45 protein-coding genes, 4 tRNA genes, 3 rRNA genes and 1 riboswitch (2 of these 53 running past the window's edge) are annotated in these 57,671 nt (G+C 55.6%); of the genes, 17 read left to right on the top strand and 35 right to left on the bottom strand.

Features of this window, described 5'->3' with window-relative positions; genetic code table 11:
* Nucleotides 1–1,070: the 5' portion of a glucose-6-phosphate isomerase gene (gene pgi / locus OKF39_RS02165; RefSeq protein WP_323307608.1), read on the bottom strand. It extends 580 nt beyond the left edge of the window; only the first 1,070 of its 1,650 coding nucleotides appear in the window; the start codon lies at nt 1,068–1,070; its stop codon lies beyond the left edge, outside the window.
* 374 nt (nt 1,071–1,444) lie between these two features.
* On the opposite strand from pgi, the gene lysC reads away from it, so the two are divergent.
* From lysC to OKF39_RS02150, 3 genes are all read left to right on the top strand, one after another.
* Nucleotides 1,445–2,794, top strand: a complete 1,350-nt coding sequence (gene lysC, locus OKF39_RS02160) for a lysine-sensitive aspartokinase 3 (protein WP_041911575.1) — start codon at nt 1,445–1,447, stop codon at nt 2,792–2,794.
* Nucleotides 2,795–2,887: 93 nt separating this feature from the next.
* Nucleotides 2,888–3,832: a ketopantoate/pantoate/pantothenate transporter PanS gene (panS, locus tag OKF39_RS02155; protein ID WP_063943940.1), complete on the top strand. Its 945-nt coding sequence runs from the start codon at nt 2,888–2,890 to the stop codon at nt 3,830–3,832.
* Nucleotides 3,833–3,882: 50 nt separating this feature from the next.
* Nucleotides 3,883–4,155: a YjbD family protein gene (locus OKF39_RS02150; RefSeq protein WP_003860346.1), complete on the top strand. Its 273-nt coding sequence runs from the start codon at nt 3,883–3,885 to the stop codon at nt 4,153–4,155.
* Here OKF39_RS02150 and rluF read toward each other — a convergent pair whose 3' ends face one another.
* From rluF to metH, 5 genes are all read right to left on the bottom strand, one after another.
* Nucleotides 4,156–5,028, bottom strand: a complete 873-nt coding sequence (gene rluF, locus OKF39_RS02145) for a 23S rRNA pseudouridine(2604) synthase RluF (protein WP_248039983.1) — start codon at nt 5,026–5,028, stop codon at nt 4,156–4,158. It lies immediately after the preceding gene.
* A 53-nt stretch (nt 5,029–5,081) separates the two neighbouring features.
* Nucleotides 5,082–5,420: a helix-turn-helix domain-containing protein gene (locus OKF39_RS02140; protein WP_032655712.1), complete on the bottom strand. Its 339-nt coding sequence runs from the start codon at nt 5,418–5,420 to the stop codon at nt 5,082–5,084.
* A gap of 2 nt (nt 5,421–5,422) precedes the next feature.
* On the bottom strand, nt 5,423–5,773 hold the full coding sequence (locus tag OKF39_RS02135; RefSeq protein WP_048959325.1) for a type II toxin-antitoxin system RelE/ParE family toxin: 351 nt from the start codon (nt 5,771–5,773) through the stop codon (nt 5,423–5,425).
* Between the two features lie 144 nt (nt 5,774–5,917).
* Nucleotides 5,918–7,549, bottom strand: coding sequence for a Na/Pi cotransporter family protein (locus OKF39_RS02130; protein ID WP_041911578.1), 1,632 nt, complete (start codon nt 7,547–7,549; stop codon nt 5,918–5,920).
* Nucleotides 7,550–7,662: 113 nt separating this feature from the next.
* Nucleotides 7,663–11,346, bottom strand: coding sequence for a methionine synthase (gene metH / locus OKF39_RS02125; RefSeq protein WP_479983433.1), 3,684 nt, complete (start codon nt 11,344–11,346; stop codon nt 7,663–7,665).
* A gap of 193 nt (nt 11,347–11,539) precedes the next feature.
* Between metH and iclR the strand changes: the two genes are divergently transcribed.
* Nucleotides 11,540–12,367, top strand: coding sequence for a glyoxylate bypass operon transcriptional repressor IclR (gene iclR / locus OKF39_RS02120; RefSeq protein WP_072201792.1), 828 nt, complete (start codon nt 11,540–11,542; stop codon nt 12,365–12,367).
* Here iclR and aceK read toward each other — a convergent pair.
* The 7 genes from aceK to OKF39_RS02085 form a co-directional block, all read right to left on the bottom strand.
* On the bottom strand, nt 12,321–14,084 hold the full coding sequence (gene aceK / locus OKF39_RS02115) for a bifunctional isocitrate dehydrogenase kinase/phosphatase (protein WP_048998345.1): 1,764 nt from the start codon (nt 14,082–14,084) through the stop codon (nt 12,321–12,323). The two genes, iclR and aceK, sit on opposite strands and share 47 nt — an antisense overlap.
* A gap of 50 nt (nt 14,085–14,134) precedes the next feature.
* Nucleotides 14,135–15,439: an isocitrate lyase gene (gene aceA / locus OKF39_RS02110; RefSeq protein ID WP_028015114.1), complete on the bottom strand. Its 1,305-nt coding sequence runs from the start codon at nt 15,437–15,439 to the stop codon at nt 14,135–14,137.
* A 31-nt stretch (nt 15,440–15,470) separates the two neighbouring features.
* A complete protein-coding gene (aceB, locus tag OKF39_RS02105; protein ID WP_479983432.1) occupies nt 15,471–17,072 on the bottom strand; it encodes a malate synthase A in 1,602 nt (533 codons plus the stop codon).
* A gap of 270 nt (nt 17,073–17,342) precedes the next feature.
* Nucleotides 17,343–18,272 (bottom strand): homoserine O-acetyltransferase MetA, encoded by a 930-nt coding sequence (gene metA, locus OKF39_RS02100; protein ID WP_048957448.1) that lies wholly within the window; start codon nt 18,270–18,272, stop codon nt 17,343–17,345.
* A 176-nt stretch (nt 18,273–18,448) separates the two neighbouring features.
* Nucleotides 18,449–18,564, bottom strand: a 5S ribosomal RNA gene (gene rrf, locus OKF39_RS02095).
* Nucleotides 18,565–18,634: 70 nt separating this feature from the next.
* Nucleotides 18,635–21,538 (bottom strand): 23S ribosomal RNA (locus tag OKF39_RS02090).
* A 199-nt stretch (nt 21,539–21,737) separates the two neighbouring features.
* A 16S ribosomal RNA gene (locus OKF39_RS02085) occupies nt 21,738–23,277 on the bottom strand.
* Together the 16S, 23S and 5S rRNA genes form the textbook arrangement of a ribosomal RNA operon.
* A gap of 562 nt (nt 23,278–23,839) precedes the next feature.
* On the opposite strand from OKF39_RS02085, the gene purH reads away from it, so the two are divergent.
* Nucleotides 23,840–25,429: a bifunctional phosphoribosylaminoimidazolecarboxamide formyltransferase/IMP cyclohydrolase gene (purH, locus tag OKF39_RS02080; RefSeq protein ID WP_028015111.1), complete on the top strand. Its 1,590-nt coding sequence runs from the start codon at nt 23,840–23,842 to the stop codon at nt 25,427–25,429.
* A 15-nt stretch (nt 25,430–25,444) separates the two neighbouring features.
* Nucleotides 25,445–26,737, top strand: a complete 1,293-nt coding sequence (gene purD, locus OKF39_RS02075) for a phosphoribosylamine--glycine ligase (protein WP_045261355.1) — start codon at nt 25,445–25,447, stop codon at nt 26,735–26,737.
* A 47-nt stretch (nt 26,738–26,784) separates the two neighbouring features.
* Here purD and OKF39_RS02070 read toward each other — a convergent pair whose 3' ends face one another.
* The 6 genes from OKF39_RS02070 to nudC form a co-directional block, all read right to left on the bottom strand.
* Nucleotides 26,785–27,477: a DUF1481 domain-containing protein gene (locus tag OKF39_RS02070; protein ID WP_479983787.1), complete on the bottom strand. Its 693-nt coding sequence runs from the start codon at nt 27,475–27,477 to the stop codon at nt 26,785–26,787.
* An 11-nt stretch (nt 27,478–27,488) separates the two neighbouring features.
* On the bottom strand, nt 27,489–27,761 hold the full coding sequence (hupA, locus tag OKF39_RS02065) for a nucleoid-associated protein HU-alpha (RefSeq protein ID WP_002445246.1): 273 nt from the start codon (nt 27,759–27,761) through the stop codon (nt 27,489–27,491).
* Nucleotides 27,762–27,947: 186 nt separating this feature from the next.
* Nucleotides 27,948–28,538 (bottom strand): YjaG family protein, encoded by a 591-nt coding sequence (locus OKF39_RS02060; RefSeq protein ID WP_022646712.1) that lies wholly within the window; start codon nt 28,536–28,538, stop codon nt 27,948–27,950.
* Between the two features lie 41 nt (nt 28,539–28,579).
* Nucleotides 28,580–29,251, bottom strand: a complete 672-nt coding sequence (nfi, locus tag OKF39_RS02055) for a deoxyribonuclease V (protein ID WP_010425928.1) — start codon at nt 29,249–29,251, stop codon at nt 28,580–28,582.
* Nucleotides 29,252–29,260: 9 nt separating this feature from the next.
* Nucleotides 29,261–30,325, bottom strand: coding sequence for a uroporphyrinogen decarboxylase (gene hemE, locus OKF39_RS02050; RefSeq protein WP_126300795.1), 1,065 nt, complete (start codon nt 30,323–30,325; stop codon nt 29,261–29,263).
* Nucleotides 30,326–30,363: 38 nt separating this feature from the next.
* Entirely contained in the window at nt 30,364–31,137 is a 774-nt protein-coding gene (nudC, locus tag OKF39_RS02045) for an NAD(+) diphosphatase (protein WP_479983431.1), read from the bottom strand.
* Nucleotides 31,138–31,232: 95 nt separating this feature from the next.
* On the opposite strand from nudC, the gene OKF39_RS02040 reads away from it, so the two are divergent.
* The 10 genes from OKF39_RS02040 (at nt 31,233) to OKF39_RS01995 (ending at nt 39,983) form a co-directional block, all read left to right on the top strand.
* The gene (locus OKF39_RS02040; protein WP_028015105.1) at nt 31,233–31,730 is read left to right on the top strand and encodes an Rsd/AlgQ family anti-sigma factor; all 498 of its coding nucleotides are present in this window, start codon (nt 31,233–31,235) and stop codon (nt 31,728–31,730) included.
* A gap of 54 nt (nt 31,731–31,784) precedes the next feature.
* Nucleotides 31,785–31,894: riboswitch (TPP riboswitch) on the top strand.
* A gap of 79 nt (nt 31,895–31,973) precedes the next feature.
* Nucleotides 31,974–33,869, top strand: coding sequence for a phosphomethylpyrimidine synthase ThiC (thiC, locus tag OKF39_RS02035; protein ID WP_063155695.1), 1,896 nt, complete (start codon nt 31,974–31,976; stop codon nt 33,867–33,869).
* A complete protein-coding gene (thiE, locus tag OKF39_RS02030; RefSeq protein WP_479983430.1) occupies nt 33,869–34,504 on the top strand; it encodes a thiamine phosphate synthase in 636 nt (211 codons plus the stop codon). Before thiC ends, thiE begins: the two co-directional genes overlap by 1 nt.
* Complete coding sequence (locus OKF39_RS02025; RefSeq protein ID WP_232929589.1) at nt 34,497–35,252, top strand: HesA/MoeB/ThiF family protein; 756 nt, start codon at nt 34,497–34,499, stop codon at nt 35,250–35,252. Before thiE ends, OKF39_RS02025 begins: the two co-directional genes overlap by 8 nt.
* On the top strand, nt 35,236–35,436 hold the full coding sequence (thiS, locus tag OKF39_RS02020; protein WP_028015101.1) for a sulfur carrier protein ThiS: 201 nt from the start codon (nt 35,236–35,238) through the stop codon (nt 35,434–35,436). The genes OKF39_RS02025 and thiS overlap by 17 nt, the downstream gene beginning before the upstream one ends.
* Nucleotide 35,437: 1 nt before the next feature.
* The gene (gene thiG / locus OKF39_RS02015) at nt 35,438–36,208 is read left to right on the top strand and encodes a thiazole synthase (RefSeq protein WP_059357739.1); all 771 of its coding nucleotides are present in this window, start codon (nt 35,438–35,440) and stop codon (nt 36,206–36,208) included.
* Nucleotides 36,205–37,332: a 2-iminoacetate synthase ThiH gene (thiH, locus tag OKF39_RS02010; protein WP_049138083.1), complete on the top strand. Its 1,128-nt coding sequence runs from the start codon at nt 36,205–36,207 to the stop codon at nt 37,330–37,332. The genes thiG and thiH overlap by 4 nt, the downstream gene beginning before the upstream one ends.
* Nucleotides 37,333–37,669: 337 nt before the next feature.
* Nucleotides 37,670–39,211: a sensor domain-containing diguanylate cyclase gene (locus OKF39_RS02005; RefSeq protein WP_302233244.1), complete on the top strand. Its 1,542-nt coding sequence runs from the start codon at nt 37,670–37,672 to the stop codon at nt 39,209–39,211.
* 146 nt (nt 39,212–39,357) lie between these two features.
* Nucleotides 39,358–39,666: a PTS sugar transporter subunit IIB gene (locus OKF39_RS02000; RefSeq protein ID WP_010425948.1), complete on the top strand. Its 309-nt coding sequence runs from the start codon at nt 39,358–39,360 to the stop codon at nt 39,664–39,666.
* Nucleotides 39,666–39,983 (top strand): PTS lactose/cellobiose transporter subunit IIA, encoded by a 318-nt coding sequence (locus tag OKF39_RS01995; RefSeq protein WP_008503455.1) that lies wholly within the window; start codon nt 39,666–39,668, stop codon nt 39,981–39,983. Before OKF39_RS02000 ends, OKF39_RS01995 begins: the two co-directional genes overlap by 1 nt.
* Nucleotides 39,984–40,041: 58 nt before the next feature.
* Here OKF39_RS01995 and rpoC read toward each other — a convergent pair whose 3' ends face one another.
* The 13 genes from rpoC to OKF39_RS01930 all read right to left on the bottom strand — a co-directional run bounded on the left by rpoC (nt 40,042) and on the right by OKF39_RS01930 (nt 54,105).
* Nucleotides 40,042–44,265: a DNA-directed RNA polymerase subunit beta' gene (rpoC, locus tag OKF39_RS01990; RefSeq protein ID WP_028015097.1), complete on the bottom strand. Its 4,224-nt coding sequence runs from the start codon at nt 44,263–44,265 to the stop codon at nt 40,042–40,044.
* Between the two features lie 76 nt (nt 44,266–44,341).
* Nucleotides 44,342–48,370, bottom strand: a complete 4,029-nt coding sequence (rpoB, locus tag OKF39_RS01985) for a DNA-directed RNA polymerase subunit beta (RefSeq protein ID WP_015569976.1) — start codon at nt 48,368–48,370, stop codon at nt 44,342–44,344.
* Nucleotides 48,371–48,689: 319 nt separating this feature from the next.
* A complete protein-coding gene (gene rplL / locus OKF39_RS01980; protein WP_002445276.1) occupies nt 48,690–49,055 on the bottom strand; it encodes a 50S ribosomal protein L7/L12 in 366 nt (121 codons plus the stop codon).
* Nucleotides 49,056–49,121: 66 nt separating this feature from the next.
* Nucleotides 49,122–49,619, bottom strand: coding sequence for a 50S ribosomal protein L10 (gene rplJ, locus OKF39_RS01975; protein ID WP_003862338.1), 498 nt, complete (start codon nt 49,617–49,619; stop codon nt 49,122–49,124).
* 289 nt (nt 49,620–49,908) lie between these two features.
* Nucleotides 49,909–50,613, bottom strand: a complete 705-nt coding sequence (gene rplA, locus OKF39_RS01970; RefSeq protein ID WP_006810530.1) for a 50S ribosomal protein L1 — start codon at nt 50,611–50,613, stop codon at nt 49,909–49,911.
* A gap of 3 nt (nt 50,614–50,616) precedes the next feature.
* Nucleotides 50,617–51,045, bottom strand: a complete 429-nt coding sequence (rplK, locus tag OKF39_RS01965) for a 50S ribosomal protein L11 (protein ID WP_008503452.1) — start codon at nt 51,043–51,045, stop codon at nt 50,617–50,619.
* A gap of 156 nt (nt 51,046–51,201) precedes the next feature.
* Nucleotides 51,202–51,747 carry a transcription termination/antitermination protein NusG gene (gene nusG / locus OKF39_RS01960; protein ID WP_003862341.1) on the bottom strand — a complete coding sequence of 182 codons (546 nt, stop codon included), beginning with the start codon at nt 51,745–51,747 and terminating at the stop codon, nt 51,202–51,204.
* A gap of 1 nt (nt 51,748) precedes the next feature.
* Complete coding sequence (gene secE, locus OKF39_RS01955; RefSeq protein WP_003862342.1) at nt 51,749–52,132, bottom strand: preprotein translocase subunit SecE; 384 nt, start codon at nt 52,130–52,132, stop codon at nt 51,749–51,751.
* Nucleotides 52,133–52,359: 227 nt separating this feature from the next.
* A complete protein-coding gene (gene tuf, locus OKF39_RS01950; protein ID WP_023309456.1) occupies nt 52,360–53,544 on the bottom strand; it encodes an elongation factor Tu in 1,185 nt (394 codons plus the stop codon).
* 118 nt (nt 53,545–53,662) lie between these two features.
* Nucleotides 53,663–53,738 (bottom strand) — tRNA-Thr (locus OKF39_RS01945).
* Between the two features lie 6 nt (nt 53,739–53,744).
* Nucleotides 53,745–53,819 (bottom strand) — tRNA-Gly (locus OKF39_RS01940).
* Nucleotides 53,820–53,936: 117 nt separating this feature from the next.
* Nucleotides 53,937–54,021: transfer RNA gene (locus tag OKF39_RS01935), tRNA-Tyr, on the bottom strand.
* Nucleotides 54,022–54,029: 8 nt separating this feature from the next.
* Nucleotides 54,030–54,105, bottom strand: a tRNA-Thr gene (locus OKF39_RS01930).
* Between the two features lie 317 nt (nt 54,106–54,422).
* On the opposite strand from OKF39_RS01930, the gene coaA reads away from it, so the two are divergent.
* On the top strand, nt 54,423–55,373 hold the full coding sequence (gene coaA, locus OKF39_RS01925; RefSeq protein ID WP_032644951.1) for a type I pantothenate kinase: 951 nt from the start codon (nt 54,423–54,425) through the stop codon (nt 55,371–55,373).
* 45 nt (nt 55,374–55,418) lie between these two features.
* Here the strand turns inward: coaA and dppF are convergent, their stop codons facing one another.
* The 3 genes in view from dppF to dppC are tightly spaced (at most 10 nt apart) and all read right to left on the bottom strand, a layout consistent with a single transcriptional unit that may run on beyond the window.
* Nucleotides 55,419–56,432, bottom strand: a complete 1,014-nt coding sequence (gene dppF, locus OKF39_RS01920; RefSeq protein ID WP_045260007.1) for a dipeptide ABC transporter ATP-binding subunit DppF — start codon at nt 56,430–56,432, stop codon at nt 55,419–55,421.
* Nucleotides 56,429–57,412 carry a dipeptide ABC transporter ATP-binding protein gene (gene dppD / locus OKF39_RS01915; RefSeq protein ID WP_041911597.1) on the bottom strand — a complete coding sequence of 328 codons (984 nt, stop codon included), beginning with the start codon at nt 57,410–57,412 and terminating at the stop codon, nt 56,429–56,431. The genes dppF and dppD overlap by 4 nt, the downstream gene beginning before the upstream one ends.
* A 10-nt stretch (nt 57,413–57,422) precedes the next feature.
* Nucleotides 57,423–57,671 carry the 3' portion of a dipeptide ABC transporter permease DppC gene (gene dppC / locus OKF39_RS01910; RefSeq protein WP_028015093.1) on the bottom strand. Its footprint extends 654 nt past the window's final position, so 249 of the gene's 903 nt are visible here — the last part of the coding sequence; its start codon lies off the right edge, out of view; its stop codon occupies nt 57,423–57,425.

Genomic DNA, 57,671 nt, shown 5'->3' with positions numbered 1-57,671 from the left:
TTGGATTCCATGTTGCCCTGCTGGAAGTAAGCCGCAAAACGGTGCATATACTGGTCGTATGGCAGGATCGCTTCGGTTTCAGCGCCGAAGAAGTTGTTGTACCAGATACCGATCAGCGCCAGCAGCACCGGCAGGTTTTTCTCAGGCGCGGTGGTGGAGAAGTGTTTGTCCATCGCATGCGCGCCGGAGAGCAGCTCAACGAAGTTGTCAAAGCCCACGGACAGGATGATGGACAGACCGATTGCAGACCACAGCGAGTAGCGGCCGCCAACCCAGTCCCAGAACTCGAACATGTTCGCGGTGTCGATACCGAACTCGCTGACCGCTTTACCGTTGGTAGACAGCGCCGCGAAGTGTTTCGCCACGTGCTTGTTGTCGCCCGCGGTTTTCAGGAACCAGTCGCGCGCGCTGTGGGCGTTGGTCATGGTTTCCTGGGTGGTGAAGGTTTTAGACGCCACCAGGAACAGGGTAGTTTCCGGGTTTACGTTCTTCAGCACTTCGGCGATGTGGGTACCATCGACGTTAGAGACAAAGTGCATGTTGAGGTGGTTTTTGTACGGGCGCAGGGCTTCGGTCACCATGAACGGGCCGAGGTCAGAGCCGCCGATACCGATGTTAACCACGTCGGTGATCGCTTTGCCGGTGTAGCCTTTCCAGCTGCCGGAGATGATCGCTTCGGAGAACGTTTTCATCTTTTCCAGCACCGCGTTTACTTCCGGCATCACATCTTTGCCGTCAACGATGATTGGCGTATTGCTACGGTTTCGCAGCGCCACGTGCAGCACGGCACGGTCTTCGGTGCGGTTGATCTTCTCGCCGGAGAACATGGATTTGATGGCGTCGGCCAGCTCGGTCTCTTTCGCCAGATCCTGCAGTTTTGCCAGCGTCTCTTCGGTAATGCGGTTCTTGGAGAAATCCACCAGCATGAGGTCATCGAAGGTCGCGGAGAACTTAGTGAAACGATCGGCATCTTTCGCGAACAGATCCGCGATGGTGACGTCTTTCATTTCATCATAATGTTTCTGGAGTGCCTGCCAGGCAGCGGTCTGCGTTGGGTTGATGTTTTTCATTAGCAATACTCTTCTGATTTGAGAATTGTGACTGCGGTCGATTGTAGCGCCTGCAAATAAAAATTGTGATGGTTTTTATGCCATTGCCCTGGTCTGCATCAAACGCAGGTGAAAAGACCCGAAAAGTATAGCTGCTGTCGCGCCCTTCCGGCGTGGCGAAATGTCGGTCAAAAGGGGGTAAAAAGGAGCATAAAATATGGGCCTGTTATAAGTCCTGTTTCTCAGGGGTACCCCCCCATAAAAAATCCGCATAATCCCAGCATTGACAGGACCTCCCCCGCATTTTATTTATAGGGCCGTATTTTGCGCCTGCACCTGTTTTCGTTTCATTCTTGTGCCAAGGTCGCTTATTCATTCCCTGACACGAGGTTGTTATGACGAGTTTTGTGGTCGCCAAGTTTGGCGGCACCAGTGTGGCCGATTACGATGCCATGAACCGCAGCGCCGATGTGGTGCTGGCCGATCCGAATACCCGCCTGGTGGTGCTCTCTGCATCCGCCGGCGTGACGAACCTGCTGGTTTCTCTGTCTGAAGGACTGGAAGCGACAGAACGTTTCGTGAAGCTGGATGCACTGCGCAAAATTCAGTTCGACATTCTTGAACGTCTGCAAAACCCGAACGTGATCCGCGAAGAAGTGGAGCGCCTGCTGGAAAATATCACCACCCTGGCAGAAGCGGCGTCCCTGGCCACCTCTACCGCCCTGACCGATGAACTGGTCAGCCACGGTGAATTGATGTCTACCCTGCTGTTCGTTGAAATTATGCGCGAGCGTAACGTTCAGGCGCAGTGGTTTGACGTGCGTAAAGTGATGCGCACCAGCGATCGTTTTGGGCGCGCTGAACCGGACGTTGAGATGCTGGCCGAGCTCACCAACCAGCAGCTGGCGCCGCGCCTGGCAGAAGGCATGGTGATCACCCAGGGCTTTATCGGCAGCGAAGCGAAAGGACGCACGACCACGCTTGGCCGTGGCGGCAGCGATTACACCGCCGCGCTGCTGGGCGAAGCCCTGCACGCAACGCGCGTGGATATCTGGACTGACGTGCCGGGTATTTACACCACCGATCCGCGCGTCGTTTCCGCGGCAAAACGTATTGATGTGATTGCCTTTGAAGAAGCAGCTGAAATGGCCACCTTCGGTGCAAAAGTGCTGCATCCGGCAACGCTGCTGCCTGCCGTGCGCAGCGATATTCCGGTCTTCGTTGGCTCCAGTAAAGATCCAAAAGCGGGCGGGACGCTGGTCTGCAAGAAAACCGAGAACCCGCCGCTGTTCCGCGCGCTGGCCCTGCGCCGCCGCCAGACGCTGGTCACGCTGCACAGCCACAATATGCTGCACTCCCGCGGCTTCCTGGCGGAAGTGTTTGGCATCCTCGCGCGCCATAACATCTCTGTAGATTTGATTACCACCTCCGAGGTGAGCATTGCGCTGACGCTGGACACCACCGGCTCCACCTCCACCGGCGACACCCTGCTGACGCAGTCGCTGCTGATTGAGCTGTCTGAGCTGTGCCGCGTGGAGGTCGAAGAAGACCTGGCGCTGGTGGCCATCATCGGTAACAAGCTGTCTCGCGCCTGCGGCGTGGGCAAAGAGGTGTTCGGCGTGCTTGACCCGTTCAACATCCGCATGATCTGCTACGGTGCCTCCAGCTATAACCTTTGCTTCCTGGTCCCTGCCGATCAGGCCGAGCAGGTGGTGCAGAAACTTCATCAGAATTTGTTTGAATAAAATTCGTTAGCACGATAAACAATACCTATAAGCCGGGCACAGACCCGGCTTTTTCATAACTAAACAACACGACAATACTGCAAGGAATTCACTATGTTATCCGTTATCACCCGGCTGTTCCCGCTATGGGCGCTGCTGCTCTCCGTACTCGCGTATTACACCCCTACCACCTTCACGGGTATTGGTCCGTGGGTCACCACGCTGCTGATGCTGATTATGTTCGGCATGGGCGTGCACCTGAAAATCGACGATTTTAAACGCGTGCTGTCGCGCCCGGCGCCGGTGGCTGCAGGGATCTTCCTGCACTACCTGGTGATGCCGCTCGCGGCCTGGCTGCTGGCGATGGCCTTTAAGATGCCGCCCGATCTCTCCGCCGGGATGGTACTGGTGGGCAGCGTCGCCAGCGGTACGGCGTCTAACGTGATGATCTATCTGGCGAAAGGTGACGTGGCGCTCTCCGTGACCATCTCTTCGGTATCCACGCTGGTGGGCGTGATTGCCACACCGCTGTTAACCCGCCTGTACGTGGACGCGCATATTCAGGTGGACGTGATGGGCATGCTGCTCAGTATTCTGCAGATTGTGGTGATCCCGATTGCGCTGGGGCTGGTTATCCACCATCTGTTCCCACGCGTGGTGAAGGCGGTTGAGCCGTACCTGCCCGCGTTTTCGATGGTCTGCATTCTGGCGATCATCAGCGCCGTGGTGGCCGGTTCCGCGTCGCACATTGCCTCCGTAGGCTTTGTGGTGATCGTCGCGGTGGTACTGCACAACACCATCGGCCTGCTGGGCGGATACTGGGGCGGGAAGCTGTTTGGCTTTGACGAGTCCACCTGCCGCACGCTGGCAATCGAGGTAGGCATGCAGAACTCCGGCCTGGCAGCGGCGCTGGGTAAAATTTACTTCTCACCGCTGGCGGCCCTGCCGGGCGCGCTGTTCTCCGTCTGGCACAACCTGTCCGGCTCGCTGCTGGCGGGCTACTGGTCCGGTAAGCCGATTGATGAGCAACCGAAAAAAGATGCGCTGAAGCAGGGTTAATTGACGCGGCTTGCTTTACACTGAAGCCTCCCCATCAGGAGGCTTCAGCAATGGCTACACCACGATTGACCCAGAAAGACATGACGGAAGCCGAGCAGCGCGAACTGAAAACGCTTCTCGACCGCGCCCGCATCGCCCATGGCCGCACGCTGACGAACGCCGAAACCAATCAGGTTAAAAAAGAGTACATCGACAAGCTGATGGCGCAACGTGAGGCTGCGGCGAAAAAAGCCCGCAAGCTGAAAAAAGAGCAGGCTTATAAGCCGGATGCAGAGGCGACCTTTTCCTGGTCCGCCAATACATCAACCCGTGGAAGGCGCTAATCAGCGCCCTTTCTTTTTGCGACCCGGCTGGGTAAAGCGTTTTCCGTTACCCGGCTTGCCCCGCCCTTTCTCTTCCGCCTGCGGTGCCTTAACTACCGGACGTTTAATCGCCTGCGTTTTCGGTTTGGCTTTGGCTTTCGGCTTCGCTTCGGACGAGGAGTTTTCGATAAGCTTGAACAGCTCGATCAGCTCGTCGTCCGTTAAGTCACGCCACTCGCCCAGCGGGATCCCGGACAGGCTGACGTTCATGATGCGCGTACGTTCCAGCTTCGTCACTTCATAACCAAAATACTCGCACATGCGACGGATCTGGCGGTTCAGGCCCTGCACCAGCGTGATACGGAACGCAAAGGGCGCTTCTTTTTTGACCTTGCACTTCTTCGTCACGGTGCCCAGAATCGGCACGCCTGCGCCCATGCCGCGGATAAATTCGTCCGTCACCGGCTTGTTCACCGTCACGATGTACTCTTTCTCGTGGTCGTTACCGGCACGCAGAATTTTGTTCACCAGGTCGCCGTGGTTGGTGAGGAAAATCAGCCCCTGAGAGTCTTTATCCAGACGGCCAATCGGGAAAATACGGCTACTGTGGTTCACGAAATCAACAATGTTGTCCCGCTCGCCGTCTTCCGTGGTGCTGACAATCCCAACCGGTTTGTTCAACGCGATAAACACCAGGTCTTCAGCATCACGCGGTTCAATGAGCTGACCATTCACTTTAACCACGTCGCCAGGGGCCACCTGGTCACCAATCGTGGCGCGTTTGCCGTTAAGGAACACGTTACCTTGTTCAATGTAACGGTCCGCCTCGCGACGTGAGCAGATCCCGCTCTCGCTAATGTATTTGTTTAATCGGGTTGATTGAGTTGGCAGCATAGTTTCTCCTGTGAAGGGCGAAATATACCTTAGGTATGGACTGGAAAAAAAGATTAGCCGACCGTAACTGAGACGGGTTTTCCAAGTTTACATAACATCATGATCAGCGTATCAAGGGTGAACTTACTGGTTTTGAGGTTCACGACATCAGACACGCGGGGACGAGAGACGTTTAGCCTGGCGGCAGCGTCAGTCTGACGCAGTTTATTCTCCGCAATCCACGAGGAAATTTCCTGCATCAGTTGCCGCTTGATGGCAAGCAACTGCTCAACCTCTTTTTCGGCACTTTCGTGCAACTGTTTAGCTTCACTTTCTTCAAAACCCAGCTCAGCAAAAATGTTCGTTTCTGAAGCTGTCACATGCCGAATTTTTGTATCAACGCGTCTTCCCATTTTCATCCTCTCCGAGCATCAAGCACCGCCTGAAAACGTGCCTTTGCTATGTATTTATCATGGCCTGATGTCCGCTGCGTTTTCTTCTTAAAGCAATGCAGTACGTAAACAGCATCCTCATAACGAGCCAAATAGATGATTCGGTATGCGCCCGTGTCACCGCGTAGCCGTATCTCTGCAACGCCTTTGCCAATCTCTGAGATCGGCTTCCAGTCTGCCGCCTCTAATCCAGCCTGTAATCGATGTAGCTGATACCCTGCTTCCCGCCGGATTTCCTCCGGGAAGCCGAGCAAATCATCGAAGGCACTCCCCATCCATGCAATGGGTCTCATTGCTGGTTTTTCTGACAGCATACCACATCCCTGTATAAAATTTTATACATAAAAGATTACATTGTCTCACGCCACAGGTCTGCTTATGACCTGTGGCGTGACGTTACGTTTTCAGTAGAGTTTGGTCACGCCTCATGGAGAGGATCTGCGAGGCGCTTTCAGAGATTAATACTCATCCCGCTCGTCGTCTTCATCCGGCTGTTCCATCACGCTATACGCCACTGCGCAGAACAGCGAGTTAAGACGCTTCATATCCCCCAGCAGCCCCAGGTGCAGGGAGCTGGTCTCGATGCTCTGCACGTTCTGCTGGTGCAGACGTTCAACGTGGGCGTGCGAGTAGCGACGGTTGAGAATGCGGAAACGATGCTTGTTGCGGCGCAGGCGGCGCGCGCTCGGTACGTCGCTGGAGAAGAACACCGACATCGCCAGCTTCAGGTTGCTCACCAGCTTTTCGTGCAGCGCTTCGAGCTCCTTCAGCCCTTCCACGGAGAACGCCCGACGCGCGGCCAGGGATTTGTCCGCGATTTCGCTGCCCATACGCTCAACGATGTCCGAGGCCTGCTCCAGGTTAAGCGACATCTCAATGATTTCCGCCCAGCGGCGGGACTCCTCTTCCGCCAGCTCGTCCTGCGGGATACGCGCCAGATAGAGCTTGATGGCGGTATACAGCACGTTGATGTCGTCCGCCAGCCTGCGCAGCTCTTTTTCCTCGCGCGGCTCGCCGTGCATCACCTTTTTCAGCCCTTCGAGCATGGTTTCCATCGCGTCGCCCATGCGCAGCGTTTCGCGGGCGGCGTTGGCGATGGCCAGCGCGGGGGTGTCCAGCACGGAGGTATCCAGATGCTTCGGCTTAAGGCGCGCATCCAGCTCCGGTTCATCACGGATAAGACGCTCGCAGAAGCGGGCCATCGGCGCGGCAAACGGCACCATCGCCAGGCAGCGCACCAGGTTATAGAAGACGTGGAAGTAGATCACCAGCTCCGCTTTCGGCAGCGGGAGGTTGTCCATCAGGTTTGCCAGCGGATGGACAAACGGCAGAATAATCAGGCTGCCCACCAGCTTAAACAGCAAACTCCCCAGCGCCACGCGGCGGGCGGCAGCATTGGCCGCGCTGTTGTTGAGCATCGCCAGCAGGCCAGAGCCGAGGTTAGCGCCGATCACCAGACACAGCGCCACCGGGAAGGAGATCGCGCCCGCGGCGGTGAGCGTGGCCGTCAGCAGCACGGCGGCCAGGCTGGAGTAGCTGATGATGGCAAACACTGCCCCGATCAGCGCATCCAGCATGATGTCACCGGTCAGCGAGGCGAAGATGACCTGCACGCCGTTCGCCTGGGTGATAGGCGTCACCGCCTGCACAATCAGTTCCAGCGCCAGCAGAATCAGTCCGAGGCCAATGCCCACGCGGCCAAGCTGCCCGGCCCGGGTCTGCTTGCGGCCAAGGAAAAAGATCACACCGATGAAAATCAGCAGCGGCGACAGCCAGGAGAGATCGAACGTCAGGATACGCGCCATCAGCGCGGTACCAACGTCAGCACCCAGCACGATCACCAGCGCCGGGGCGAGCGCGACCAGATCCTGCGCCACGAAGGAGGTGACGAGCATGGTGGTGGCATTGCTGCTTTGCACCAGCGCCGTGACGCCAATCCCCGCGCAGAAGGCGAGCGGCTTCTTCTCAACGCTGCCGCTGAGGACGGTACGTAAGCGCGCGCCGAACACGCGCATCACGCCGGTGCGGACAATATGGGTGCCCCATACGAGCAGTGCGACTGCCGAAAGCAGATGTAACAACGTCAGCACGGAAGTGGGTTCTCCTTATCGTTATAGATTTTATGATTAAGTATAAGGGTTTAAACGTAAGAAAGAGACAGGGCACCGTTGAGGTGCCCTGTTTGTTGTAAGGAAAAGTGACGTTAGTCCGCGTCGTAGCCTAAATTCGGCGCCAGCCAGCGCTCTACCTCTGACACGCTCATGCCTTTGCGCAGGGCGTAATCTTCGATCTGATCGCGCTGCAGCTGCGCCACGGCGAAGTACTTGCTGTCCGGATGACTGAAGTACCAGCCCGACACGGACGCGCCCGGCCACATGGCGAACGACTCGGTGAGCTTCATGCCGGTATGCGCTTCCACGTCCAGAAGTTTCCAGATAGTGCCTTTTTCGGTGTGTTCCGGACAGGCCGGATAGCCCGGCGCCGGACGAATCCCCTGGTAGTTTTCGCGGATCAGCTCCTCGTTGCTGAGGTTCTCATTCGCCGCGTAACCCCAGTACACCTTACGTACGCGTTCGTGCAGGTATTCAGCAAAGGCTTCCGCCAGGCGGTCGGCAATCGCTTTCACCATGATCTTATTGTAATCATCGTGTTGCGCTTCAAACGCGTCCGCCAGGGCGTCTTCTTCCAGACCGCCGGTTACCGCAAAGGCGCCGATATAGTCAGCTTTCCCGCTCAGCTTCGGCGCAACGAAATCCGCCAGGCAGTAGTTGGCAAAGCCCACTTTTTCGGTTTGCTGCCGCAGGTGATGGCTCACGGCCAGCACGTGGGTGCGGGTTTCATCGCGGTAGATTTCCACGTCGTCACCCACGCGGTTCGCCGGGAACAGCCCCACCACGCCGCGCGGGTTGAGGGTTTTCTCTGCGCTCAGCGTGTCCAGCATATCGTTGGCGTCTTTAAACAGACGCTTCGCCTCTTCGCCTACGACTTCATCTTCGAGGATGCGCGGATATTTGCCCGCCAGCGACCAGGTCATAAAGAACGGCGTCCAGTCAATGTAGTTGCGCAGCGTCTCGATGCTGGCCGTCACGTCCTGCACGCCCAGACGATGCGCGACCGGCGGCGTATAGCTTGCCCAGTCAAAGGCCAGGTCGTTATCGCGTGCGGCAGCGAGCGTCACCGGCGGCGTGCGCGGTTTTTTGCGCCCGTGCTGCACGCGAACGGTTTCGTACTCCTGGCGAGTGCGCGCCACAAACTCGTAGCGCTGAGTCTCGGAGAGCAGTGCGGAAACCACGCCCACCGTGCGCGAGGCGTTCTGCACGTAAACCGTCGGTCCGCTGTAGTTCTGCTCGATCTTCACTGCCGTGTGCGCTTTCGAGGTGGTCGCCCCGCCAATCAGCAGCGGAATGGTGAAGCCCTGACGCTCCATCTCTTTTGCCACGTTGACCATTTCGTCGAGCGACGGCGTAATCAGGCCGGAGAGGCCAATCAGATCGGCGTTCACTTCGCGCGCGGTCTTGAGGATTTTATCCGCCGGAACCATCACGCCAAGGTCGATAATTTCGTAGTTATTACACTGCAACACCACGCCAACAATGTTTTTGCCGATGTCGTGCACGTCGCCCTTCACGGTGGCGATAACCATTTTACCGTTGCTGGAGCCCTTCTCTTTGCTGGCTTCGATGAAGGGTTCAAGATAAGCCACTGCCTGCTTCATGACGCGAGCGGATTTCACCACCTGCGGCAGGAACATCTTGCCCTCGCCGAATAGATCGCCAACCACGTTCATGCCGTCCATCAGCGGCCCTTCGATCACCTCAATCGGGCGGGCTGCCTGCTGACGCGCTTCCTCGGTGTCCTGCTCGATGAACTCGGTAATCCCTTTCACCAGCGAGTATTCCAGACGCTTTTTCACGTCCCAGGAACGCCACTCGGCCTGCTGAACATTGGCCGATTCATCCGATTTACTGCCGCGGTATTTTTCCGCCAGGTCGAGCATGCGCTCGGTGGCGTCGTCGCGACGGTTGAGGATCACGTCCTCTACGGCATCGCGCAGTTCGGCAGGCAGATCGTCGTAAATCGCCAGCTGTCCGGCGTTGACGATACCCATGTCCATCCCATTGCGGATGGCGTAGTAGAGGAACACGGCGTGGATCGCCTCACGCACCGGGTCGTTGCCGCGGAACGAGAACGAGACGTTCGACACGCCGCCGGAGATCAGCGCATGCGGCAACTCGCGCTTGATGTCTTCACACGCGCCGATAAAGTCCTGGGCGTAGTTGTTGTGCTCTTCGATGCCGGTCGCGACGGCAAAGATGTTCGGGTCGAAAATAATGTCTTCCGGCGGGAAGCCCACCTCTTCGGTCAGAATTTTGTACGCGCGGCGGCATATCTCAATTTTGCGCTCGCGGGTGTCGGCCTGGCCCACCTCATCGAAGGCCATCACCACCACGGCCGCACCGTAGCGGCGCACCATCTTCGCGTGGTGGATAAAGATATCCACGCCCTCTTTCATCGAGATGGAGTTAACGATGCCTTTGCCCTGAATGCACTTCAGCCCCTTTTCGATGACCTCCCACTTGGAGGAGTCAATCATGATCGGTACGCGGGCGATATCCGGCTCACCGGCAATCAGGTTGAGGAAACGCACCATCGCCGCTTCGGCGTCAAGCATCCCCTCGTCCATGTTGATATCGATAATCTGCGCCCCGCTTTCCACCTGCTGGCGGGCGACGTCCAGCGCTTCGCTGTACTTCTCTTCTTTGATCAGGCGCTTGAATTTAGCGGAACCGGTAACGTTGGTACGTTCACCCACGTTCACAAACAGGCTGTCGTCGCCGATGGTCAACGGCTCCAGGCCGGAAAGGCGACAGGCAACCGGCAGCTCGGGCAGCTTGCGCGGCGGCAGCCCGTCCACGGCGCGGCTCATGGCGGCGATGTGCTCCGGCGTGGTGCCGCAGCAGCCGCCGACGATGTTCAGGAAGCCTGACTCGGCCCACTCGCGGATTTGCGCCGCCATGGTGTCAGCATCCAGATCGTACTCGCCAAACGCGTTCGGCAGACCGGCGTTCGGATGCGCGGTAACGTAGCATTCGGCGATGCGCGAAAGCTCCTGCACGTACTGGCGCAGTTCGTCTGGTCCCAGCGCGCAGTTCAGGCCGAAGGAGAGCGCGTCGGCGTGGCGCAGGGAGTTATAAAACGCTTCGGTTGTCTGGCCGGACAGGGTGCGGCCGGAGGCGTCGGTGATGGTGCCGGAGATCATGATCGGCAGGTCAACGCCCAGCGCCTCAAACTCCTCTTTCACCGCGTATATCGCGGCTTTGGCGTTGAGGGTATCGAACACCGTTTCAATCAGGATCAGGTCGGAGCCACCTTCCACCAGCGCTTTGGTCGATTCACGATACGCCGTAACCAGCTGGTCAAAGGTGATATTACGAAACGCCGGGTCGTTGACGTCCGGTGAAATCGACGCGGTGCGGTTGGTCGGGCCAAGCACCCCGGCAACGTAGCGCGGCTTGTCCGGCGTGCGGGCCGTCCACTCGTCGGCACAGGCGCGGGCGAGCCTGGCCGCCTCATAGTTGATCTCCGCCGACAGGGATTCCATCTGGTAATCCGCCATGGCGATGGTTGTCGAGTTGAAAGTGTTGGTTTCTACAATATCCGCACCCGCTTCAAAGTAGGCGTTGTGGATATCCCTGATGACGGACGGTTTGCTCAACACCAGCAGGTCATTGTTTCCTTTCAGGTCGCAGGGCCAGTCGGCGAAGCGCTCGCCGCGGAAATCGTCTTCGCTCAGACGATAGCTCTGGATCATGGTGCCCATGCCGCCGTCCAGCACCAGAATTCGTTCATTTAACTGCGCACGCAGTTGCTCTACTTTGCTGCTCACACTTGCTCCCGACAAAGCTCAACAAGGCCAAAAGGCTGCGTTCCATACTGGCACAATCTCGCAGGGTGGAAAAGTCACGCCGCGGTAACATGAGACATGTTCACCATCACTCCTCCGATCAGTCAGGAAAGCGGTTGCAAATTCACCAAATAAAACGAAAATGATTTCCACGATACAGAAAAAGGAGATCGTCATGGTCGCGACCGTTCCCGCCAAACGCGGCAGAAAACCTGCCGCCACCGCCGCTGCACAACCCGGCGGACAGGTTCAATCCCTGACGCGCGGTCTGAAGCTGCTGGAGTGGATAGCCGAATCGCACGGCAGCGTGGCCCTGACGGAGCTGGCCCAGCAGGCTGGTCTGCCGAACTCCACCACGCACCGCCTGCTGACCACCATGCAGCAGCTGGGCTTTGTCCGCCAGGTCGGCGAGCTGGGGCACTGGGCGGTGGGCGCGCATGCGTTTATCGTGGGCAGCAGCTTCCTGCAGAGCCGTAACCTGCTGGCGATTGTGCACCCGATCCTGCGCAAGCTGATGGAGGAGTCCGGCGAGACGGTGAACCTTGCGGTGCTCGACCAGAGCGACCACCAGGCGATTATCATCGACCAGGTGCAGTGCACGCAGTTGATGCGCATGTCCGCGCCGATTGGCGGCAAGCTGCCGATGCACGCATCCGGGGCGGGGAAAGCGTTTCTCTCGCAGCTGAGCGAAGAGCAGGTGACCGGGCTGCTGCACCGAAAAGGGCTGCACGCCTATACCCACGCCACGCTGGTGTCGCCGGTGCATCTGAAAGAAGATCTGGCGTTGACCCGCAAGCGCGGCTATTCGTTTGATGACGAGGAACATGCGCTGGGGCTGCGCTGCCTCGCGTCCTGTATTTTCGACGAACATCGCGAGCCGTTTGCTGCGATCTCCATCTCTGGCCCCATCTCACGTATGACCGACGACCGGGTGACCGAGCTGGGCGCGCTGGTGATTAAGGCCGCGAAAGAGGTGACGCTGGCGTACGGTGGGATTCGTTAAACCGCACACAAAACCGCTGCTTGCGGCGGTAAGCGTACACATCCTCCACGTGCCCATTTTTGATCCGCGTTTGTAGCCCGCGCCAGTAGCTGGCGTGGAACAGATCTTCATGCATTTCTTCAAATAACGGCCCGATGCGTGGGTCCGCACACAGCCAGTGGCGAAACTCCTCGGGAAACACATCGCCCGGCGAAACGCTGTACCACGGCTCGCTGGAGAGCTCATCCTCCGGGTAACGGGGCGGCGGGATATCGCGAAAGTTCACCTCGGTCATGTAGCAAATTTCATCGTAATCGTAGAACACCACCCGCCCGTGCCGGGTGACGCCGAAGTTTTTAAACAGCATATCGCCAGGGAAGATATTGGCGGCGGCGAGCTGGCGGATAGCGTTGCCGTACTCTTCGATGGCATCACGTAATGCCTGGCCCTCTGACTGTTCCAGCCAGATATTGAGCGGCACCATACGGCGCTCAATATAGAGATGGCTAATCGCTATTTTATCGCCCAGATCGGTGATTTTCGTCGGCGCTTCCTGCATTAACAGCGACATAAGCGCCGGATCGATCTGCTGCTTATCCAGCACAAAGTTTTCAAACTCCTGGGTATCGGCCATTCGCCCGACGCGATCGTGCTCTTTTACCAGCTGATAGCAGGCGCGGACGTGGGCGGCGGTCATCTCTTTCTGCGGGGCGAATCTGTCTTTTATCACCTTAAAGACCCGGTCGAAGCCCGGCAGCGTGAAGACCAGCATCACCATGCCGCGGATACCTGGCGCTTCGATAAACTGCTCATCCGCCGCGGTGACATAGCGCAGGTATTCCCGGTAACTTTCCGTTTTGGCATGCTTCTGACAGCCAATCGCCATATACAGCTCGGCGGTGGTTTTGCCCGGCAGGATCTCGCGCAGCCACTCCACCAGGGCGGCAGGCAGCGGGGCGTACACCATGAAATAGGAGCGGGCGAAGCCAAACACGATGCTGGCCTCGGCGCTGGTGGTCAGGCAGGTATCGACAAACAGTTCGCCGTCGTCGGTACGGTGAATGGGCAACAGAAACGGCACAATGGCCGTCGGCGTAACCAGTTTGCCCACCAGCCAGGCGGCCTTATTCCGGTAGAACAGCTCGTTGGCCACCTGCAAATGGCTGCGGCTGAGCACCTCCTCGCCGTAGGTTTCACGAAGATGCGCATGGATATAGCCGATATCCCGGAGCTTGTTCTCCCACGGCAGGCGCAGCGGCAAATCCGTTAAGATGCGATGCAGGAGCTTTTCCCACCCGCGATCGGGAAAGAAATCTTTCGCCAGCGGACGCGGAATGGTACGGAAGCGGCGCTCAGGCTGGGAGCTGAAGATAAATAACCGCTCAGGAGATAATGAGCGGTGGTCAAATAACCGGCAATAGACGGAGTTGAAAAAGCTCTCCGCAATCTCGAAGCGAGGGTAGTCGGGTAACAGATGGGTGTAATGCTCTTTCACGCGCAGTAAAAATGCCGCGTCCGGGCTTTTACCGTCGGTAATACAGCGCAGCTGCTCCACCACCAGACCCACATGATGGTCATAGAGATGAATACGCTGCTTCATGGCCTGCTGAACCGCATGCCAGTCTGCATGTTCGAAGCGCTGCTGCGCGCCGGAGGTAACTTCCAGAAAACGGCCATACTGGGCATCAAAGCCCTGCAGAATGGTTTGGGCAATCAGCAATTCCAGGCCACGCGACATATATTCCCCCTCACCCCGTCCCTCTCCCCGGAGGGGAGAGGGGGAAAAGTTTAGAACTGTGCTTCTTCGGTTGACCCCGTTAAGGCGGTAACGGATGAGGCGCCTCCCTGGATGATGGTCGTCACGTTATCAAAGTAGCCCGTCCCCACTTCCTGCTGGTGAGAAACAAAGGTATAGCCGTCTTTACCAGCGGCAAACTCCGGCTGCTGCACCTTCTCAACGTAGTGCTTCATGCCCTCACCCTGCGCGTAAGCGTGCGCCAGGTCGAACATGTTGAACCACATGCTGTGGATGCCTGCCAGGGTGATGAACTGGTACTTGTAGCCCATATCCGACAGCTGCTGCTGGAAGCTGGCGATGGTTTTGTCATCCAGCTTTTTCTGCCAGTTGAAGGACGGCGAACAGTTGTAGGCCAGCAGTTTGCCCGGGTATTTCGCATGAATCGCATCGGCAAAGCGCTTCGCCAGCGCCAGGTCCGGCGTGGACGTTTCACACCAGACCAGGTCGGCGTAAGGGGCATAGGCCAGGCCGCGGCTGATGGCCTGTTCGATACCGGCATGCGTGCGATAGAACCCCTCGCTGGTGCGCTCGCCGGTAATAAATTCGCTATCGTACGGATCGCAGTCAGAGGTGATCAGGTCTGCCGCATCCGCATCGGTACGGGCAATCACCAGCGTCGGCACGCCGAGCACGTCAGCAGCGAGACGCGCGGCAACCAGCTTCTGAATCGCTTCCTGGGTCGGGACGAGAACTTTTCCGCCCATATGCCCGCACTTCTTCACCGACGCCAGCTGGTCTTCGAAGTGAACGGCCGCTGCACCGGCCTCAATCATCGATTTCATCAGTTCGAAGGCGTTCAGCACGCCGCCGAAGCCCGCTTCCGCATCCGCCACGATCGGCAGGAAGTAATCAATAAAACGCGGATCGTTGGGCTCAATGCCTGCGGCCCACTGGATCTGATCCGCGCGGCGGAAGGTATTGTTGATCCGATCCACCACCGACGGTACCGAGTTGGCTGGATAAAGAGATTGATCCGGATACATGCTGGAGGCCAGGTTAGCGTCCGCCGCGACCTGCCAGCCGGAAAGGTAAATGGCTTCTATGCCGGCCTTCGCCTGCTGCAATGCCTGACCGCCGGTCAGCGCACCGAGGCTGTTGATATAACCCTTTTTGGAGCCACCGTGCAGCAGCTTCCACATTTTCGCCGCACCGTTCTGTGCCAGCGTGCATTCCGGGTTGACCGAGCCGCGTAATTTCACCACGTCCTCCGCGCTGTAAGGACGGCGGATGCCTTCCCAGCGCGGTTGAGTCCACTCTTTCTTTAATTCTTCGATTTGTTGGGTACGGGTTTTCATGTGCAGATGCTCCATATTGTTATGTGGTGAGTTACGCCAGGAAGCGGTAGCCCGGCAGGGTCAGGAAGTCGATTAAGTCATCTGATGTGGTGATTTGCTCCATGAGGCGCGCTGCGTCGTCAAAGCGTCCGCTGCTGAAGCGGTGTTCGCCCAGCTCGTCCTGGATGACCCGCATCTCTTCGGCCAGCATCTGACGGAACAGGGCTTTGGTGACCGGCTTGCCGTTGCTGAGCGTTTTTTGATGGTGGATCCACTGCCAGATAGAGGTGCGCGAAATTTCCGCCGTGGCAGCATCTTCCATCAGGCCGTAGATAGGCACGCAGCCGTTGCCGGAGATCCACGCTTCGATGTACTGGACCGCGACGCGAATATTGGCACGCATCCCCTCTTCCGTTCGCTCGCCCGCGCACGGTGCCAGCAGCTGTTCTTCAGCCGTTGGGGCATCTTCTTCGCGCGTGACAAACAGCTGATTTTTGTTATCGCCGAGTACGCGATTGAAGACCTCCATCGCCGTATCGGCCAGGCCCGGATGGGCAATCCACGTGCCGTCGTGACCGTTACGGGCTTCCAGCTCTTTATCGGCTTTCACCTTGTTGAGCACCTGATTATTGCGCTCCGCGTCTTTGCTCGGAATAAAGGCCGCCATGCCGCCCATCGCAAAGGCACCGCGCTTGTGGCAGGTTTTAATCAGCAGACGCGAATAGGCGCTCAGGAAGGGTTTATCCATGGTCACGACCTGGCGGTCCGGCAGTACGCGATCGGGATAGTTTTTCAGCGTCTTGATGTAGCTGAAAATATAGTCCCAGCGTCCGCAGTTCAGGCCGACAATGTGGTCGCGCAGGGCATGCAGAATTTCATTCATCTGGAACACGGCGGGCAGCGTTTCAATCAGCAGCGTGGCCTTGATCGTGCCGCGCGGCAGGTTGAATCGATCTTCCGCGTAGCTAAATACTTCGCTCCACCAGGCGGCTTCCTGCCAGGCCTGCGTTTTTGGCAGATAGAAATAGGGACCGCTACCTTTTGCCAGCAGGTTTTTGTAGTTATGGAAGAAATAGAGTGCGAAATCAAACAGGCTGCCCGGAATGGCTTCTCCACGCCATGTGACATGTTTTTCAGGGAGGTGCAGACCTCGTACGCGACAGATCAGCACCGCCGGATTCGGTTTGAGCTGGTAGATTTTCCCGGCTTCGTTGGTGTAGCTGATGGTGCCGTTGACGGCATCGCGCAGGTTGATCTGCCCGTCGATAACTTTGTTCCAGTCCGGGGCCAGCGAATCTTCAAAATCGGCCATAAAGACTTTAACGTTGGCGTTCATGGCGTTGATCACCATTTTGCGCTCTACCGGACCAGTGATCTCAACGCGACGATCCTGTAAATCTTCAGGAATGTCGCGGATTTTCCACTCACCACGACGAATGGAAGCAGTTTCCGAAATAAATCCTGGCAACTTGCCGTTATCGATTTCCTGCTGTTGGTGAATGCGTGCCGCCAGCAGCTTATTGCGCTGCGGCGTAAAGCGGGTCACCAGCTCAGTCAGAAACTCTACCGCTTCGGCCGTCAAAACCTGCTGTTCTTGCTCACCATTCGGCTGGGTAAAGGTCAATTCATCGACCGTGGTTGCCTGTTGAGTCATCGTTCTGCTCCTCATCAAAGATCCAAAATCACGCCCCCAATGCGAACGAAAGATCGTTGTGTAGTTTTCGCTCAGCAGAATTAAGACTATCTATAATTTTTCCAAAATCAAAAACAATTTCCATTTTAATTTTAATTACAACGCAACATGATGATTAATATGCAGTTAAAGTTTCCTGGTATGTTGAACGGGATTTCGGAAATAAAAAAGGCACCCGAAGGTGCCTGATCTGAATAGCTGAAACGCTTTAGGATCGTTTAATGCAGACGATTACTCCAGCGTCGGATTCATGTGGCGAAGATCGTACGGCGTAATCTGGTAGACGTAATAGTTGAGCCAGTTAGTGAACAGCAGATTTCCGTGGCTGCGCCAGGTGGCTCCTGGTTTGTTTTGCGGATCGTTTTTCGGGAAATAGTTGTACGGGATATCCGGATTAAGACCCGCTTCGACATCACGGAAATACTCTGATGCGAGAGTATCGGGATCATACTCAGGATGGCCGGTAACGAACGCGATACGTTTGTCTTTACTGGCAAACAGGTAGGCATCCCCGTCTTCCGTTTCGGCCAGGATCTCCAGATCGGTGTAATCACGAATCAGCTGGGCCGGAAAATCGGCGTAGCGGGAATGCGGGGCCAGGAAGGTGTCATCAAAACCACGCGTCAGCAGTGCGTGTGGATGAAGAATGTGGTGTTCGTATACGCCGGAGAGCTTTTGAGTGCGGGTTTGCTTGGGAATACCGTAGAGAATGTTGAGTGCGGCCTGTACCGCCCAGCAGACAAACAGCGTTGACGTGACGTGATCTTTTGCCCACTCCAGCACCTGTTTGATCTGCGGCCAGTAAGCAACATCGTTAAATTCAACCAGACCGAGCGGCGCGCCTGTCACAATCAGTCCGTCGAAGTTTTCCCCCCGAATATCTTCGAAGTTACAGTAGAAGTTATTCAGATGCTCAGAGGGCGTGTTACGTGACTCGCGGGCATCAATACGCAGCAGTTGAATATCGACCTGCAGCGGGGAGTTCGACAGCAGACGCAGAAACTGATTCTCCGTCTCAATCTTTTTCGGCATCAGGTTGAGGATGAGAACCTTCAGCGGGCGAATTTCCTGACCTGTCGCGCGTGAAGCCGTCATCACGAAGACGTTCTCTTCACGTAAGAAATTGACGGCTGGTAGCTCGTCCTGCACCCGAATCGGCATAACCTTACTTCCTCACAATATACGTATAAACGTTTAGACATCCAGACAGCTAACGATACCCAGAAATGGTATGAATGTCGAGCCTGCAAGTCGAAGGTGAGAAAGTTTCAGGGAGAGGGAGAAAAACAAAAGCAAAAAACCCCGCACCTTACGGTACGGGGTTCTTCTTAATTGATGCCTGGCAGTTCCCTACTCTCACATGGGGAGACCCCACACTACCATCGGCGCTACGGCGTTTCACTTCTGAGTTCGGCATGGGGTCAGGTGGGACCACCGCGCTAAAGCCGCCAGGCAAATTCTGTTATCTGTATCAGGCTGAAAGTTGATTGTCTCTCTCACCGCCAAAACAGCTTCGGCGTTGTAAGGTTAAGCCTCACGGTTCATTAGTACCGGTTAGCTCAACGCATCGCTGCGCTTACACACCCGGCCTATCAACGTCGTCGTCTTCAACGTTCCTTCAGGAGACTTAAAGTCTCAGGGAGAACTCATCTCGGGGCAAGTTTCGTGCTTAGATGCTTTCAGCACTTATCTCTTCCGCATTTAGCTACCGGGCAGTGCCATTGGCATGACAACCCGAACACCAGTGATGCGTCCACTCCGGTCCTCTCGTACTAGGAGCAGCCCCCCTCAATTCTCCAGCGCCCACGGCAGATAGGGACCGAACTGTCTCACGACGTTCTAAACCCAGCTCGCGTACCACTTTAAATGGCGAACAGCCATACCCTTGGGACCTACTTCAGCCCCAGGATGTGATGAGCCGACATCGAGGTGCCAAACACCGCCGTCGATATGAACTCTTGGGCGGTATCAGCCTGTTATCCCCGGAGTACCTTTTATCCGTTGAGCGATGGCCCTTCCATTCAGAACCACCGGATCACTATGACCTGCTTTCGCACCTGCTCGAGCCGTCACTCTCGCAGTCAAGCTAGCTTATGCCATTGCACTAACCTCCTGATGTCCGACCAGGATTAGCTAACCTTCGTGCTCCTCCGTTACTCTTTGGGAGGAGACCGCCCCAGTCAAACTACCCACCAGACACTGTCCGCAACCCGGATTACGGGTCCACGTTAGAACACCAGCCATTAAAGGGTGGTATTTCAAGGACGGCTCCACGCAGACTGGCGTCCACGCTTCAAAGCCTCCCACCTATCCTACACATCAAGGACCAGTGTTCAGTGTCAAGCTATAGTAAAGGTTCACGGGGTCTTTCCGTCTTGCCGCGGGTACACTGCATCTTCACAGCGAGTTCAATTTCACTGAGTCTCGGGTGGAGACAGCCTGGCCATCATTACGCCATTCGTGCAGGTCGGAACTTACCCGACAAGGAATTTCGCTACCTTAGGACCGTTATAGTTACGGCCGCCGTTTACCGGGGCTTCGATCAAGAGCTTCGCGTTGCCGCTAACCCCATCAATTAACCTTCCGGCACCGGGCAGGCGTCACACCGTATACGTCCACTTTCGTGTTTGCACAGTGCTGTGTTTTTAATAAACAGTTGCAGCCAGCTGGTATCTTCGACTGATTTCAGCTCCGTCCGCAGGGACTTCACCTACATATCAGCGTGCCTTCTCCCGAAGTTACGGCACCATTTTGCCTAGTTCCTTCACCCGAGTTCTCTCAAGCGCCTTGGTATTCTCTACCTGACCACCTGTGTCGGTTTGGGGTACGATTTCGTGTTACCTGATGCTTAGAGGCTTTTCCTGGAAGCAGGGCATTTATCACTTCAGCACCGTAGTGCCTCGTCATCACGCCTCAGTGTTAAAGTGAACCGGATTTGCCTGGAACACACACCTACACGCTTAAACCGGGACAACCGTCGCCCGGCTGACATAGCCTTCTCCGTCCCCCCTTCGCAGTAACACCAAGTACAGGAATATTAACCTGTTTCCCATCGACTACGCCTTTCGGCCTCGCCTTAGGGGTCGACTCACCCTGCCCCGATTAACGTTGGACAGGAACCCTTGGTCTTCCGGCGAGCGGGCTTTTCACCCGCTTTATCGTTACTTATGTCAGCATTCGCACTTCTGATACCTCCAGCATGCCTCACAGCACACCTTCGACGGCTTACAGAACGCTCCCCTACCCAACAACACATAGTGTCGCTGCCGCAGCTTCGGTGCATGGTTTAGCCCCGTTACATCTTCCGCGCAGGCCGACTCGACCAGTGAGCTATTACGCTTTCTTTAAATGATGGCTGCTTCTAAGCCAACATCCTGGCTGTCTGTGCCTTCCCACATCGTTTCCCACTTAACCATGACTTTGGGACCTTAGCTGGCGGTCTGGGTTGTTTCCCTCTTCACGACGGACGTTAGCACCCGCCGTGTGTCTCCCGTGATAACATTCTTCGGTATTCGTAGTTTGCATCGGGTTGGTAAGCCGGGATGGCCCCCTAGCCGAAACAGTGCTCTACCCCCGAAGATGAATTCACGAGGCGCTACCTAAATAGCTTTCGGGGAGAACCAGCTATCTCCCGGTTTGATTGGCCTTTCACCCCCAGCCACAGGTCATCCGCTAATTTTTCAACATTAGTCGGTTCGGTCCTCCAGTTAGTGTTACCCAACCTTCAACCTGCCCATGGCTAGATCACCGGGTTTCGGGTCTATACCCTGCAACTTAACGCCCAGTTAAGACTCGGTTTCCCTGCGGCTCCCCTATACGGTTAACCTTGCTACAGAATATAAGTCGCTGACCCATTATACAAAAGGTACGCAGTCACACCACGAAGGTGCTCCCACTGCTTGTACGTACACGGTTTCAGGTTCTTTTTCACTCCCCTCGCCGGGGTTCTTTTCGCCTTTCCCTCACGGTACTGGTTCACTATCGGTCAGTCAGGAGTATTTAGCCTTGGAGGATGGTCCCCCCATATTCAGACAGGATACCACGTGTCCCGCCCTACTCTTCGAGTTCACAACCTGTGTGCTTTCGTGTACGGGACTGTCACCCTGTACCGTGCGACTTTCCAGACGCTTCCACTAACACACAAGCTGATTCAGACTCCGGGCTGCTCCCCGTTCGCTCGCCGCTACTGGGGGAATCTCGGTTGATTTCTTTTCCTCGGGGTACTTAGATGTTTCAGTTCCCCCGGTTCGCCTCGTTAACCTATGTATTCAGTTAACGATAGTGTGTCGAAACACACTGGGTTTCCCCATTCGGACATCGACGGGTCAAAGGTTCATATCACCTCGCCGTCGCTTTTCGCAGATTAGCACGTCCTTCATCGCCTCTGACTGCCAGGGCATCCACCGTGTACGCTTAGTCGCTTAACCTCACAACCCGAAGATGTTTCACTTCTGATTGCGAAAATTTGAGAGACTCGAACACACCATTAAAGATGTGTCGTTTCAATTTTCAGCTTGATCCAGATTTTTAAAGAGCAAAACTTCTTAATGCACTCAAAAGTACATTCAGAAGTTCATCATTCATCAGACAATCTGTGTGAGCACTGCAAAGGCAGGTTCTTTAAGGTAAGGAGGTGATCCAACCGCAGGTTCCCCTACGGTTACCTTGTTACGACTTCACCCCAGTCATGAATCACAAAGTGGTAAGCGCCCTCCCGAAGGTTAAGCTACCTACTTCTTTTGCAACCCACTCCCATGGTGTGACGGGCGGTGTGTACAAGGCCCGGGAACGTATTCACCGTGGCATTCTGATCCACGATTACTAGCGATTCCGACTTCATGGAGTCGAGTTGCAGACTCCAATCCGGACTACGACGCACTTTATGAGGTCCGCTTGCTCTCGCGAGGTCGCTTCTCTTTGTATGCGCCATTGTAGCACGTGTGTAGCCCTACTCGTAAGGGCCATGATGACTTGACGTCATCCCCACCTTCCTCCAGTTTATCACTGGCAGTCTCCTTTGAGTTCCCGGCCTAACCGCTGGCAACAAAGGATAAGGGTTGCGCTCGTTGCGGGACTTAACCCAACATTTCACAACACGAGCTGACGACAGCCATGCAGCACCTGTCTCAGAGTTCCCGAAGGCACCAAAGCATCTCTGCTAAGTTCTCTGGATGTCAAGAGTAGGTAAGGTTCTTCGCGTTGCATCGAATTAAACCACATGCTCCACCGCTTGTGCGGGCCCCCGTCAATTCATTTGAGTTTTAACCTTGCGGCCGTACTCCCCAGGCGGTCGACTTAACGCGTTAGCTCCGGAAGCCACGCCTCAAGGGCACAACCTCCAAGTCGACATCGTTTACGGCGTGGACTACCAGGGTATCTAATCCTGTTTGCTCCCCACGCTTTCGCACCTGAGCGTCAGTCTTTGTCCAGGGGGCCGCCTTCGCCACCGGTATTCCTCCAGATCTCTACGCATTTCACCGCTACACCTGGAATTCTACCCCCCTCTACAAGACTCTAGCCTGCCAGTTTCGAATGCAGTTCCCAGGTTGAGCCCGGGGATTTCACATCCGACTTGACAGACCGCCTGCGTGCGCTTTACGCCCAGTAATTCCGATTAACGCTTGCACCCTCCGTATTACCGCGGCTGCTGGCACGGAGTTAGCCGGTGCTTCTTCTGCGGGTAACGTCAATTGCTGAGGTTATTAACCTCAGCACCTTCCTCCCCGCTGAAAGTACTTTACAACCCGAAGGCCTTCTTCATACACGCGGCATGGCTGCATCAGGCTTGCGCCCATTGTGCAATATTCCCCACTGCTGCCTCCCGTAGGAGTCTGGACCGTGTCTCAGTTCCAGTGTGGCTGGTCATCCTCTCAGACCAGCTAGGGATCGTCGCCTAGGTGAGCCGTTACCCCACCTACTAGCTAATCCCATCTGGGCACATCTGATGGCAAGAGGCCCGAAGGTCCCCCTCTTTGGTCTTGCGACGTTATGCGGTATTAGCTACCGTTTCCAGTAGTTATCCCCCTCCATCAGGCAGTTTCCCAGACATTACTCACCCGTCCGCCACTCGTCACCCGAGAGCAAGCTCTCTGTGCTACCGTTCGACTTGCATGTGTTAGGCCTGCCGCCAGCGTTCAATCTGAGCCATGATCAAACTCTTCAATTTAAGTTTGATGCTCGTGAATTAAACTTCGTAATGAATTACGTATGTTCACTCAGAGACTTGGTATTCATTTATTGTCCGAAGACATTAAGAATCCATGTCACTTTGAGTGCCCACACAGATTGTCTGATAAATTGTTAAAGAGCAGTTGCAACGCGGCTTTCAGCTCACCGTTGCGAGGTGGCGTATATTACGCTTTCCTCTTTCAGAGTCAACCCGTTATTTCAGGATTTTTTCTCTTCAACCGACCGGGTTAACTGTGAAGTGATTCACATCCGCCGTGTCGATGGAGGCGCATTATAGGGAGTTCTCCGCGGGCCGCAACCGTTAAATGACAGAAAAATGACTGACTGCTGCATTCCCCAGCAAAACCCCGCCTTATACCCTTTTACACACAGAGTTATCCACAGCGCTTCGAAAAAGTGAAAATATGCGAGCGTTGCGCAAACGTTTTCGTTAAAATGCTCGCGCTTAACAAGGAGGCCTCGTCAGGTGTGTTAGATGAGTTTTTCGCTGGAAAATTCATCTAACGCTCTCTGTAATCGTGAAATCCAGGGGATTTACCATGCAACAACGTCGTCCAGTCCGCCGCGCTCTGCTCAGTGTTTCTGATAAAGCCGGTATCGTCGAATTCGCTCAGGCACTTTCCGCACGCGGTGTGGAGCTGCTTTCTACAGGCGGTACCGCTCGCCTGTTAGCAGATAAAGGTCTGCCGGTAACCGAAGTGTCCGACTACACCGGTTTCCCGGAAATGATGGATGGACGCGTCAAAACCCTGCATCCGAAAGTGCACGGCGGCATTCTGGGCCGTCGCGGTCAGGACGACGGCATTATGGAACAGCATGATATCGCGCCTATCGATATGGTTGTTGTTAACCTCTACCCGTTTGCCCAGACCGTCGCCCGCGAAGGCTGCTCTCTGGAAGATGCGGTTGAGAATATTGATATCGGCGGCCCAACCATGGTGCGCTCCGCGGCGAAGAACCATAAAGATGTGGCCATCGTGGTGAAGAGCAGCGACTACAGCGCCATTATTAATGAGATGGATGCTAACGACGGCTCCCTCACTCTCGAAACCCGCTTCGACCTTGCGATTAAGGCGTTCGAACACACCGCCGCGTACGACAGCATGATTGCCAACTACTTCGGTAGCCTGGTTCCTGCCTACCACGGTGAAAGCAAAGATCCTTCTGGCCGCTTCCCGCGCACCCTGAACCTGAACTTCATTAAGAAGCAGGATATGCGTTACGGTGAGAACAGCCACCAGCAGGCTGCCTTCTATATAGAAGAAGAGGTCAAGGAAGCCTCCGTTGCGACCGCACAGCAGGTTCAGGGCAAAGCCCTTTCCTATAACAACATTGCCGACACCGACGCCGCACTGGAATGCGTGAAAGAGTTCAGCGAGCCGGCCTGCGTTATCGTCAAGCACGCCAACCCGTGCGGCGTTGCGGTAAGCACCTCTATTCTGGATGCCTACGATCGCGCCTACAAAACCGACCCGACCTCCGCATTCGGCGGCATTATTGCCTTCAACCGCGAGCTGGATGCCGAGACCGCGCAGGCCATTATCTCCCGCCAGTTTGTCGAAGTGATCATCGCGCCATCCGCGTCCGAAGAAGCGCTGAAAATCACCTCGGCGAAACAGAACGTGCGCGTACTGGTTTGCGGCCAGTGGGCGGAGCGCGTGCCGGGCCTGGATTTCAAGCGCGTGAACGGCGGTCTGCTGGTTCAGGATCGCGATTTGGGTATGGTGACAGAAGCCGACCTGCGCGTGGTGACCAAACGTCAGCCAACCGAACAGGAACTGCGTGACGCACTGTTCTGCTGGAAAGTGGCGAAGTTTGTGAAGTCTAACGCCATTGTTTACGCCAAAGAGAACATGACCATCGGGATAGGCGCAGGCCAGATGAGCCGCGTTTACTCTGCGAAAATCGCGGGTATTAAAGCAGGTGACGAAGGCCTGGAAGTGAAAGGCTCCGCCATGGCCTCTGACGCCTTCTTCCCGTTCCGTGACGGTATCGATGCTGCGGCTGCGGTGGGCATCACCTGTGTGATCCAGCCTGGCGGCTCTATCCGCGACGACGAGGTGATTGCCGCTGCCGACGAACACGGCATCGCAATGATCTTCACCGACATGCGCCACTTCCGCCATTAATTCCCGGAGCAGAAAATGAAAGTATTAGTGATTGGTAACGGCGGGCGCGAGCACGCTCTGGCGTGGAAAGCGGCGCAGTCTCCGCAGGTTAAAACTGTCTTCGTGGCACCGGGTAACGCCGGTACCGCACTGGAACCCGCGCTGCAGAACGTGGCTATCGGCGTGACCGATATCCCGGCGCTGCTGAGCTTTGCCCAGACCGAGAACATCGATCTGACCATCGTCGGCCCGGAAGCGCCGCTGGTAATTGGCGTGGTTGACGCCTTCCGCGCTGCGGGCCTGAAAATCTTCGGTCCAACGGAAGGTGCCGCACAGCTGGAAGGCTCCAAAGCCTTCACCAAAGATTTCCTCGCGCGTCATAACATTCCGACGGCGGAGTATCAGAACTTCACCGACGTCGAGCCCGCGCTGGCTTACCTGCGTGAAAAAGGCGCTCCGATTGTCATCAAAGCCGACGGTCTGGCCGCCGGGAAAGGCGTTATCGTGGCGATGACGCTCGAAGAAGCCGAAGCGGCCGTTCAGGATATGCTGGCAGGCAACGCTTTTGGCGACGCGGGCCACCGAATCGTGATCGAAGAGTTCCTCGACGGCGAAGAGGCGAGCTTTATCGTAATGGTCGACGGCGAGCACGTTCTGCCGATGGCCACCAGCCAGGATCACAAGCGCGTTGGCAATGGCGATACCGGCCCCAACACCGGCGGGATGGGCGCTTACTCCCCTGCTCCCGTGGTTACCGATGAGGTGCATCAGCGCACCATGGATCGCATCATCTGGCCTACCGTGAAGGGCATGGCGGCGGAAGGCAATACCTACACCGGTTTCCTCTACGCGGGCCTGATGATTGACAAGCAGGGTAACCCGAAGGTGATTGAATTCAACTGCCGCTTCGGCGATCCGGAAACCCAGCCCATCATGCTGCGCATGAAATCCGACCTGGTGGATCTGTGTCTGGCGGCCTGCGAAGGCAAGCTGGACGAGAAAACCTCAGAGTGGGACGAGCGTGCGTCTCTGGGCGTGGTGATTGCTGCAGGTGGCTATCCGGGGAACTACAGCACCGGAGATGAGATCCACGGCCTGCCGCTGGAAGAGATTGACGGCGCGAAGGTGTTCCACGCCGGTACGAAGCTGGCTGACGATGACCGCGTGCTCACCAACGGCGGCCGCGTGCTGTGTGCGACCGCGCTGGGCCAGACCGTGGCAGAAGCGCAGAAACGCGCCTATGCGCTGATGGCGGATATTCACTGGAACGGCAGCTTCAGCCGTCAGGATATCGGTTATCGTGCTATTGCGCGGGAGCAGGGGGAGTAATTTCCCCCTCACCCTGACCCTCTCCCTCAAGGGAGAGGGAACTTAAATCAAAAACTTTTCTCTGTCGGCTGCCAGGTGCAGAAGTCTTCGTTCGCCACCAGCAGCAGCTGAGAGCCTTCCGGCGCCTCAAGCCACGCCACGCTCACTTCCATAGACGAATGCCGCTGACGGCGCTGAATGTGTTCGGTTGCCCAGGATTCAAGCTCAGGCTTTACGGTCTGCCCTTCGCAGGTGGTCACCGTGCCATCGGCATGCCAGCGGCCCTGGCGCAGCACCACGCGGCCCTGGCGCAGCGCGTCGCTGGTCTGACGGAGCTGTTCGGCGCGGTAGCGGTAAAGGGCGACCTGATCGCTGGAAAGCTGCTGTTTCAATCCGCTGACTTCATGCTGCATAAAGCTCAGCTCGCCGTGGTCGTCGAAACGCACCTTCACGTGTTCAGGGGTCTTGCTGTAGATGTTCAGTTCAATCAGCGATAGCGCATCGCCCTGCCAGCGGTACTCTGCGGTCGAGGTGTTGCCGTTATGCCACGGGCTGAACGCGGTAAGCATATGGACTTCATCGCTGGAATCTTTGCGCCAGATCCTGACCGCGCCCTGGTTGTCAGCATAGCCGCTGGCGGTAAACGGGGGGAGTGAGGAATGATGGCTACAGGCAGACAGCAACAGTACGCCTGCCAGCGCGAGCGTGCCACGCCAGAATGACAAAAGGGGCGTTGCCGCCCCTTCGTTAAAACTGTTCACTGCCACGCGTCTTACTTAACTGCGTCTTTCAGTGCTTTACCAGAAACAAATGCCGGCACGTTAGCTGCGGCGATTTTGATTTCTTTACCGGTCTGCGGGTTGCGGCCAGTACGCTCAGCGCGGTGGTTCACTTTGAAGGTACCGAAACCAACCAGTTGTACAGCATCGCCTTCTTTCAGAGACTCAGTAATAGCAGCCAGGGTAGATTCCAGAGCAGCTTTAGCCTGCACTTTAGACAGATCAGCCTTGTCCGCAATTACATCAATCAGTTGAGTCTTGTTCATAAGTTATCCTTTCAATGTGTTTATCGCTTGCTAAGCATCGAGTGCGACGAAAATGCCAAAAAAGCACTCTCCTGCATACACGCACCGATAGCCACTTTTTTTCGCCCCCCAAATGTAGACCAGACGGGGGGCAGAAGGGAAGAGTCGAGGTGCGACAAAACAGGCGTTAAATCACGTTTTGTTGTCTCATTGGTTAAAAATTATACCAATATTGCTCTCACCGGCCTCACGCAGGTCCGCGCGCAGCCCTTTGATCAGCTCAATATCACGCTCTTCACACTCTGCCAGCAGGCGGAAAATCTCCCACTGAATATCCCATTCCTGTTCAACCGCCGGATTAGCACGTAGCTCTTCGTCGGTCATTTCACGGCCTTCCTGCGTCATTTCCAGCATCGCGACGGTCGTGATGGATGCCTTACTGACTTCAATGGCGTGCTCCAGCGTTTCACCGCTCAGACGGGAGTGGATCAGCTCGCTCAACGCCACGCAGGCGTCGATAGCCGGATAAACGCCGTACAGGTCGTAATCGTCCGCCGCCGGGATCGCCTCTTCCAGCTTTTCGAGCTGTGAATCGAAGTTCACCTTTGCGTCTTTCACCGTCAGCGTCTCCCAGATCAAATCCAGGATACGTCGATAAATCTGGCCTTCGCCAAACTCCGTTTGCTTACAGAACGCGGCATAGTTGGGATACATGCGCTCGCACAGGCAAGCCATAAACGTCACGTGCTGCCAGCTTTCCAGCTTCTCAAGGCGCAGATGAATCGGGTTTTGTAACATGATGATGTCTCGAATCGAAAATTAGCCGCAGTTTACCTGAATCACGGCTGAATTTCCTGCCAACGAATGAATGCCGGACGTGAAGAGGCAACGGCGTCAGCCCAGCGGGTTGGCTCCGGTAACCGATAGCCCTTCATGCAGCGCTGCACCCACGCCAGCGCGCTGTCCATGCTCACCCGGTGCCCGGTGGCGATAAACAGCGGATTACAGCGCGCTTTACTGCGCCAGACCCACGCCAACTGCTCGCCTTTATGGATAAGCGGCGCCAGCGCGCCCGGTTCGGCAGAAAGCGGCTCAAACGCGCCGCACAGGCGTTTTTTCGCCACGCCGATGGTCGGCACGTCCACCAGCAGACCAAAGTGGCTGGCGACGCCTAAGCGACGCGGATGGGAGATACCGTGCCCGTCAACAAACAGGAGGTCAGGTTTTTGCGAGAGTTGCTCCCACGCGGCCAGCAGCGCGGGGTATTCGCGGAAGGAGAGAAAGCCGGGAATATAGGGCATGGTGGTGGCGATACGCGCCACCTTGTACTCCACCAGCTCCAGCGACGGGTATTTCAGCACCACCATCGCCGCCCGCGTCACTTCACCGCCCTGCTCGAACCCGACGTCCGCCCCGCCAATGTACTGCGGGGGATCCTTATCCAGACGATCCTCGCGGATCACCGATGAAGCCAGTTCGATTTGCTGAGCGCGTAGCGACGCGAGATCCATAACCACTCCTTACTTGTGATACTGGGCAGAAAGCCGATGCACCGCCTCCACAAATACGCCTGCGTGTTCAGGCGGCACATCCTGATGAATGCCGTGGCCGAGGTTAAAGACGTGGCCTTCACCCTGGCCGAAACCAGACAGTATAGTCGACACTTCCTCTTCGATGCGGGCAGGCTGAGCATAGAGCATGGACGGATCCATGTTGCCCTGTAGCGCCACTTTGTCGCCCACGCGACGGCGCGCATCGGCAATATCGGTGGTCCAGTCGAGGCCCAGCGCGTCGCAGCCGGTGGCCGCCATCGCTTCCAGCCATTGGCCGCCGCCTTTCGTGAACAGCGTCACCGGCACGCGGCGACCGTCGTATTCACGCAGCAGGCCATCGACGATTTTGTGCATGTAGTACAGGGAGAACTGCTGATAATCGCGTCCGGTCAGCACGCCGCCCCAGGTGTCGAAAATCATCACCGACTGCGCACCCGCTTTAATCTGCGCATTGAGGTAGAGCGTAACGCTCTTCGCCAGCTTGTCGAGCAGCGCATGCAGCGCCAGCGGTTCGGCGTACATCATCTTTTTAATCATAGTGAAGGCTTTGCTGCTGCCGCCTTCAACCATGTAGGTGGCCAGCGTCCACGGGCTGCCGGAGAAGCCAATCAGCGGCACTTCGCCCTTCAGCTCGCGGCGAATGGTGCGCACGGCGTTCATCACGTAGCCCAGTTCGCCTTCCGGATCGGGGATCGGCAGCTTATCGACGTCGGCTTTGCTTTTGATCGGCGAGGTAAAGCGCGGGCCTTCGCCGGTTTCGAAATAGAGCCCCAGGCCCATCGCGTCCGGAATGGTAAGAATGTCCGAAAAGAGAATGGCGGCATCCAGCGGGAAGCGGCGCAGCGGCTGGAGCGTCACTTCACAGGCCAACTCGGCGTTTTTGCACAGCGACATAAAATCGCCCGCCTGCGCGCGCGTGGCTTTGTACTCTGGCAGATAGCGTCCCGCCTGGCGCATCATCCACACCGGGGTGACATCAACGGGCTGGCGCAGCAGCGCACGCAGATAACGATCGTTCTTCAGTTCGGTCATTTTGCAGTTCCTTATTGCGTCAGTCCGTCAGTGTAACACTACTCATACTCGGCCCGACAGATTGTCACGGTATCTTCTATCAGGCGACGCGCCACCGTTCCCGGAGGGGGTAACAGCGGTAAATTGTCGTAGCGGTACCAGTTCGCCTCCAGCAGCTCTTTCTGGTCGATAACAATCTCGCCGCTGTCATATTCCGCCATAAACGCGGTCATCAGAGACATCGGGAACGGCCACGGCTGGGAGGTCACGTAGCGCAGGTTCTTCACCTTGATGCTGCTCTCCTCCATCACCTCGCGCGCCACCGCCTGCTCCAGCGTTTCGCCGACTTCGACGAACCCGGCGAGGACGGTATGAATGCCGTTGCGATGACGGGTATGCTGCGCCAGCAGGATGGAATCATCACGGCGGATGGCGACGATGATGCACGGCGCGATTTGGGGGTAGTAGCGTTCACGGCAGTGGCCGCAGAGCAGCGCCCATTCGGTTTTGCTTGGGTGCATGGTGTGGCCGCAGTAACCGCAATATTTGTGCGAACGGTAAAACTCCGCCAGCTGTACGCCGCGCCCCGCCAGCTGGAACAGGCCGACGTCCAGATCTAACACCTGACGTACGGATCCCATATCCTGACGGCGCGCCTGTTGGATCAACCACACGGGATCGCCCTGCCACTCGCCGATCTTCAGCGCGGGCTGGCCCACCAGATCGAACGTTTCCGCGGTACCGTAGGGCAACTCTCCTGAGGGCAGCCATAATTTTTGTTCGTGGCTGACGATCCACCAACCCAGATCTGATTTTTCAATAATACGATCCATATCTATTGCACTACCTTCGCTTCACTGACATGTTGTTAGCATTGTGGTTACATTTTGGATAAGCAGATCCCATTCTAAACCTTATGGAGTCGACCATGTTAAACCAGCTGGAAAGCCTGACTGAGCGCGTTGGAGGAAGTAACACCCTGGTGGATCGCTGGCTACATGTGCGCAAGCATCTCCTTGTGGCGTATTACAATCTGGTCGGTCTTAAGCCTGGCAAAGAATCCTTTATGCGGCTGAACGAAAAAGCGCTGGATGATTTTTGTCAGAGCCTTGTCGACTACCTCTCCGACGGCCATTTCAACATTTATGAACGCATTATCCGCGAAATGGAAGGGACAACGCCGTATTTAGCGGCCAGCAAACTCTGTCCGCAGCTGGAAGCCAATACCCAGCAGATCATGGACTATTACGATTCCACACTCGAGAACGCCATCGATCACGATAACTATCTTGAGTTCCAGCAGGCGCTGTCCGACCTGGGCGAAGCGCTGGAAGAGCGATTCACGCTGGAAGATAAGCTCATCGCCCTCGTACTGGATAACAACCTGAATATCAGCAGCAGCGATAACGTTGCGCGCCCTGCTTGAGTTCTTAACCGTTAACGAGTAATTTACAACCAGTCGCCCCTCTGCGGAGGGGGATTTTTCTTGTCGGAGTGCCCAGTGTGTAAGCACGGGCTGAGACCGTTAATTCGGGATCCGCGGAACCTGATCAGGTTAATACCTGCGAAGGGAACAAGAGTCACGCTGCTGTTGTATCGCCCCTGGGGCGATCTCCTCTTGCTTCATCCGTCGTCTGACAAGCCATGTCCTTCACTTCTGGAATGAGCTATGTCTACAACAAAACTGACCCGCCGCGAACAGCGTGCACAGGCCCAACACTTCATCGACACCCTGGAAGGCACCGCTTTCCCGAACTCGAAACGCATCTACATCACCGGTTCACAGGCCGATATCCGCGTGCCGATGCGCGAAATCCAGCTCAGCCCGACTCTTATCGGCGGCAGCAAAGAGAACCCCCAATATGAAGACAACGAAGCCGTGCCGGTATACGACACCTCCGGCCCGTACGGCGATCCTGATGTTGCTATCAACGTCCAGCAAGGTCTGGCAAAGCTGCGCCAGCCGTGGATTGACGCGCGTAACGACTGCGAAGAACTGAGCGTGCGCAGCTCTGCGTACACCAAAGAACGCCTGGCCGACGACGGTCTGGACGAGCTGCGCTTTACCGGCCTGCTGACGCCAAAACGTGCCAGAGCGGGCAAATGCGTAACCCAGCTGCACTACGCGCGCCAGGGTATCGTCACGCCGGAGATGGAGTTCATCGCCATCCGCGAAAACATGGGCCGCGAGCGCATCCGCAGCGAAATATTGCGCCACCAGCATCCGGGTGAAGGCTTTGGTGCTCGCCTGCCGGAGAACATCACGCCGGAGTTTGTGCGTGACGAAGTGGCCGCCGGGCGCGCGATTATCCCCGCCAACATCAACCACCCGGAATCGGAGCCGATGATTATCGGCCGCAACTTCCTGGTGAAGGTTAACGCCAACATCGGCAACTCGGCGGTGACGTCATCCATCGAAGAAGAGGTGGAAAAGCTGGTCTGGTCCACGCGCTGGGGCGCGGACACGGTGATGGACCTCTCCACTGGCCGCTACATCCACGAAACCCGCGAGTGGATCCTGCGTAACAGCCCGGTGCCGATTGGCACCGTCCCGATTTATCAGGCGCTGGAGAAGGTCAACGGCATCGCCGAAAACCTCACCTGGGAAGCGTTCCGCGACACGCTGCTGGAGCAGGCGGAACAGGGCGTGGACTACTTCACCATCCACGCGGGCGTGCTGCTGCGCTACGTGCCGATGACGGCGAAACGTCTGACCGGCATCGTCTCGCGGGGTGGCTCCATCATGGCGAAATGGTGCCTGTCCCATCATCAGGAAAACTTCCTTTACGAGCACTTCCGCGAGATCTGCGAGATCTGCGCCGCGTACGACGTCTCCCTGTCGCTGGGCGACGGCCTGCGTCCTGGCTCCATCCGCGACGCCAACGACGAGGCGCAGTTTGCCGAGCTGCACACCCTGGGCGAGCTGACTAAAATCGCCTGGGAGTATGACGTGCAGGTGATGATTGAAGGCCCGGGCCACGTGCCGATGCAGATGATCCGCCGCAACATGACCGAGGAGCTGGAGCACTGCCACGAAGCGCCGTTCTACACTCTGGGGCCGTTGACCACAGATATCGCACCGGGCTACGACCACTTCACCTCCGGGATTGGCGCGGCGATGATCGGCTGGTTCGGCTGCGCCATGCTCTGCTACGTGACGCCGAAAGAGCACCTCGGCCTGCCCAACAAAGAGGACGTAAAGCAGGGACTGATTACCTATAAAATTGCCGCCCACGCGGCGGATCTGGCGAAAGGCCACCCGGGCGCGCAAATCCGCGACAACGCCATGTCCAAAGCGCGCTTTGAATTCCGCTGGGAAGACCAGTTTAACCTGGCGCTGGATCCGTTTACCGCCCGCGCCTACCACGACGAAACCCTGCCCCAGGAGTCGGGCAAGGTGGCGCACTTCTGCTCCATGTGTGGGCCAAAATTCTGCTCGATGAAAATCAGCCAGGAGGTGCGGGATTACGCCGCCGCGCAGACCATTGAAGTCGGTATGGCGGACATGTCGGAAACCTTCCGCGCCAGAGGCGGCGAAATTTACCTCAAAAAAGAGGAGGCGTAATGTACAAGCCCGATTTCCCCTCCGTGCCCTTTCGCTTAGGGCTTTACCCGGTGGTGGACAGCGTGGAGTGGATCGCCCGCCAGCTGGAGGCCGGCGTTCGCACCCTCCAGCTGCGCATCAAAGATAAGCGTGATGAAGAGGTGGAGGCCGACGTCGTCGCCGCCATCGCGCTGGGGCATCGCTACAATGCCCGCCTGTTTATCAACGACTACTGGCGGCTGGCCGTTAAGCACCGGGCGTACGGCGTGCATTTGGGTCAGGAGGATCTGGAAACCACCGATCTGAACGCCATTCGCCAGGCTGGCCTGCGCCTTGGCGTTTCAACACACGATGATATGGAAATCGACGTGGCGCTGGCGGCCCGCCCCTCCTACATCGCCCTCGGTCACGTTTTTCCGACGCAAACCAAGCAGATGCCTTCTGCCCCGCAGGGTCTGACGCAGCTGGCGAGCCACGTTAAGCGCCTTGCCGATTACCCGACCGTCGCCATCGGTGGAATCAGCCTTGAACGCGCCCCGGCGGTGCTGGAGACCGGCGTCGGCAGTATCGCCGTCGTCAGCGCTATCACCCAGGCGGCAGACTGGCGGTCCGCCACCGCGCAGCTTTTACAGCTGGCAGGAGCAGGCGATGAATGACCGCGATTTTATGCGCTACAGCCGCCAGATCCTGCTGGAGGATATTGCCATTGACGGGCAGCAAAAGCTGCTCGCCAGCCGGGTACTGATTGTCGGCCTGGGCGGATTAGGCGCGCCCGCCGCGCTGTATCTGGCCGGTGCGGGCGTGGGCACGCTGGTGCTGGCCGATGACGACGAGGTGCACCTCAGCAACCTGCAACGGCAAATCCTCTTCACGACTGAAGATGTTAACCAGCCTAAAGCGCAGATCACCCGGCAGCGGCTTAACCAGCTTAATCCGGATATCGAACTGATTGCGCTCCAGACGCGGCTTAGCGGAGACGAGCTGCAACGTGAAGTTGCCCTTGCCGACGCGGTGCTGGACTGCACGGACAACATGGCGACGCGTCAGGCGATTAACGCCGCCTGCGTGGCCACTAATACGCCGCTTATCACCGCCAGCGCGGTGGGGTTCGGTGGGCAGATAATGGTCCTGACCCCGCCGTGGGCGCAGGGCTGTTACCGCTGCCTGTGGCCGGACGAGGCTGAACCGGAGCGTAACTGCCGCACGGCAGGCATTCTTGGCCCGGTGGTGGGCGTGATGGGTACCCTTCAGGCGCTGGAGGCTATCAAGCTGCTCAGCGGCATGGAGACGGAACGCAACACGCTCCGGCTGTTCGACGCCCGCTCCAGCGGCTGGCGCCATCTGGCACTACACCGCGCCAGCCACTGCCCGGTATGCGGAGGCCACGATGCGCATTCTGTTTAACGATGAGCCGATGACGTGCGACGACGGTCTCACCGTTGCCGCCCTGCTCGACAAATTGCGCCAGCTCAAGCCGGGAACGGCGCTGGCGCTCAATCAACAGATCCTGCCGCGCGAGCAGTGGGAACTTCAGCAGGTCAATGAAGGCGACCAGATCCTGCTGTTTCAGGTTATCGCTGGGGGCTGAGATGTTACGTATTGCTGATAAAGTCTTTGATTCACATCTGTTTACCGGAACCGGCAAATTCGCCTCGCCGCAGCTGATGGTGGATGCTATTCGTGAAAGTGGCAGCCAGCTGGTGACGCTGGCGATGAAGCGCGTGGATCTGCGCCAGCACAACGATGCCATACTTGCGCCGCTACTGGAGGCAGGCGTGACGCTGCTGCCCAACACCTCCGGCGCGAAAACGGCCGAGGAGGCGATTTTCGCCGCACAGCTGGCGCGGGAAGCGCTCGGTACCCGCTGGCTGAAGCTGGAAATTCACCCGGATGCCCGCTGGCTGCTGCCCGACCCTATCGAGACCCTGAAAGCCGCAGAAAAGCTGGTGCAGCAGGGGTTTACCGTTCTGCCTTACTGCGGCGCGGATCCCGTGCTGTGTAAGCGTCTGGAAGAGGTCGGCTGCGCCGCCGTCATGCCGCTGGGGGCGCCCATTGGCTCCAATCAGGGGCTGGAAACCCGCGCGATGCTGGAGATCATCATCGAGCAGGCGACCGTGCCGGTGGTGGTGGATGCGGGGATCGGCGTGCCCAGCCATGCCGCGCAGGCGCTGGAAATGGGGGCCGACGCGGTGCTGGTGAATACCGCCATTGCGGTGGCCGACGACCCGGTCATGATGGCGCGTGCGTTTCGTCTCGCCGTGGAGGCTGGCGTACTGGCCAGAGAGTCCGGCCCCGGCTCGCGCAGTTTTCAGGCACAGGCCACCAGCCCGCTGACCGGTTTTCTGGAGGCGATCTCATGAGCACGTTTACCGAGCGCTGGCGCGAGCTTAACTGGGACGATATTGCCCTGCGCATCAACAGCAAAACGACTGCTGACGTCGAGCGCGCGCTGAATGCCCGTCATCTGAACCGGGAGGATTTAATGGCCCTGCTCTCGCCGGCGGCCAGCGCCTACCTTGAACCAATGGCGCAGCGCGCCCAGCGCCTCACCCGGCAGCGGTTTGGCAATACGGTGAGCTTCTACGTCCCGCTCTATCTTTCGAACCTGTGCGCCAACGACTGTACCTACTGTGGTTTTTCCATGAGCAACCGCATCAAGCGGAAAACGCTCGATGAAGAGGAGATCGCACGCGAGTGTGCTGCTATTCGTGAAATGGGGTTCGAACATCTTCTGCTGGTCACGGGCGAGCATCAGGGGAAAGTGGGAATGGACTATTTCCGCCAGCATCTGCCTGCGATACGTCGGGAGTTTGCGTCGTTGCAGATGGAGGTTCAGCCCCTGTCGCAGGACGAGTATGCGGAGTTAAAAACACTCGGGCTGGACGGCGTTATGGTCTATCAGGAAACCTACCACGAGGCGACGTACGCGCGGCATCACCTGAAAGGAAAGAAGCAGGATTTTTTCTTCCGGCTGGAAACGCCGGACAGGCTGGGCCGCGCCGGGATCGACAAAATCGGGCTGGGTGCGCTAATTGGGCTTTCCGATAGCTGGCGGGTAGATTGCTACATGGTGGCAGAACATCTGCTGTGGCTGCAACAGCACTACTGGCAGACCCGATACTCCATCTCCTTCCCACGCCTGCGCCCCTGCGCAGGCGGCATTGAACCGGCTTCGCTGATGGATGAACGCCAGCTGGTGCAGACCATCTGCGCGTTTCGCCTGCTCGCCCCGGAAGTGGAGTTATCGCTCTCAACGCGTGAATCTCCGGCGTTTCGCGATCGCGTCATCCCGCTGGCGATTAACAACGTCAGCGCGTTTTCCAAAACGCAGCCGGGCGGGTATGCAGACGATCATCCGGAGCTTGAGCAGTTTGCACCGCATGACGGACGGCGTCCGGAAGCCGTTGCCGCCGCCCTGACGGCACAGGGTTTACAGCCTGTCTGGAAAGACTGGGACAGCTGGCTGGGAAGAGCCTCGCAATGACGATTTAACGCACTGCAACACGGTAGAAAATTATCGAGGCGTTACGGAAAGGTAAAACCGGATGATTGTCAGCGATCGTCCGGTTTTTTATTGTCATCAGGTCAGCAACGGATGCTGACCAGGGCGAAAAGCTTCTTCCTCGTTTCGCCCTGCCTCCGATTCCGTGCATAAGAGGGGCGCAAAAGTATGGATAAGGAATTTCTTAGTGATTCTTAAGATAAATCATCTCGCCTGAAATCGTGTTCCGTATAATTCACCGCTAACCGCAGGACAGCGACTATGCTGAGAGGATATCGGCAGACGAAAAATATTCACCATCAGGATCGATGTACAACTCATGGCACTTCACAGCAAAAAGCTCTCTTTCACCCGACCCATTATGCTCAGCTTCGCGGGGATTCTGTGCAGTTTTGCGCTGATCGCGGTCGTGGTAACTCTTTCACAACGAAAGGATTTCCTTGAGGACTATCATAAGATTAATGGCAATTTCACCCATAACCTTGCGGTGAACTACACCGAGTCAATCCTGCGTGAAAACGACTATATCCTGGGCCGCTCCGCGATGTATTTTGCACGCGATGACAGGCTAAACGAGACCCTCAACGTCAACCCGACGCAAGGGCTGCAGATGATGATGCATTTGCAAAACCTGATGCCGACCGTGTCATCCATCTCGCTGGTAGACACGCAGGGACATTATCTGCGCGCGCCGGAAGTGCTCCAGACGGAAAAGAGTAAAACCTTCGATCCCCGGACGCGTCCGTGGTTTGTCGCCCATGCTGAAGCCAGTATATTCAGCCACTACACCCGTCCCTATATGGACTACTTCAACGGTCATCCGACGGTCACACTCTATAAACCGTTGATTTCACCAGAAGGTCGACTTAAAGGTACGATTGCGTTTCATCTCGACTTAACGTCAATGGGCTACACCCTGCGTCAGATGGTCGCCCCTGTTCAGGGGGAATTCTTCGTCGTCGAACGCGATGGCGCCGTCGTGCTGCACCCTGATACGGGCGCGCTTTTCAAACAGTACGTTAGCGAAGCGCTGATGGATAAAATGACCAGCGGCGAAGGCCACCTTTACGATAAGAAAACCGACGCCTGGTATTACTACTACTCATTTACCAATCCGGACTGGTTTGTCATCTACAGGGTCTCTGGCGCAACGCTTACCGATATCACCCGACACGAAACGACAATCGTAGGCTGGGGTTTCGCGCTGGCGGCCATCATTATCATTCTCTTCGGCCTCTATCTGCGTCATGCCTCGCGTACCGTGTTGATGACCATTATCAATGCGATCAAAACGGGCGATGTGAGCCAGGCGCCGCGTCTGGAAGCGATGCTGAGCCGCACCATTCAGTCCAATAAAGAGCGTGAGATGGCGTATGTTCGTCAGGCCACTCACGATGCGCTGACCGGCTGCAAAAACCGCCGTGCGTTCGATAACGATGTGGAGGAATTATTAAATGCCCACCAGCCTTTCGCGATGGCGCTGGTTGATATTGATAACTTCAAGTCAATTAACGACACGTGGGGACACCTGAGCGGCGACATTGTCCTGCGTAACGTGGCGCGCGAGGGGATCCAGATAATGCAGCCCCACCACGTCTCGGTCTATCGCTACGGTGGTGAAGAGTTCGCGGTAATTTTCCAGGCCGAGCAGATCGCTGCCGCATTTTCATTGCTTGACGCATGGCGCACCGCCGTTGAAAGACGCGCATGGCGGGAAGAAAATCTGCACGTCACGTTCAGCGCGGGTCTGGGTGAATGGCATTTCGAACCGCTGGAACAATTTGTAGGTAGCGTTGATAACGCGCTCTACAGTGCTAAAAAGCAGGGAAAAAACCGTATTGTTCGCACTGCCGTCGGCTGACTTTCTCTGTTACTCGAAGAATTGTAACCGGTTTCAGAAAAATGCCGCTTTCTTTGTGATGCCTGACACACAATCGCGGTAAAGCGGTTGTTGAAGCTCTCTGCGCAGGATAATTATCAATAAACACATGTAGATCGAGGCTGATTATGAAGAACATCGTTTTATGCTGTGCAGCGGGAATGTCAACCAGCATGCTGGTTCAACGTATGAAAGATGCCGCGCAGAAAAAAGGGGTTGAAGTCACCATTAAAGCCGTTCCGGTTGCGGAGTTTAAAGACAATATCGCGACGGCCGACATCGTATTACTGGGGCCACAGGTCAAATACGAGCAGGCTAAACTGCAGGCACAGGCCGACCCTCTGGGTAAAAAGGTCGCGGTGATCGACATGATGGATTACGGCATGATGAAAGGCGATGCCGTACTGGAAAAAGCGCTTAAACTGCTGGAGTCATAATGGAAGACTTAGAAACCACAATCATGGAACTGCTGGTCAACGCCGGTGCGGCCCGCAGTGCGGCCCTGACGGCTCTGCAGATGGCGCGTAAAGGTGAGTTTGACGAAGCTGAAAAAGCGATGGAAGAATCCCGCGAATATGTGAAGCACGCGCATACGATCCAGACGCAGCTTATTGGACTTGACGAAGGGACCGGGAAACTGCCTGTTAACCTAATCACCGTTCATTCTCAGGACCACCTGATGAACGCAATGGTTATTCAGGATCTGGCGGGCGATATGATTGAGCTTTATCGACGCATCCCGTTAGTGAATTGAAGAAATGCAGATATAAAAAAACCCGCCGAGGCGGGTTTTTTATTTACGGCATCAACGATTACTCGTTGTCGGAACCGCCCAGACCTGCGTTCAGCAGTTCTGCCAGGCTCGCGGATGCATCTTCAGCAGTAACCTGCGGTGCTGCTGGCAGTTCGCCCGCAGCGCGACGACGCATACGATCCTGATGGTACGCATAACCGGTACCGGCAGGGATCAGACGACCCACGATGACGTTCTCTTTCAGACCGCGCAGTTCATCACGTTTACCTGCAACAGCGGCTTCGGTCAGGACACGAGTCGTTTCCTGGAACGATGCTGCGGAGATGAAGGACTCGGTTGCCAGAGACGCTTTGGTGATACCCAGCAGATCGCGTGCGAAGGTCGCACCGATTTTGCCGTTCGCTTCCAGATCGCGGTTAGCGATCTTAACGCGTGAGTATTCAACCTGCTCGCCTTCCAGGAAGTCGGAGCTGCCCGCGTTTTCGATGGTTGCTTTACGCAGCATCTGACGAACGATAACTTCGATGTGCTTATCGTTAATCTTAACGCCCTGCAGGCGGTATACGTCCTGTACTTCGTTAACAATGTAACGAGTAACAGCATGCACACCACGCAGACGCAGGATGTCGTGCGGCGCTTCTGGACCGTCGGAAACCACGTCACCACGTTCTACACGTTCGCCTTCGAACACGTTGAGCTGACGCCACTTAGGAATCATCTCTTCGTACGGCTCGCTGCCATCTACTGGGGTGATAACCAGACGGCGCTTACCTTTAGTCTCTTTACCGAAGGAGATGATCCCGCTGATTTCAGCCAGGATTGCAGGCTCTTTCGGACGACGTGCTTCGAACAGGTCCGCAACGCGTGGCAGACCACCGGTGATGTCCTTGGTACCGCCGGATTCCTGAGGAATACGCGCCAGGGTGTCACCAGAGCTGATCTGTACGCCATCTTCCAGCTGTACAATCGCTTTACCTGGCAGGAAGTACTGCGCAGGCATATCGGTACCCGGGATCAGAACATCGTTACCCTGAGCATCAACGATTTTCAGTGCAGGACGCAGATCTTTACCGCCGGTAGTACGTTCAGCAGAATCCAGAACCACCAGAGAAGACAGACCGGTCAGCTCGTCGGTCTGACGAGTAATGGTCTGGCCGTCGATCATGTCAGTAAAGCGGATGAAACCACTTACTTCGGTGATTACCGGCATGGTGTGTGGATCCCAGTTTGCAACGGTTTCACCGCCGGCAACCTGCTCGCCATCACCTTTCGCCATAACCGCACCGTAAGGCACTTTATAGCTCTCTTTGGTACGACCGAATTCGTCGATCAGCTTCAGCTCGGTGTTACGAGAGGTCACAACCAGCTTGCCTGCGGAGTTAACAACAGACTTCGCGTTGCTGAGCTTGATGCTACCTTTGTTTTTCACCTGAATGCTGGATTCAGCAGCCGCACGAGATGCCGCACCACCGATGTGGAACGTACGCATCGTCAGCTGTGTACCCGGCTCACCGATGGACTGTGCCGCGATAACGCCGATGGCTTCACCTTTGTTGATGATGTGGCCACGCGCCAGGTCACGACCGTAGCAGTGTGCACACACACCAAAGTCGGTGTCACAGGATACAACGGAACGCACTTTCACAGAGTCAACAGAGTTCGCTTCCAGCAGGTCACACCACTGTTCGTGCAGCAGGGTGTTGCGTGGAACCAGAATGTCTGCAGTGCCCGGCTTCAGAATGTCTTCCGCGGTCACACGACCCAGTACGCGATCGCGCAGCGGCTCTTTAACATCACCACCCTCGATAACCGGGGTCATGGTGATACCTTCGAGGGTGCCACAATCGTCTTCGGTCACAACCAGATCCTGCGCAACGTCAACCAGACGACGCGTCAGATAACCGGAGTTCGCTGTCTTCAGTGCGGTATCCGCCAGACCTTTACGCGCACCGTGCGTGGAGATGAAGTACTGGAGTACGTTCAGACCTTCACGGAAGTTCGCGGTGATTGGCGTTTCGATGATGGAGCCATCTGGCTTCGCCATCAGACCACGCATACCTGCCAGCTGACGAATCTGTGCTGCAGAACCACGCGCACCGGAGTCGGCCATCATGTAGATGCTGTTGAAGGAAACCTGCTGCTCTTCGACGCCGTCACGGTTAATCACGGTTTCGGTTTGCAGGTTATCCATCATCGCTTTGGATACACGATCGTTCGCCGCTGCCCAGATATCGATAACTTTGTTGTAGCGTTCGCCCGCGGTTACCAGACCAGACTGGAACTGCTCCTGGATCTCAGCAACTTCAGCTTCCGCTTCAGAGATGATCTCGTGTTTCTTCTCTGGGATGACCATGTCATCGATACCAACAGATGCACCTGAACGCGCTGCATAAGCAAAGCCGGTATACATAGTCTGGTCAGCGAAGATAACGGTCGGCTTCAGACCCAGAATGCGGTAACAGGTGTTCAGCATTTTGGAGATCGCTTTCTTGCCCAGCGCCTGGTTGACGATGGAGAAAGGCAGACCTTTCGGTACGATCATCCAAAGAATGGCACGGCCAATGGTCGTGTCTTTCAGGCTGGTCTTCGCAACGAATTCGCCGTTTGCATCTTTTTCGTATTCGGTGATACGCACTTTAACGCGCGCATGCAGAGAGGCCAGGCCAGCGCGATAAATACGCTCAGCTTCTTTCGGGCCAGTCAGCACCATGCCTTCGCCTTTGGCGTTAACACAGTCACGGGTCATGTAGTACAGACCCAATACAACGTCCTGAGAAGGAACGATAATTGGTTCACCGTTCGCTGGAGACAGGATGTTGTTGGTAGACATCATCAGCGCACGCGCTTCAAGCTGGGCTTCCAGCGTCAGCGGTACGTGAACAGCCATCTGGTCACCATCGAAGTCGGCGTTATAGGCCGCACAAACCAGCGGGTGCAGCTGGATAGCTTTACCTTCGATCAGGACTGGCTCAAATGCCTGGATACCCAGACGGTGCAGGGTTGGTGCACGGTTCAGCAGTACCGGGTGTTCGCGGATAACTTCGTCCAGGATATCCCAAACGACAGCTTCTTCACGCTCAACCATTTTCTTAGCGGCTTTGATGGTGGTGGCCAGGCCACGCAGCTCCAGCTTGCCGTAGATGAACGGTTTGAACAGCTCCAGTGCCATTTTCTTCGGCAGACCGCACTGATGCAGACGCAGGTATGGACCTACGGTGATTACAGAACGACCGGAGTAGTCAACACGCTTACCGAGCAGGTTCTGACGGAAACGACCCTGCTTACCTTTGATCATGTCGGCCAAAGATTTCAGAGGACGCTTGTTAGAACCGGTGATCGCACGACCGCGACGACCGTTATCCAGCAGGGCATCTACCGCTTCCTGCAGCATACGTTTTTCGTTGCGTACGATGATGTCCGGCGCAGCCAGATCCAGCAGACGTTTCAGACGGTTGTTACGGTTGATTACGCGACGATACAGATCGTTCAGATCTGACGTTGCGAAACGACCGCCATCCAGCGGAACCAGCGGACGCAGATCTGGCGGCAGAACCGGCAGAACGGTCAGGATCATCCACTCTGGTTTGTTACCAGACTGAACGAACGCTTCCAGCAGTTTGATACGCTTGGTCAGCTTTTTACGCTTGGTTTCGGAGTTGGTTTCGTTCAGCTCTTCACGCAGCTGCTCGCACTCCTGCTCCAGATCCATGCTCTTCAGCAGGGCCTGAATAGCTTCCGCACCCATCTTCGCGTCGAATTCGTCACCGAACTCTTCCAGCGCGTCCAGATACTGCTCTTCAGTCAGGATCTGGTGACGTTCCAGGTTCGTCATCCCGCCTTCGATAACTACATAAGATTCGAAGTACAGTACACGTTCGATATCGCGCAGCGGCATATCCAGCAGCAGACCGATACGGGACGGCAGAGATTTCAGGAACCAGATGTGAGCAGTTGGAGACGCCAGCTCGATGTGGCCCATACGCTCACGGCGTACTTTAGTCTGGGTCACTTCAACGCCGCACTTCTCACAGATCACACCGCGGTGTTTCAGGCGCTTGTACTTACCGCACAGGCACTCGTAGTCTTTTACTGGCCCGAAAATACGCGCACAGAAAAGGCCGTCACGCTCAGGTTTGAACGTACGGTAGTTGATGGTTTCCGGCTTTTTAACTTCACCGAAAGACCATGAACGGATCATGTCTGGCGAAGCCAGAGCAATTTTGATCGCATCAAACTCTTCGGTTTTAGTCTGCGCTTTCAGAAACTTTAATAAATCTTTCACGGATTTGCTCCCGTCGGAGTTAGCACAATCCGGTGCCGGGGGTTAACCCGGCACCAGTGACCTGTTTGAGCGAGAATTACTCGTCTTCCAGTTCGATGTTGATACCCAGCGAACGAATCTCTTTCAACAGTACGTTGAAGGATTCTGGCATGCCTGGTTCCATCTGATGGTTGCCGTCCACGATGTTTTTATACATCTTGGTACGACCGTTCACGTCATCAGACTTAACGGTGAGCATTTCCTGCAGGGTGTATGCCGCGCCGTATGCTTCCAGCGCCCACACTTCCATCTCCCCGAAGCGCTGACCACCGAACTGTGCCTTACCACCCAGCGGCTGCTGAGTAACCAGGCTGTAAGAACCGGTAGAACGAGCGTGCATCTTGTCGTCGACCAGGTGGTTCAGTTTCAGCATGTACATGTAACCTACGGTTACTGGACGCTCAAACTGTTCACCGGTACGGCCGTCAAACAGCGTAATCTGACCAGACGTTGGCAGACCACCCAGTTGCAGCAGCTCTTTAATTTCAGCTTCTTTTGCACCGTCGAATACCGGCGTTGCAATTGGCATACCTTTGCGCAGGTTCTCTGCCAGACGCAGCACTTCTTCATCGCTGAAGGTGTTCAGGTCGACTTTCTGACGCACGTCGGTACCCAGATCGTAGGCACGCTGGATGAATTCGCGCAGTTTCGCGACTTCCTGCTGCTGTTTCAGCATGGCGTTGATCTTGTCGCCGATACCTTTCGCAGCCATACCCAGGTGGGTTTCCAGGATCTGACCAATGTTCATACGAGACGGTACGCCCAGTGGGTTCAGTACGATATCTACCGGCGTACCGTTAGCATCGTGCGGCATATCTTCGATCGGGTTGATCTTAGAGATAACACCCTTGTTACCGTGACGACCTGCCATCTTATCACCAGGCTGGATCTGACGTTTAACGGCCAGATACACCTTAACAATCTTCAGCACGCCAGGTGCCAGATCGTCGCCCTGAGTGATTTTGCGGCGTTTCGCTTCGAGTTTTTTCTCGAACTCGTGTTTCAGTTCGTCATACTGCTCAGCCAGCTGTTCCAGCTGATTTTGTTTCTCTTCGTCGGTCAGGCCGAGTTCCAGCCAGCGATCGCGTGGCAGTTTGTCGAGCTTCTCAGCTTCAACGCCACCGGCAACCAGCACCGCATAGATACGGCTGAACAGACCTGCTTCGAGGATCTGCAGTTCTTCAGACAGGTCTTTCTTAGCCTGTTTGAGCTGCATCTCTTCGATTTCCAGCGCACGCTTATCTTTCTCAACGCCATCACGAGTGAAGACCTGAACGTCGATAACCGTACCGGAAACACCGTTTGGTACGCGCAGAGAAGAGTCTTTAACGTCAGACGCTTTCTCACCGAAGATAGCACGCAGCAGTTTCTCTTCTGGGGTCAGCTGGGTTTCACCTTTCGGCGTCACCTTACCTACCAGAATGTCGCCGCCGGTCACTTCCGCACCGATGTAAACAATACCGGATTCATCCAGCTTGGAGAGCGCAGCTTCACCCACGTTAGGGATGTCGGCAGTGATCTCTTCTGGCCCCAGCTTGGTGTCACGGGACACACAGGCCAGTTCCTGAATATGGATGGTGGTGAAACGATCTTCCTGAACCACACGCTCGGAGACGAGGATGGAGTCTTCGAAGTTGTAACCGTTCCACGGCATGAACGCTACGCGCATGTTCTGACCGAGCGCCAGTTCACCGAGGTCGGTGGACGGACCGTCTGCCAGCACGTCGCCGCGCTCAACTGGCTCACCCAGAGATACGCAAGGCATCTGGTTGATACAGGTGTTCTGGTTAGAACGGGTGTATTTGGTCAGGTTGTAGATGTCGATACCCGCTTCGCCCGGATACATCTCGTCTTCGTTAACTTTGATAACGATACGGGATGCGTCAACGTACTGAACGGTACCGCCACGCTTAGCAACTGCAGTAACACCGGAGTCAACGGCAACAGCACGTTCCATACCGGTACCAACCAGCGGCTTATCAGCACGCAGAGTTGGAACGGCCTGACGTTGCATGTTCGCACCCATCAATGCACGGTTGGCGTCATCGTGTTCCAGGAACGGGATCAGGGACGCACCGACGGATACCACCTGCTGGGTGGATACGTCCATGTAGTCAACCTGGTCGCGGCTGAACAAGCTGGATTCGCCTTTGCTACGGCAGGTAACCAGATCTTCTACAAAGTGGCCTTCGTCATCCAGGTTGGAGTTCGCCTGAGCGATAACGTAGTTGCCTTCTTCGATAGCAGACAGGTAATGAATTTCGTCGGTAACCACACCGTCGGTCACTTTACGATACGGGGTCTCAAGGAAACCGTATTCGTTCGTCTGTGCGTACACGGACAGGGAGTTGATCAGACCGATGTTTGGACCTTCAGGCGTTTCGATTGGACACACGCGACCGTAGTGAGTCGGGTGTACGTCTCGAACTTCAAAGCCTGCACGTTCACGGGTCAGACCGCCTGGGCCGAGTGCAGAGATACGACGTTTGTGCGTGATCTCAGACAGCGGGTTGTTCTGGTCCATGAACTGGGACAGCTGGCTGGAACCGAAGAACTCTTTCACTGCTGCAGAAATCGGCTTGGCGTTGATCATATCCTGAGGCATCAGGGTATCCAGATCGCCCAGAGACAGACGCTCTTTCACCGCACGCTCTACACGTACCAGGCCAACGCGGAACTGGTTTTCCGCCATTTCGCCAACGGAACGGATACGACGGTTGCCGAGGTGGTCGATATCGTCCACTTCGCCTTTACCGTTACGGATATCGATGAGCTTCTTCATCACTTCGATGATGTCGTCTTTGCTCAGGATACCGGAACCTTCGATCTCGTCGCGCAGCAGAGAACGGTTGAACTTCATACGACCTACCGCGGACAGATCGTAGCGGTCTTCGGAGAAGAACAGGTTCTCGAACAGGCTTTCAGCCGCTTCGCGAGTTGGTGGCTCACCAGGGCGCATCATGCGGTAGATTTCTACCAGCGCGCTCAGACGATCGTTGGTTGGGTCGACGCGTACAGTCTCAGAGATGTACGGACCGTGGTCCAGATCGTTGGTGAACAGCGTTTCGATACGTTTGTGGCCAGACTGGCTCAGCTTAGCCAGCAGATCCAGGCTCAGCTCCATGTTCGCCGGGCAGATCAGCTCGCCAGTTGATTCATCAACGTAATCTTTCGCGGCTACTTTTCCTGCAATGTATTCAACCGGAACTTCGATGTGTTTGATATCATCTTTTTCCAGCTGGCGGATGTGGCGCGCGGTGATACGGCGACCTTTTTCCACATACACTTTGCCGTCGGCTTCGATGTCGAACGACGCGGTCTCACCACGCAGACGTTCCGGCACCAGCTCCATCTGCAGCTTGTTGTCGCGGATTTCAAAGATCACTTTCTCAAAGAACAGGTCCAGGATCTGCTCAGTGGTATAGTTCAGTGCACGCAGAATGATGGTTGCAGGCAGTTTACGACGACGGTCGATACGGACAAACAGGTTGTCTTTTGGATCGAACTCGAAGTCCAGCCATGAACCACGGTAAGGAATGATGCGTGCGTTATACAGTACTTTACCGGAAGAGTGTGTTTTACCTTTATCGCTGTCGAAGAAGACGCCCGGGCTACGATGCAGCTGGGAAACGATAACACGCTCAGTACCGTTGATAACGAAAGTACCGTTGTCTGTCATGAGTGGAATCTCACCCATGTAGACTTCTTGTTCTTTAATGTCTTTTACGGTGCCTTCCGGCGCTTCGCGCTCGTAGATCACCAGACGCAGTTTTACGCGCAGCGGTGCGGAATAGGTCACGCCACGGATCTGACATTCCTGAACGTCAAACACCGGTTCGCCAAGGCGGTAGCTGACGTACTGCAGCTCGGAGTTACCGCTGTAGCTCTGAATCGGGAACACGGAACGGAAGGCTGCTTCCAGACCGTACTGCCCTTCAGGATCTTGCTCGATAAACTTCTGGAACGAGTCAAGCTGGATAGAAAGGAGATATGGAATGTCCAGAACTTGTGGACGTTTACCAAAATCCTTACGAATACGTTTTTTCTCGGTATAGGAGTAAACCATAGGGTTCCTCAGCTCGCTGACAAGTCGACCCATCTGTCCGACGAAGGGACAGTTTGTGCAACACCATTTTGTGGACCGGAAAATTGAATACTTTCCGCAATACCTGTTGCTATCACGCTTAAACCATTTCATTGCGATTTACACAGAGCGAGCACCCTGTCGCAGTATATTAAGTCGTCGATAGAAACAAGCATTGTCAGGACAATCAGCAGTCAAACAGTGTGAAATGCTACTGATGCCTTACAGCGCAAAAAGGCTGGTGACTAAAAAGTCACCAGCCATCAGCCTAATTGCTTAGGCTGCAACCAGAAAAGTTGGCTTATTTAACTTCAACTTCAGCGCCAGCTTCTTCCAGAGATTTTTTCAGTGCTTCTGCGTCGTCTTTGCTCACGCCTTCTTTCAGCGCAGCTGGAGCAGATTCTACCAGGTCTTTAGCTTCTTTCAGACCCAGGCCAGTTGCGCCACGTACTGCTTTGATAACAGCAACTTTGTTCGCGCCAGCAGCTTTCAGAATTACGTCGAATTCAGTTTTTTCTTCAGCAGCTTCAGCCGGGCCAGCAGCTACAGCTACAGCAGCAGCAGCAGAAACACCGAATTTTTCTTCCATTGCAGATACCAGCTCTACAACGTCCATTACGGACATAGCTGCAACTGCTTCAATGATTTGATCTTTAGTGATAGACATTTAAATTGTTCCTGAAAATCAGAATAAGTTTATACGTAAGCAAATGCTTTATAAAGATAACTGCGATTAAGCAGCTTCTTTCGCATCGCGTACAGCAGCCAGAGTGCGAACCAGTTTGCCAGCCGCAGCTTCTTTCATGGTTGCCATCAGGCGTGCAATTGCTTCTTCGTAGGTCGGCAGGGTTGCCAGGCGATCGATTTGCGATGCCGGGATCAACTCACCTTCAAAGGCTGCAGCTTTGACCTCAAATTTTGCATTCGCTTTCGCGAACTCTTTGAACAGACGAGCAGCAGCGCCCGGGTGTTCCATAGAGTATGCAATCAGGGTCGGACCAACAAACGTGTCTTTCAGGCACTCGAACTGAGTACCTTCAACTACGCGACGCAGCAGGGTGTTACGAACAACACGCATGTATACGCCAGCTTCACGACCTGCTTTACGCAGTTCAGTCATTTTGTCTACAGTAACGCCACGGGAATCCGCAACTACTGCAGACAGCGCGCCTTTGGCTACTTCGCTGACTTCAGCAACAATCGCTTGTTTGTCTTGAAGATTTAAAGCCATTAGCTTTGCTCCTGGATGTTTGCCGGAACTCATGTTCCGGAACTCACTTCACTCAACCCAACGGGAAGAGCGTCTTAATACGGTGAGCAGAAACAAGCCAGAGTATTAAAAATAATCTTAGCGTTCTGTCACCGTCTACGCAGGGGATTAAGTTTCTTGCGAAACACCTGCGGTCTTCGACGGAGGCCTGGATAGGCCAGGCTCCAACGAACAAATCTTTTAGCCGCTAACTTTCGTTAGCAAACGTGGGGGTAAGATTGTAGACAAAATCACCGCCCACGTAAAGGCATTAGTTTGCAGCAGCGCTCAGGCCAGCCTGGTCAACTGCAACACCTGCACCCATGGTGGTGGAGATGCTAACTTTCTTGATGTACACGCCTTTCGCCTGAGTTGGTTTAGCTTTTTTCAGCGCAACCAGCAGAGCTTCCAGGTTTTCTTTCAGTTTGTCAGCGTCAAAGTCCACTTTACCGATGGTGGTGTGGATGATGCCGTTTTTGTCGTTACGGTAACGAACCTGACCTGCTTTAGCGTTCTTAACCGCTTCAGCAACGTTAGGGGTTACAGTACCCACTTTCGGGTTTGGCATCAGGCCGCGTGGACCCAGAACCTGGCCCAGCTGGCCAACAACGCGCATTGCATCTGGAGAAGCAATAACAACGTCAAAGTTCATCTCGCCTTTCTTGATCTGATCAGCCAGATCTTCCATACCTACCAGTTCAGCGCCGGCAGCTTTAGCAGCTTCAGCGTTTGCACCCTGAGCAAATACAGCTACGCGAACGGAACGGCCAGTACCGTGTGGCAGTACAGTTGCGCCACGAACGTTCTGATCGGATTTACGAGCATCGATGCCCAGGTTAACGGCAACGTCAACGCTTTCAACGAACTTAGCAGTCGCCAGTTCTTTCAGCAGAGCAATAGCTTCGTTGATGTCGTACTGTTTGGTCGCATCAACTTTGTCACGGATCACGGACATGCGCTTGGTCAGTTTAGCCATTTCTTAGTCCTCCACTACCAGGCCCATGGAACGTGCAGTACCTTCGATGGAGCGAGTCATCGCTTCAATGTCGGCACCAGTCATGTCGGCAGCTTTGGTCTGCGCGATTTCCTGCAGCTGAGCGCGGGAAATTTTACCCACTTTGTCTTTGTTCGGTTTACCGGAACCAGACTTGATACCAGCCGCTTTCTTCAGCAGAACTGCTGCTGGAGGGGTTTTGGTAACGAAAGTGAAAGAACGGTCAGCGTAAACAGTGATTACGACTGGGATTGGCAGACCTTTTTCCAGGGATTCAGTTTTTGCGTTGAACGCTTTACAGAATTCCATGATGTTCACACCCTGCTGACCCAGAGCTGGACCAACTGGTGGACTTGGGTTCGCCATACCAGCTGCAACCTGCAGCTTGACGTAGGCTTGTACTTTCTTAGCCATTCTAAAATCCTCTGATTGGGTAATAGCGCCTCAGGGAGGCTCCCCGTGAATAAAATTCGTTTTACGGGCAGGGACCCATAAAAACAAAAGGCGCGAAATTGTATTCCAATCCCGCGCCTTGTGCAACGATTAAATCGTCGCTTTTTTGATCGCTGCTTAGGCTTTTTCTACCTGGGCAAAGTCCAGCTCTACCGGGGTCGCACGACCGAAGATAGAAACAGAAACTTTCAGGCGGGACTTCTCATAGTCCACTTCTTCAACCACGCCATTAAAGTCAGCAAACGGACCGTCATTAACACGAACCATTTCACCCGGTTCAAACAGCGTTTTCGGACGCGGCTTATCACCCACCTGCTGCAGGCGGTTCATAATCGCATCAACTTCTTTGTCGCTGATTGGCGCCGGACGGTCAGACGTGCCGCCGATAAAGCCCATCACACGCGGCACGCTGCGCACCAGGTGCCAGCTCGCGTCGTTCATAACCATCTGAACCAGCACGTAACCCGGGAAGAATTTGCGCTCGCTTTTGCGACGCTGGCCGCCACGGATCTCAACCACTTCTTCGGTCGGAACCATAACTTCGCCAAACAACTCTTCCATGTTGTGTAATTTGATATGCTCACGCAGCGACGTTGCTACGCGGCCTTCAAAACCGGAAAACGCCTGAACGACGTACCAGCGCTTTTTAGGGGCTTCAGACATCTCAGAACCTCAGGCCAGTGATAAAGGATACCAGGCGAACCAGAATACCATCCAGTCCCCACAGGATCAGTGACATTACAGCGGTAACCGCCGCTACGATCAGCGTGGTGTGCAATGTTTCCTGGCGAGTCGGCCAAATGACCTTGCGGACTTCGGTACGCGCTTCGCGGGCAAACGCAACGGTCGCTTTGCCTTTTGTCGTCAACAGCGCGACACCACCCGCCGCAGCAATCAGAATTACCACTGCAAGCGCGCGTAGCGGCAGCATCATGTCACGATAAAGATAGTTGCCGACAATCGCCACAATCAGCAGCACGGCTACAACTACCCATTTCATCGCTTCCAGGCCGCGCCCGCTCCCTTGAGCTTCGGTATTCGCACTCATAAACCAACCTGTCAGAAGTATTCTACAAACATTTTCACCCCGCGAGTGCGAGGCAAACCAATCGAAATGCTATTCGCTTTTCGTATTATACGCTCTCCGCAGAGCCTGTCTCAGCAATGATTATGACAAAATTAATCACTGATGAGCCAGGTTCTGATGTGAAAGCGTGCAAAAAGGGCATCAAATGATGCCCTTTTATTGCGCATTGCGTCAAATGTTATCAGCGATTAGCCGAGAACTTTAGCAACAACGCCCGCGCCAACGGTACGGCCGCCTTCACGGATTGCGAAACGCAGACCGTCGTCCATCGCGATTGGGTGGATCAGAGTCACAACCATCTTGATGTTGTCGCCTGGCATTACCATCTCTACGCCTTCTGGCAGTTCGATGGTACCGGTCACGTCAGTTGTACGGAAGTAGAACTGTGGACGGTAGCCTTTGAAGAACGGAGTATGACGGCCGCCTTCGTCTTTGGACAGGATGTACACTTCAGATTCGAACTTGGTGTGTGGCTTGATTGAGCCTGGCTTCGCCAGAACCTGACCACGTTCGATTTCTTCACGTTTGATACCACGCAGCAGAACACCAACGTTCTCACCAGCACGGCCTTCGTCCAGCAGTTTGCGGAACATTTCAACGCCAGTACAGGTAGACTTCGCAGTCTCTTTGATACCAACGATTTCAACTTCTTCACCAACTTTGATGATACCGCGCTCTACACGACCGGTAACAACGGTACCACGACCGGAGATGGAGAATACGTCTTCGATTGGCAGCAGGAATGGCTTGTCAATCGCACGCTCTGGTTCTGGGATGTAAGAATCCAGGAAGCCAGCCAGTTCGATGATTTTCGCTTCCCACTCAGCGTCGCCTTCCAGCGCTTTCAGCGCGGAACCACGAACGATTGGAGTGTCGTCGCCCGGGAAATCGTACTGAGACAGCAGTTCACGAACTTCCATCTCTACCAGTTCCAGCAGCTCTTCGTCATCAACCATGTCGCATTTGTTCAGGAACACGATGATGAAAGGAACGCCTACCTGACGACCCAGCAGGATGTGCTCACGAGTCTGAGGCATTGGGCCGTCAGTCGCAGCAACAACCAGGATCGCGCCGTCCATCTGCGCAGCACCGGTGATCATGTTTTTAACATAGTCGGCGTGGCCTGGGCAGTCTACGTGTGCGTAGTGGCGAGTCGGGGTGTCGTACTCAACGTGAGAGGTGTTGATGGTGATACCACGAGCTTTTTCTTCTGGTGCGTTATCGATCTGGTCGAATGCACGAGCAGAACCACCGTAGGTTTTAGCCAGAACGGTAGTGATTGCAGCGGTCAGCGTTGTTTTACCATGGTCAACGTGGCCGATAGTACCGACGTTAACGTGCGGTTTTGTACGTTCAAACTTTTCTTTAGACATCGATTGTCCCTCTAAGACACGGATAAATCGGTGATATCACCACATCAACCAGGCGAAATGCCTGAATTGTTGAATACAGTAAAATTGAAACAGAGAGAAACGGGAAGGAGAAGTGAAGTGGTGCTGATACCCAGAGTCGAACTGGGGACCTCACCCTTACCAAGGGTGCGCTCTACCAACTGAGCCATATCAGCACGTATTGGAGCGGGCAGCGGGAATCGAACCCGCATCATCAGCTTGGAAGGCTGAGGTAATAGCCATTATACGATGCCCGCATCCTGAAACTCGGCTACCCAGTTCTTTCTGTAACAAAAAAAGAGATTTCTCTCTTTTTCAGTTTGAGCTGGCTAATTTTTCCAACCAGCTCCGGCGGCATTTACGCTGCCAGAAAGTGGTGGTGGGGGAAGGATTCGAACCTTCGAAGTCTGTGACGGCAGATTTACAGTCTGCTCCCTTTGGCCGCTCGGGAACCCCACCGGACTTGATGGTGCCGACTACCGGAATCGAACTGGTGACCTACTGATTACAAGTCAGTTGCTCTACCTACTGAGCTAAGTCGGCATCAAGTAGCGCGCATTCTATGGATACCTGCGCGGTCATGCAACTAAAAATTTGCATAAAACGTTCTTTCGCTCACATTTTATGCGAACGCAGCGCTAAGCGATGTAAAAGTAGCCATTACGGGTCAAATAATCAACATACAGGCATGATTTACATCGCATACACCGTAGCGTGACGGCTTCCGCGTAACGCAGCGCTTTCCATCTTTTTTCTTATTATTCCCGCCATCTGGTGTTAACCTCCTGCCCATTGTCCAAAATTAACTGTGTGATGAGCCACGTCCCGGCAGCATAGCGCTGGCTCACTGAAGCATGCTTATGAGCAAAAAAGAGCAAACGTTAATGACGCCTTATCTTCACTTTAACCGCAGCCAGTGGGCTGCCCTGCGTGATTCCGTCCCTATGACGCTGACGGAAGGTGAAATCGCACGGTTAAAAGGGATAAACGAAGATCTGTCCCTGGAAGAGGTGGCAGAAATTTATCTCCCCCTCTCTCGCTTGCTTAACTTCTATATCAGCTCCAACCTGCGCCGTCAGGCGGTGCTGGAGCAGTTCCTCGGAACCAATGGTCAGCGCATTCCTTATATCATTAGTATTGCGGGCAGCGTGGCCGTGGGTAAAAGCACTACCGCACGCGTGCTGCAGGCGCTGCTGAGCCGCTGGCCGGAACACCGCAGCGTTGAGTTGATCACCACCGACGGCTTCCTGCACCCGAACGAGGTCTTAAAAGAACGCGGGCTGATGAAGAAGAAGGGCTTCCCGCTCTCTTATGATATGCACCGTCTGGTAAAATTTGTCTCTGACCTGAAATCTGGCGTGCCGCACGTCACGGCGCCGGTCTATTCACACCTGATTTACGACCGCATCCCGGATGGGGATAAAACGGTAGTCCAGCCGGATATCCTGATCCTTGAAGGTTTGAACGTGCTGCAAAGCGGCATGGACTATCCTCATGACCCGCATCATGTGTTCGTTTCGGATTTCGTCGATTTCTCTATCTATGTTGATGCGCCGGAAGATCTGCTGCAGAACTGGTATATCAACCGCTTCCTGAAGTTCCGCGAAGGGGCATTCACCGACCCGGACTCCTATTTCCACCACTACGCCCAGCTTTCTGAAGAAGAGGCCATTAATGTGGCCAGGGGGCTGTGGAATGAGATCAACTACGTGAACCTCAAAGAGAACATCCTCCCGACGCGCGAGCGTGCGAGCCTGATCCTCACCAAGAGCGAGAAGCACGCCGTCGACCAGATTCGCCTGCGAAAATAGTCAGGCAGACATAAAAAAAACCGGCTTAGCGCCGGTTTTTTTTCGTTATGCGTGCGGCTTCTCGCCATTTTCATCCTGATCGACCGCAAAGCAGGCAACCAGCTGACCGCCATAATCCTTCAGCTGCGGCTGAAGCTGGGTGCACGGGCCAAAGCGGCGGCTGCAGCGCGCGTTGAAGGCACACCCCGGCGGCGGATTCAGCGGACTTGGCAGTTCACCCGTCAGCTTAATGCGCTCGCGACGATCGTCCGGGTTCAGACGCGGCGTCGCAGACAGCAGCGCCTGGGTGTACGGATGACGAGGATTACTAAAGATCTGCTCTTTGGTCCCCTTCTCCACGCAGCGCCCCAGATACATCACCATCACTTCATCGGCAATATGCTCTACCACCGACAGGTCGTGAGAGATGAACACATAAGACAGCCCCAGATCCTGCTGGAGATCCATCATCAGGTTCAGCACCTGCGCGCGCACGGACACGTCGAGCGCCGAAACCGGCTCATCGGCAATCACTACGTCCGGATCGAGCATCAGCCCGCGGGCGATGGCGATACGCTGACGCTGGCCGCCGGAGAACATATGCGGGTAGCGGTCGTAATGCTCGGTTTTGAGGCCGACCTTCGCCATCATCGCCAGCGCTTTTTCACGGCGCTGCTCTTTGCTCAGATTGCTGTTAATCAGCAGGGGCTCTTCCAGGATCTGTCCCACTTTTTTACGCGGGTTCAAAGAACCGTACGGATTCTGGAACACAATCTGGATTTTCTGGCGGCGCAGCTTCTGCGCCTGCGGATCGTGCTTGAGCAGATCCTGGCCCTGATAATAAAGCTCACCGCCGGTCGGGACTTCAATCATCGTCAGCAGACGGCCCAGCGTCGATTTCCCGCAGCCTGACTCCCCCACCACCGCCAGCGTTTTACCGCGTTCGAGGTTAAAGGAGACGCCGTCCAGCGCTTTCACCAGGCGCTCAGGGGCAAAAATCCCCTTTTTCACCGGGTAGTGTTTTTTCAGGTCGATGGCCTGCAACAGCGGTTGTTGCGTGGTGGCCTGTTGCGTACTCATAGTGTTGGCCTCCCGGCATCATCGAGTGGGTAGTGGCATTTTGACTGTCGACCGTCGGCCAGCAGATTCAGCTCTGGCTCCTCAACGCGGCATTTGTCCGTCGCATACGGGCAGCGCGGATTAAGCAGACAGCCCTGCGGACGGTCGTATTTGCCCGGAACCACGCCCGGCAGCGACGCCAGACGCGCTTTGTCCTGAGCAAACTCCGGCAGCGCGCGCAGCAGTGCCTGGGTATACGGGTGACGCGGCGCGCGGAAGATATCGTGCGAATTTCCGGTCTCAACCACCTGGCCCGCGTACATCACGATGATCTTGTGTGCCGCTTCGGCCACCAGCGCCAGATCGTGCGTAATCAGCACCAGCGCCATGTTCTCTTTCTGCTGCAACTCCAGCAGCAGCTCGATGATTTGCGCCTGAATGGTCACATCCAGCGCCGTTGTCGGCTCATCCGCAATCAGCAGCTTTGGTCGACAGGCAATCGCCATGGCGATCATCACGCGCTGGCTCATCCCACCGGAAAGCTGGTGCGGGTATACGTCCAGCCGCGATGCCGGGTCAGGAATACCCACCTGGTTCAGCAGGTCGATCGCGCGCTGGCGACGGGTTTTCTTGTTACCACCCTGGTGCACCTTAATCGCTTCCATAATCTGGAAGCCAACCGTGTAGCACGGATTCAGGCTGGTCATCGGGTCCTGGAAGATCATCGCCACTTCGGCGCCCACCAGCTGGCGGCGCTGTTTCTCAGAAATGCGCTTCAGGTCCTGACCGTTGAACTGCAGGTTTTCCGCCATCACGCGGCCCGGGTAATCAATCAGCCCCATGATTGCCAGTGAACTCACCGACTTACCGGAACCGGACTCCCCGACGATACCAACCACTTCGCCCTGATTGACGCTGTAGCTGATGCGGTCCACGGCGCGAAACGGGGTGCCTTCGTCGCCGAAGTGCACCGATAATTTATCTACATTTAATAACGCCATCTCGTGCCTCTTACTGCTTCAGTTTGGGATCAAGCGCATCACGCAGGCCATCACCCATCAGGTTAAATGCCAGCACCGTCAGCAGGATTGCCAGACCCGGGAAGGTGACAACCCACCAGGCGCTTTGTGCGAACTGCAACACGTCGGAGAGCATGGTGCCCCACTCCGGTGTTGGCGGCTGCGCACCCATGCCCAGGAAGCCAAGAGCGGCCATATCAAGAATGGCGTTAGAGAAACCGAGCGACGCCTGAACGATCAG

Source organism: Enterobacter cloacae complex sp. HYC042_NIDB (assembly GCF_056673315.1).
The sequence above is the reverse complement of the archived record's forward strand: the minus strand, read 5'-3'. Positions and strand labels throughout refer to the sequence as shown.

Bases quoted from the DNA above. Each gene is read 5' to 3' on its own strand.
- lysC (WP_041911575.1), top strand. From the start codon at position 1,445: ATGACGAGTTTTGTGGTCGCCAAGTTTGGCGGCACCAGTGTGGCCGAT.
- panS (WP_063943940.1), top strand. From the start codon at position 2,888: ATGTTATCCGTTATCACCCGGCTGTTCCCGCTATGGGCGCTGCTGCTC.
- OKF39_RS02150 (WP_003860346.1), top strand. From the start codon at position 3,883: ATGGCTACACCACGATTGACCCAGAAAGACATGACGGAAGCCGAGCAG.
- rluF (WP_248039983.1), bottom strand. From the start codon at position 5,028: ATGCTGCCAACTCAATCAACCCGATTAAACAAATACATTAGCGAGAGC.
- OKF39_RS02140 (WP_032655712.1), bottom strand. From the start codon at position 5,420: ATGGGAAGACGCGTTGATACAAAAATTCGGCATGTGACAGCTTCAGAA.
- OKF39_RS02135 (WP_048959325.1), bottom strand. From the start codon at position 5,773: ATGCTGTCAGAAAAACCAGCAATGAGACCCATTGCATGGATGGGGAGT.
- iclR (WP_072201792.1), top strand. From the start codon at position 11,540: ATGGTCGCGACCGTTCCCGCCAAACGCGGCAGAAAACCTGCCGCCACC.
- aceK (WP_048998345.1), bottom strand. From the start codon at position 14,084: ATGTCGCGTGGCCTGGAATTGCTGATTGCCCAAACCATTCTGCAGGGC.
- aceA (WP_028015114.1), bottom strand. From the start codon at position 15,439: ATGAAAACCCGTACCCAACAAATCGAAGAATTAAAGAAAGAGTGGACT.
- aceB (WP_479983432.1), bottom strand. From the start codon at position 17,072: ATGACTCAACAGGCAACCACGGTCGATGAATTGACCTTTACCCAGCCG.
- metA (WP_048957448.1), bottom strand. From the start codon at position 18,272: ATGCCGATTCGGGTGCAGGACGAGCTACCAGCCGTCAATTTCTTACGT.
- purH (WP_028015111.1), top strand. From the start codon at position 23,840: ATGCAACAACGTCGTCCAGTCCGCCGCGCTCTGCTCAGTGTTTCTGAT.
- purD (WP_045261355.1), top strand. From the start codon at position 25,445: ATGAAAGTATTAGTGATTGGTAACGGCGGGCGCGAGCACGCTCTGGCG.
- hupA (WP_002445246.1), bottom strand. From the start codon at position 27,761: ATGAACAAGACTCAACTGATTGATGTAATTGCGGACAAGGCTGATCTG.
- OKF39_RS02060 (WP_022646712.1), bottom strand. From the start codon at position 28,538: ATGTTACAAAACCCGATTCATCTGCGCCTTGAGAAGCTGGAAAGCTGG.
- nfi (WP_010425928.1), bottom strand. From the start codon at position 29,251: ATGGATCTCGCGTCGCTACGCGCTCAGCAAATCGAACTGGCTTCATCG.
- hemE (WP_126300795.1), bottom strand. From the start codon at position 30,325: ATGACCGAACTGAAGAACGATCGTTATCTGCGTGCGCTGCTGCGCCAG.
- nudC (WP_479983431.1), bottom strand. From the start codon at position 31,137: ATGGATCGTATTATTGAAAAATCAGATCTGGGTTGGTGGATCGTCAGC.
- OKF39_RS02040 (WP_028015105.1), top strand. From the start codon at position 31,233: ATGTTAAACCAGCTGGAAAGCCTGACTGAGCGCGTTGGAGGAAGTAAC.
- thiC (WP_063155695.1), top strand. From the start codon at position 31,974: ATGTCTACAACAAAACTGACCCGCCGCGAACAGCGTGCACAGGCCCAA.
- thiE (WP_479983430.1), top strand. From the start codon at position 33,869: ATGTACAAGCCCGATTTCCCCTCCGTGCCCTTTCGCTTAGGGCTTTAC.
- OKF39_RS02025 (WP_232929589.1), top strand. From the start codon at position 34,497: ATGAATGACCGCGATTTTATGCGCTACAGCCGCCAGATCCTGCTGGAG.
- thiS (WP_028015101.1), top strand. From the start codon at position 35,236: ATGCGCATTCTGTTTAACGATGAGCCGATGACGTGCGACGACGGTCTC.
- thiG (WP_059357739.1), top strand. From the start codon at position 35,438: ATGTTACGTATTGCTGATAAAGTCTTTGATTCACATCTGTTTACCGGA.
- thiH (WP_049138083.1), top strand. From the start codon at position 36,205: ATGAGCACGTTTACCGAGCGCTGGCGCGAGCTTAACTGGGACGATATT.
- OKF39_RS02005 (WP_302233244.1), top strand. From the start codon at position 37,670: ATGGCACTTCACAGCAAAAAGCTCTCTTTCACCCGACCCATTATGCTC.
- OKF39_RS02000 (WP_010425948.1), top strand. From the start codon at position 39,358: ATGAAGAACATCGTTTTATGCTGTGCAGCGGGAATGTCAACCAGCATG.
- OKF39_RS01995 (WP_008503455.1), top strand. From the start codon at position 39,666: ATGGAAGACTTAGAAACCACAATCATGGAACTGCTGGTCAACGCCGGT.
- rpoB (WP_015569976.1), bottom strand. From the start codon at position 48,370: ATGGTTTACTCCTATACCGAGAAAAAACGTATTCGTAAGGATTTTGGT.
- rplL (WP_002445276.1), bottom strand. From the start codon at position 49,055: ATGTCTATCACTAAAGATCAAATCATTGAAGCAGTTGCAGCTATGTCC.
- rplJ (WP_003862338.1), bottom strand. From the start codon at position 49,619: ATGGCTTTAAATCTTCAAGACAAACAAGCGATTGTTGCTGAAGTCAGC.
- rplA (WP_006810530.1), bottom strand. From the start codon at position 50,613: ATGGCTAAACTGACCAAGCGCATGTCCGTGATCCGTGACAAAGTTGAT.
- rplK (WP_008503452.1), bottom strand. From the start codon at position 51,045: ATGGCTAAGAAAGTACAAGCCTACGTCAAGCTGCAGGTTGCAGCTGGT.
- nusG (WP_003862341.1), bottom strand. From the start codon at position 51,747: ATGTCTGAAGCCCCTAAAAAGCGCTGGTACGTCGTTCAGGCGTTTTCC.
- secE (WP_003862342.1), bottom strand. From the start codon at position 52,132: ATGAGTGCGAATACCGAAGCTCAAGGGAGCGGGCGCGGCCTGGAAGCG.
- tuf (WP_023309456.1), bottom strand. From the start codon at position 53,544: ATGTCTAAAGAAAAGTTTGAACGTACAAAACCGCACGTTAACGTCGGT.
- coaA (WP_032644951.1), top strand. From the start codon at position 54,423: ATGAGCAAAAAAGAGCAAACGTTAATGACGCCTTATCTTCACTTTAAC.
- dppF (WP_045260007.1), bottom strand. From the start codon at position 56,432: ATGAGTACGCAACAGGCCACCACGCAACAACCGCTGTTGCAGGCCATC.
- dppD (WP_041911597.1), bottom strand. From the start codon at position 57,412: ATGGCGTTATTAAATGTAGATAAATTATCGGTGCACTTCGGCGACGAA.